Source organism: Kitasatospora papulosa (assembly GCF_000717245.1).
Classification (GTDB): domain Bacteria; phylum Actinomycetota; class Actinomycetes; order Streptomycetales; family Streptomycetaceae; genus Streptomyces; species Streptomyces papulosus.
In genome coordinates this window covers 687,065-742,381 of record NZ_JNYQ01000001.1, presented here as the reverse complement: position 1 = coordinate 742,381, position 55,317 = coordinate 687,065, and the positions used below count along the sequence as shown (strand labels likewise).

The following is a 55,317-nucleotide window of genomic DNA, read 5'->3' as shown; positions in this document are numbered from 1 at the left end:
CCGCCCCGAGTCGTCCCCGGTGTCCCCGTCGTCCCTTGCCTCGGGCTCCGGCCTCCCGCCCGCGCCGCTGTCGGTGCCGCGGCGCGCATCCGGAAGTGCCTGGAGCCTGCGCGGCCCCGCCAGGACGTACGTCAGCCCGAAGCCGGCCGCCACGACGGCGCCGCCGCCGACCGCGTCCAGCACCCAGTGGTTGCCCGTGGCGACGATGGCGGAGACCGTGAACAACGGGTGCAGCAGCCCCAGGACCTTCATCCAGAGCTTCGGCGCGAGCAGCAGGATCACCAGACCGCACCACAGCGACCAGCCGAAGTGCAGGGACGGCATCGCCGCGTACTGGTTGGTCACCGCGGTCAGCGCCCCGAAGTCGGGGCTGTCGAGGTCCTGCACGCCGTGCACCGTGTCGATGAAGCCGAGGCCGGGCATGAGCCGTGGGGGTGCCAGCGGGTAGAGCCAGAAGCCGAGGAGGGCGAGGACCGTGGCGAAACCGATGGTGGTGCGGGCCCAGCGGTAGTCGGAGGGTCTGCGCACGTACAGCACGCCGAGGATCGCGAGCGGCACGATGAAGTGGAACGTCGAGTAGTAGTAGTCGAAGAAGTCGCGCAGCCAGGGGATGCCGACGACGGTGTGGTTCGCCCAGTGCTCGATGTCGATGTGCAGCCACTGCTCGGCGGAGTGGATCTGCCGGCCGTGCTCCTCGGCGGCGGAACGCCCGGCGGTCGCCGCCAGCCGGACCTTCGCGTAGGCGGAGTAGACGACCCGGATGAGCAGGAGTTCCAGCAGCAGGTTGGGGCGGCTGAGCACCCGGCGCCACAGGGGCACCAGCGGCACCCACGCGAATCGCGCCGGCACGGGCTTCGCGTAGTCCGTGGGGACCGGCTGCCGCCAGTGGGGCGAGGTGCGGGACAGGAAGGGCACCGCGCAGGCCGCGGCGAGCGCGGCGACGAGCAGCACGTTGTCGCGCACCGGGAGGACCACGCCGACGTTCGGCAGGAGCATCTTCCCCGGCAGGGTGAGTACGAGCACCACGACCGCCGGCCAGACCAGCCGGTCCGAGGCCCGGGTGCCGACGCGGCCGACGACGGCGAGCAGCACCCAGAGCAGTTGGTGCTGCCAGGCGGTGGGCGACACGGCGACGGCGACGCAGCCCGTGACCGCGACGGCCAGGAGCAGCTGCCCGTCCCGGGCGTAGCGGGCCGCGCGGCGCAGTCCGAGGACGACGACGACGGCGGCGAGGACCAGGAACAGGGCGATCTCCAGCGGCCCCTGGAGCCCGAAGCGCAGCAACGCGCCGTGCAGGGACTGGTTGGCCAGGCTGTCCGGCCGTTCGCCGAGTCCGGCACCCGCGAGGTGGTGCACCCAGTACGCCCACGAGTCACGCGGCATCATCGCCCAGGCCAGCGCCGTGCAGACGACGAACGTGACACCGCCGCCCACGGCCGCCCGGCGTCTTCCGGTGAGCCAGAACAGGGCGGCGAACAGCAGGACTGCGGGCTGGAGGGCGGCTGCGACACCGGTCAGCACACCGGGAAGACGCTCACCGCGTACCGCGAAACAGGCGAGCAGCACCAGCAGGACGGGCAGGATGCTGGTCTGGCCCAGGTGCAGCGTGTTGCGGACGGGCAGCGACACCATCAGCAGGGTGATCGCGACGGGCGCCGCGAGGAACGCGGTGCGCCTGCTCACGGGTGCGGGCAGGGCGCGCACGGCGACGAAGCCGAGCAGCACGACGAGCAGCAGGGAGCCGAAGGTCCAGACGACGCCGAGGGCCTGTTCGGCCGAGACCGTCAGCGGCTTCAGCACCAGTCCGGCGAACGGTGTGCCGGTGAAGCGGCCCGGGTCGTAGAGCGACCCCGCGATGTGCAGGACCCCGGTCGCCCCGGTCCAGGTCTCCAGGTCGGTGAGGCGTTCGCCGGGCGGGCGGCGCAGCACCACCGCCACCTGCCGTACCGCCAGGACCCCCACGAGCAGCCAGAGGACGGCCCTGACCACCGCGGCCCTCGCTCCGGGATCCCCCGCCGCGTCCCCCCGCACACTGCGCTCCACATCTGTCACGCTGCGCCGACCCTCCCGTTTCCGTGCACTGTCCCCTCGGCCCGGGTTTGTGCGGATGAAGCCTCGCATTGCCCGATGAGATAGACACAACCAACCCTGTCTTCGCCTGACTGTCACCATCGATTTACCGAAACAATGCCCGGATACCGTCGGGCGGCCCGCCGGGGGCCTGCCGACGCACCGCCACCGTTCCGCCCGGGTCAGCCCTCCCGGTCCTCGAAGAGGGGGGCGTCCGCCTGCCATCCCGCGAAGAGGGGGACGTCCGAGGAACCGTCCAGGACCACGACGCCGAAGGGCCGGTCGAAGGCGATGTGCCGCACCACCCGGGGCGGTACGGCAAGGCCCCGCATCGCCACGACCGTGACCGCCGCGGCCTCCACACCCTTCTCGGCGATCTTCACGACCGCTCCCTGGACCACCTCGGAGATGTGGAGAGGACAGGGCGACAGGCCGGAGAAGTCGGCTGCGACGGCGTCGGTCGCGAGCCGCACGCCCAGTGCGGGCAGCTGGTCCGTGACGGGAATCCTTGTCCGCAGGGTGAACCGGGGCAACGCGACGGTCACCACGTCGGTCTTTCCCCGGGTGCGCGACCCGGCGGCGGCCCACGCCCTCGGCAGTACCTCGGCCGCCCCTTCGCCCGGCTCACCGAGGACGAACCTGACCCGCGCCGGTGCGGCACCGTCCGGCTCGGCCCGGCAGCGCAGTTCGACGACGTACCCGCCCGGCACCGTCCACACGTCGGCGAGCGGGACCGACGTGTGCATCGTCGCCACCGGACTGCTCGTGCCGGCCGCGTCGGTGAAGTCCGCGTCGCGGGTGCGGCCCCTGTCGAAGGGCTTCTCCCAGAGCGCCTCGAGCGCGAGCACGTTGACCAGGACGAGCGCCATGCCGCCGTCGATGTCCAGCGGCAGCTTCTCGATCAGGCCGCCGGTCCGCTCGCGGACCCACGCGTCGGCCTCCACGGCGTCCACGGGACCGAAGGCGACGTCGGGCAGCGACCGTTCGTAGTCCGGGTGGACCGGCGCGCCGTTCCACACCCGGGTCGCCGCCCGCAGTGCCGCGGTGCGCGTCCAGTCCCTGGCCGCCTCCGTCACCACGGCCGCGGCTTCCTGCCCGGCCACCCCGAGCAGTGCGCGCAGCTCCGCGGCCGTCGCGCCTCGGGCGCCCGCGGCGACGGCCGTGAGGGCCAGCCACAGTCCGGCGGGCGAGCACACGAAGCTGCCGCCGGGCTGCGTGAGCTCCCGTGTCCACTGCTCCCCGAGCCGCTGGACCGCTGCCTCCGGGCCGGTTTCCCGCTCCATCGTTTCCTCCTGCACGTAAAGGGTTCGTACCCCCGCACCGTCCCGGACAGAATGGACCGATGACGTGGACCGTGACCTCCGAACACTTCGGCAGCCCCGAGGCGACCGTGCTGCGGCGCGACTACTACGACGAGGTGGCGAGCCGGTACTGGGGCCGCCCGGCGACCACGGCGGAGATCGACGACGGGCTGCGGGACGACGGGGTCGAGCGGCTCGCACCACCCACCGGGGAGTTCCTGGTGGGGCGGTACGAAGGCGAGCCGGCGAGCTGCGCGGGCCTGCGGCTGGTCGACGCGGTGACGGCGGAGCTGACCCGGGTGTTCGTCCGGCCCGCCTTCCGCTCGACGGGCGGTGGCGGCCTGCTGCTCGCGGGCATCGAGAGCGCGGCACGGGCCTACGGGGTGAGGTCGATCCGGCTGGACACCCGCGACGACCTGGTCGAGGCGCGCGGACTGTACGCGAAGCACGGGTACCGGGAGGTCCCGGCGTTCAACCAGGGGCCGTACGCGGAGCACTGGCTGGCGAAGGAGCTCTGAACCGCCGTACGGCCGGCGGGTCAGCCGACCGAGTGGTCGCGGCGGGGTTCGGGCATGTGAGGCCGCTCCCTGCTCGACCCGCTCACCTCGGCCGACAGCTCCGTCACGAGGCGGACCAGGTCGGTGGGCCGGTCCGGACCCCACCAGTCGCCCAGCAGCTCGGCCAGTGAGTCCTCCCGGGCCCGGGACAGCCTGACCACGGCCTCGGCTCCTCGTTCGGTGAGCACCAGTTGCATGCCCTCGCGCCGGGCGTAGCCGAGTCCTTCGATCTGGCGGGCGGCGGAGGTGATGACCCTGAGGGGCACGGGGGCGACCTCGGCGAGCCTGCCGGGTTCGACGGTGCCGTGCCGTTTGATGCGCAGCAGCAGCCAGCTGGAGGCGGGCTGGAGGTCGTACCCGGCCCTCTCGGTGATCTTCTCGTAGATCTCCCGGCGTCCCTCGCGGGTGGCGAGCACCGACAGGGCGCGGGCGCACTCGTCGTACGAGGAGCGCTGGACCGGGTTGGGGGCCAGCGTCTCGCTGGAGTCGGGCGCCGTCACCGATCCGCGCAGGGGTTCCTCCTTGAGGAACCAGGCGAGGGCGAACGCGACGAGGACGACGGGTGCCGCGTAGAGGAAGACGTCGGTGATCGAGGTCGAGTAGGCGCTGAGCACCGAGGGCCGCAGGTCCGCGGGGAGCCGGCCGATGGCGCGGGGGTCGGCGGCCAGCGCCCCGGCGTCCACGCCGGAGGGGAGCGGGCGGCCGCTGAGCGCGTCCTCGAGTTTGCCGGTCAGCCGGTTGGTGAAGACGGTGCCGAAGACGGCCACGCCGAACGAGGCTCCGATGGACCGGAAGAAGGTCGCCCCGGAGGTGGCGACGCCGAGGTCCTCGTAGCCGACGGAGTTCTGCACGATCAGCACGAGCACCTGCATCACCAGACCGAGTCCGGCGCCGAAGACGAAGAAGCAGAGGCTCATCGTCCAGGTGGAGCTGGTTTCGGAGAGGGTGTGGAGCAGCAGCAGACCGATGGTGGTGAGGGCCGTGCCGGCGATCGGGAAGACCTTCCAGCGGCCGGTCCGGCTCACGATCTGGCCGGAGCCGGTCGAGGTGAGCAGCAGCCCGAGGACCATCGGCAGCATGTGTACGCCGGACAGGGTCGGGCTGATGCCGTGCACGACCTGGAGGAAGGTCGGCAGATAGGTCATGGCGCCGAACATGGCGAAGCCGATGACGAAGCTGATGACGGCGACGAGGCTGAAGGTCCGTCGGTGGAAGAGCCTCAGCGGCAGCACCGGTTCGGCCGCACGCCGCTCGGCCGCGACGAACGCCACGAGCAGCACCACGGCGAGGACCGCGAGGGCGATGATCTGCACGGAACCCCAGGCCCAGGTGGTGCCGCCGAGCGACGCGACGAGGACCAGGCAGGTGGCGACGGAGGCGATGAGGAAGGTGCCCAGGTAGTCGATGCGGTGCTTGGTGCGGCGGACCGGGATGTGCAGGGCCGTCGCGATGACGAGCAGCGCGACGACACCGATGGGGAGGTTGATGTAGAAGACCCAGCGCCAGCTGAGGTGCTCGGTGAAGAAGCCGCCGAGGAGCGGCCCCAGCACGCTGGTCATGCCGAAGACGGCACCGAAGAGGCCCTGGTACTTGCCTCGTTCGCGCGGGGTGACGATGTCGCCGACGATCGCCATCGACAGCACCATCAGACCGCCGCCGCCGAGGCCCTGGAGAGCGCGGAAGCCGATCAGCTGCGGCATGTTCTGGGCCATGCCGCAGAGCGCGGAACCGACGAGGAAGATGACGATGGCCGTCTGGAAGAGCTTCTTGCGCCCGTACTGGTCGCCGAGCTTGCCCCACAGCGGGGTGGCCGCGGTCGCGGCCAGCAGGTAGGCGGTCACCACCCACGAGAGATGGTCCAGGCCGCCCAGTTCGCTGACGATCGTGGGCAGGGCGGTGGACACGATGGTCTGGTCGAGTGCGGCGAGCAGCATGCCGAGGAGCAGTGCGCCGATGGAGACCAGGATGTTCCGCCGGGACCGCCCGCCACCTGCCGCAAGAGGTGGCGGGCTCAGCTGCTGGGCCATGAGCATCTCCTCGGGTCCGCTTGCCCCCCATCCTTGCCGCTCTGTGTCGTTATGGCCTGCCGAGCGGCGCTACGCGCGTTGGGGTTCCCCGCGGCGGCCTGCATAATCGCAGGCAGTTCAAAGGGGAGGGGAACCCACGATGACCGGACATATATGCCCGGAGTGCGGTGGCGAGCGGAGCGCGAGACCCGGGGCGGGGTGTGCCTGCGGAGCCGGTCCGGACACGCGGCCCGGACGGGAGGCCCGTTCGGCGGAGATGGCGGCGGCCGAGGATTTCGACCCGCTGCGGATCCGGCCGTACGTGACGCTGCACAGCGAGGACGCCCAAGACCACGGAGCTCCCGACGCGGCTACGACGATGCCGCTGTTCCTGGACGGTGCGCCGGGCCGGGAGCCGGGCGCACACGGGTCGGCGCCGGGTGCCCGGCCGGGCGCCACCGCGGCGGACGAGAACCGCCGCCGGAGCGCCGCGGCCTATGCGGGTGGCGGGCCCGATCCCGTGCAGCCGCGGCGGCGGAGGCCGTTCGTGGTGGTCGCCGCGGGGGCGGCGGTGGCCGCGGTGGTGGGTACGGCGGCTTTCGCGGGCGGCCTGTTCGACGACCGGGACGAACGCGAGGCCGCACTGCCCGAGGCCACGACGAGCGTGCCGGACATGGGCGAGGAGCCCGCCGCGTCCGTGTCGGAGTCCCCTTCGGCCTCCGCCTCCCCCACACCGTCGCGGTCTGCTTCCGCTTCGGCGTCGGCGTCGGCATCACCTTCGGAGTCACCCTCCCCGTCGCAGAGCGCGTCGGCGTCGCCGTCGGCCTCGGCTCCGCGTTCACCGTCGCCTTCCGCCGCCGCGACGAAGGACCCCGGCACGGCACCGGTGGCGCCTCCCGCCGAGGAGGTGTCCGGGGCGACGCTGCGACGGGGCGACAGCGGCGCGGAGGTGGCGGAGCTCCAGCGCCGGCTGCAGGAGATCTGGGTGTACCGGGGTCCCGACAACGGCGACTACTCGGCACAGGTGGAGCAGGCCGTCGCCGAGTACCAGCGGTGGGTGTCGGTCCGGAACGACCCGCCGGGCGTCTACGGGCCGGAGACCCGCAGCGCCCTGGAGTCGCAGACGAGCGGCCGGGGACACCGGCCCTGAGGACGCCTCCGCGTCGCTCCTCCTCGTCCGCCGAGGGCGCCGGTCCGTCACCCCGCCCCGGCACCGGGACCGACAGAGGCATCGGCGCCGGATTGGCGTTTCGGCGACGGTTTTTGTATCGTGGTGGAACAAAGTAGCCTCCGCTCGTTCTCCCTGACCGGCGGGCGGGGCTACTTGTTTTTTCTTCACCGCAGCTACGAGCTGTCCCCACGCGCTCTGTAGCACGCCCATGCCGGCCACCGTCCTCGAAGCCCGCGCCCTCCTGCTGGACATGGACGGCACCCTCGTCAATTCCGACGCGGTGGTGGAACGCTGCTGGCGCCGCTGGGCGACCGCGCAGGGGCTCGACCCCGTGGCCGCCCTCGAGGTGGTCCACGGCCGTCAGGGTTACGCCACGATGGCCGCCCTGCTGCCGGACCGCCCGATGGAGCAGAACTACGCGGAGAACCGGATCATGCTCGCCGAGGAGACCGCGGACACGGAAGGCGTCGTACCCGTCGGCGGGGCCCCCGCCTTCATGGCCTCCATCGCGGCTCTCCCCCACGCCCTCGTGACCTCGGCCGACGAGGCGCTCGCACAGGCGCGGATGACGGCGGCGGCCCTGCCGATGCCGGAGACCCGCGTCACCGCCGAGATGGTGGGCGCCAGCAAGCCGGACCCGGAGGGCTTCCTCAAGGGCGCGGCCGAACTCGGCTTCGACCCGGCGGACTGCATCGTGTTCGAGGACTCCGAGGCGGGCATCGCGGCGGGCCGGGCGGCCGGCATGCGCGTCGTGGGCGTCGGCCCGCGCGCCGCCGCGCTCGCGCCCGACGTCCATGTCGAGGACCTGACACAGCTCCGGGTGGAAGCGTGCGCGGACGGTTCGATTCGCCTGCTCGTCGACGCCGCGTGAGACACGCCTCTCTTCACCCGTGAGACGCGTCCCTTCTCCCGTATGAGACGCGTCCCCCCTTCCCGCGTGACGGGCCCGGCCACCCCGCAGCGGCGAGTGGGCGGCCCCGCCTCAGCTCCGGCGCAGCAGTCCCCGCGCGACGAGTTCCAGCACGAGTGCGACCGCCACGACCTGCACCGCCATCAGTGCCACCAGGACGAACAGCTGGACGGCGCCCGCCTCCACGGGTGAGGCGCCGCCCAGCAGCATGCCCACGAACGCCCCCGGCAGCGTGACGAGCCCCACGGTCCGGGTCTGGTCCAGCCCCGGCAGCAGCGCGTCCGCCGCCGCGGGGCGGGCGATCTCCAGCCGGGCGTCCCGGTCGAGCAGCCCGAGCGCCATCCCGGCTTCCACCTCCCCCCACCGCGTCCCGAGCTCGTCCAGCGCGCGCCGCCCGCCGAGGACGGTCGCGGTGAGGGCGCCCCCGATGAGGATTCCCGTGACCGGGATCAGCGTGATACCGCGCAGCGGGAGCAGTCCGGTGAGCAGCAGCGCCACGACGACGGGCACGACGCCCGCACCGATCGGGAGCGCCGCCCACCACCAGGTGCGGTTGGGGGTGACCCGCCGTCCCGCGGTACGCACCGCGACCGCGAACATCATCGCCAGGAAGCCCAGCAGGGGCCCCAGGGAGTGCACCACCCAGCCGATGAGCAGGGAGACGGCCGCCAGTTGGACCGCCGCCCGGAGCCCGGCGACGACGATCTCCCGGGACCGGCCCAGCGAGGCCCACGCGGCGACGGCCGCGGTGCACACCAGGAGGACGGCGAGCACGAGACCGAGCGTGGGAGTGACGGGAAACAGCACCGGGCCACCCTAGGGCCGCCCTTGATGCACCTGGAACGCGTCCCGGAACGGCCCATTCGTCAACCCCGTTCCTCGAACACCTTTCGGACGGGACGTCAGACCGACCGTCCAAACCCTTGATGTGACGTGCGCATGTCGTCACTCTGTTACCTGGCGACCACCCCACCGAAACCCGGCGCCGCCACGATGGCCTGGCTCCGCAGGTCGCCCGCGCAACAGCCCCCCACGTCAAGGGAGTTCACATGTCAGGTATCTACGCGCGTCGCATAGCCGTCGTCGCCGCCTCCGCCGCGCTCGCCGCCACGACCGGGCTCCTCACGGCTCCGACCGCCCAGGCCGCGATGCCCACCCCGGTCAGCGCATCGACCGCCCGTACGTATCTGGGGCAGCTCACCGTCTCCACCGAGGGCTCCTCGTCCGGCTACAGCCGTGACAAGTTCCCCCACTGGATCACCCAGTCGGGAGCCTGCAACACCCGCGAGGTGGTGCTGAAGCGTGACGGCACCGGCGTCGTGCAGGACTCCTCCTGCGCCGCGACCAGCGGCAGCTGGTACTCCGAGTACGACGGAGCCACCTGGACCGCCGCGTCCGACCTGGACATCGACCACATGGTCCCGCTCGCCGAGGCCTGGCGCTCCGGGGCCAGCGGCTGGACGACCGCCCAGCGGCAGTCCTTCGCCAACGACCTGACCCGCCCTCAGCTCATCGCGGTCACCGACAACGTCAACCAGTCCAAGAGCGACCAGGACCCGGGCGAGTGGCTCCCCTCGCGCACCGCCTACCGCTGCACCTACGCCCGCGCCTGGGTGCACGTGAAGCACTACTACGGCCTCAGTGTCGACTCCACCGAGAAGAGCGCCCTCCAGTCGGTCCTGAACGGCTGCTGACACCCTCCCGCCACGCCGGAACCACCCGCCCTCCTCCGTCGTTCCGTACCCTACGGAGCCATCGGTCACGGCGACGCGAGGAGGGCACACATGGCCGGGCTACGCCTGGGACCACTGCTGAGGTACGTCGACTGGGAGTCCGGCTCCCGGGCGACGGTCTGGGTGGAGTCGACCAGGCCCTGCACGGCGGAGGTCCGCTGCGCGGACGGGGCGGCGGGCTCCGCGCCCACGTTCGCCGTCCAGGGCCATCACTACGCCCTGGTGGTGGTGGAAGGGCTGACGCCCGGCTCCACCACGCCCTACGAGGTGCTGCTCGACGGCCGGCAGGTGTGGCCGCCCGAGGACTCCCACTTCCCGCCGAGCACCATCACCACCCCCGCGCTCCCCCAGCCCGACGAGGAGAGTCCGGTCCGGGTCGCGTTCGGCTCCTGCCGGTGGGCCGCGCCGCCCGCCCACGGCCACGACGCCATCGGCCCGGACGCGCTCGACACCCTGGCCGTCCGCCTCGCCGCCGACCCCGAGGCGGTCCGCCCGGACGTCCTGCTGCTCCTCGGTGACCAGGTGTACGCGGACGAGACCTCGCCCGCCACACAGCGACGGCTCGCGGCCCGCCGCGACCTGGACGAGGCCCCCGGCGCCGAGGTCGCGGACTTCGAGGAGTACACCCATCTGTACGACGAGTCCTGGCGCGACCCGGACGTGCGATGGCTGCTCTCCACGGTCCCCAGCTGCATGATCTTCGACGACCACGACGTCATCGACGACTGGAACACCAGCGAGGCCTGGGTCCGGGACATGCGGCGCACTCCCTGGTGGCACGAGCGGATCGTCAGCGGGCTGATGTCGTACTGGGTCTACCAGCACCTCGGCAACCTCTCCCCCGAGGCCCTGGAGGCCGACCCGGTCTACGCCGCCGTGCGCGCCGCTCCCGACGGCACCGAGACCCTGCGCGCCCATGCCGCGGCGGTCGACGCCGAGCCGGCCCGGACCCGCTGGAGCTACCGGCGTGTTTTCGGCCGAGTACGACTGCTGATGGTCGACACCCGGGCGGCCCGGACCCTCGAGGAACAGCGGCGGGCGATGCTGCGCGACGAGGAGGCCGCGTGGCTGCGCTCCGAGGTGCTCGACGACCCCGGCGCGTACGACCACCTCCTGATCGGCACCTCGCTCCCGTGGCTGCTGCCACCCCTCGTCCACGATGCGGAGACCTGGAACGCGGCCCTGTGCCGCGGTGCCCGCGGCGAACGCTGGGCGCGCCGCGGGGAGAAGGTGCGCCGGGCCGGTGACCTGGAGCATTGGGCCGCGTTCCCGGAGTCCTTCGACCAGTTGTCGGAGCTGCTGCGGGAGGCGGGACGCGCCTCCGGCGCCCCCGCGACGATTTGCGTGCTCTCGGGCGATGTGCACCACGCCTACATCACCGAACCCCAGTGGTCCGACTCCACCCCGGACGGCACTCCCGCCGCGCACGTCCTGCAACTGACCTGCTCTCCCGTCCACAACTCCGTCCCCGCCTACATACGCGCCGGGTTCCGCTTCGGCTGGAGCGGCGCGGGCCGGTGGCTCGGCCGTGCGCTGGCGCTCCACGGACGGACGGGCCGCCCTCCGATGCGCTGGCGCAAGACGGGCGGACCGTGGTTCGGCAATCAGCTGATGACACTCACCCTGCATGGCCGGAAGGCTGCGCTGACATTGGTTCAGGCCAGAGCGAGGTCCACGGGGGCCCAGTTGGAGACCGTGATGGAGCGCTCACTGACATCGAACGAATGACCGACTTTCAGCCAGCCTCATAATGTTGAACTTGCAAGTAATAATGAGGTCTCCCTAACCTGATGGGCCCCGATCGGTTCACGTCCCCAGACCGAAGGAGCCCCACCCCCCATGTCCATACGCCTGAACCGGGCCCAGCCCTACGCCCTCGGCCTCTTCCGTATCGTCATCGGCTTCCTCTTCGCCTGCCACGGTGCCGCTTCGCTCTTCGGAGTCCTGGGCGGCGCCATGGGCGGCGGCACCGTCCCCGCCGGCACCTGGCCGGGCTGGTACGCCGCTGTCATCCAGCTCGTCGGCGGCACCCTGGTCGCACTCGGCCTCGGCACCCGTATCGCCGCCCTCGTCTGCTCGGGCTCCATGGCCTACGCGTACTTCAAGGTCCACCAGCCCGAGTCGCTGTTCCCCCTGCAGAACGGCGGCGAGGCGTCGGCGGTCTTCTGCTGGGCCTTCCTGCTGCTCGTCTTCACCGGCTCCGGCGCCCTCGGCCTGGACCGGCTGTTCTCCTCCCGCGACAGCTCCGGGCACGCGGGTGAACCCGCCCGCGAGAAGGCCCGGGCCGTCTCGGTCTGACGCACGCTCCCCGCACTCCGGCCCCCCTTCCCTACAAGGGGGGCCGGAGTCGCGTTCCCCGGGGGTCCGGTGCCGCGCGTGACCTGCGCGACATCGGACGCGCGCCCGGCGAATACCAGGTGAACCCGGTGAACAGCAGGCGTACGCTGTACAGCTGGCCCTGCCGCTCCTGCCGCTCCCCTGCGACGTCGCGGCGTTGACACGGAACACGGGAACCGGGAACGGGGAGTAGAAAGTGCTCGAGAGTGTGGGTGCGCTGACCGGCAGCCCATGGATCTACGCGGTGGTCGCCCTCTCGGTGGTCCTGGACGTCTTCCTTCCCGTACTCCCCAGCGGTGTTCTGGTGATCACCGCTGCCACCGCGGCCGCCGCGAGCACCTCCACCACGGTCACCGCCGCGGCCGGGGAAGCCACCCGGCACGTGCCCTCGCTCGTGATCCTCACCCTCTGCGCGGCCACGGCGTCCGTGCTCGGCGACCTGGTCGCCTACCGCCTCGCCTGGCGCGGCGGCGACCGCCTCGACCGGGCCATCGCCCGCTCCCGCCGTCTGACCTCCGCGCAGGAGCGCCTCGGCGCGGCGCTGAGCCGCGGCGGAGGGGCGCTCGTCGTCATAGCCCGTTTCGCCCCGGCCGGCCGGTCCGTCGTCTCGCTGGGGGCGGGCGCCGCCCACCGCAAGGTGAAGGAGTTCCTGCCCTGGTCGGCCGTCGCCGGCGTGGCCTGGGCCGTCTACAGCGTGGGCCTCGGCTACTTCGGCGGCCAGTGGCTGGGCGCGGGGTGGCTGGGCACGGCGGTCTCGGTGCTCGCCCTGTTCCTGGCGGGCTCGCTCGCGGCGGTCGTCGTCCGCCGCCCCGCCCGGCCGTCCGCGGTTGCGGCTGCGGTCGCCGGAGCCCCGGCCGGCACCTGACGGCCCGCACGGCAGCTCAGGCCCGGGCGGCCGCGCCCCGTATCTCCAGGCCGTCCAGCAGCCGCTGGGTCGCGTCGGCGATCTCGGCGACGGCCCGGTCGAAGACCTCCTGGTTGTGCGCGGCGGGCGCACGGAAGCCCGACACCTTGCGGACGTACTGCAGGGCGGCTGCTCTCATCTCCTCCTCGGTGGCCTCTTCGGGGATGGCTGGCGGACGAAGCGTCTTGATGCTGCGGCACATGCCTCCAGTGTGCGACGCGACACTGACAACCGGCCTCCGGACCTACGCTCCCGCCCGGCCCCCGAGCGGCCCGACCGGCGGGATGACGTAGCTCCCGTCGAGAATCGCCCGGTCGGGCAGGTGGAGCCGCATCAACGCGCGGAAGCGGCCGGGCGGCACGGGCAGCCAGTTGGCGGCCGCGGCCGGGTCAGCGGGGCGCTCAGCCGCGAGGTGCAGCGTCAGCGAGCCGTCGGCACCGTGGACGAGTCCGGGCGTCCGGTCCCCGATCGCGTACCGTTCCTCGGCGTTCGCGACCAGGTGGCCTCCCGGGCTGTCGTACACGGTCAGCGACCAGAACGCCCGCACCGGTGGCGGCGGGGAGAGGCGCAGGACGTAGGGGTGGAGGCCGTCGAGCGGGTGGCCGCGGGAGTCGCACGCCGTGTGCGCGTACACCGCCTCGTACCCGTGGGGCAGCCGGCGCCCCTGCCGCGCGGCCACCGCTCTGACCAGGTAGGAGGCCTCACGGTCGGCGATCGTCCATTCCGGTCCCCGGAGCGTGCCGACGCCGAAGTGGTCCAGGTTGTAGTCGCGCAGGTGCGGAACCGTCCGCCAGGCGCCCGGTGGCCCGCCGGGCGCGGCCCCCGCACGCCGGGCGGCCTCCTCCACCCGCAGGCGGCCCAGGGCCAGCCCTCGCCCCAGGGCGCGTACGAGTCCGGGCCCGGCCGACACGTACGGCGAGATCCCCTCCTCCAGGAGCCCCAGGGGCTGGAAGCGGTCCTGGTACGCGCGATCCGCCGAGGCGGGCGGGAAGTCGGCCATCCACACCCGGAGCTCCTCGAAGAACCGCAGTTCCCCCGGTACCCCCGGCTCGGTCGCCGGGAGACCCGTCCGGTGGGCGCGGTCGCCCAGATGCGTGAGCGTGAGCTCCTGCTGGAGCGCCCTGACGCGCGGCAGATCCTCCGGTCCGTCGCAGGCGAGGCGGCCCACGACGGAGACGACGGAGGTGGGCGCGTCGATCACCCCCGACAGCCCGTCGGGGACCGTACCGGCCCAGCCCGGCGGCACGACCAGCCAGTCCCCCTCGCCCGTACCGGTGGCCCGGGGGCCGAGGTAGGCGAACGCGTTGCCCCACGCGTCCACGAACTGGAGGACGTAGTACGCACCGCCGGTGTCCGGGACGTGCAGCCTGACCGGGCCTCCGGAGAGGTCGAGCTGGGCGAGCGCGTCGACGAGGTCGGCCGGGGCGTACGGGACGTGGGTACCGGGCGTGGCCGGCCCGTCCGCGTGGGCGAAGTCGTTGAAGGGAGCCGGCGCGAGCATCCCGCTGCCCTCGTGGAGACACGCCTGGACGGCCGACAGCTGGCGGACGAGCGGGGATCCGTAGACGTACGCGTCGGCGGCCAGCGCGGTGACCGCGTCCGGCTCCAGGCCTCCTCGCCCCGGGCTCATGTCAGACGGCCCGAGGTCCGGGTGCGGGCAGTGACCGGGCCATGGGACTCCTCCACTCGGCGGACGGTGGTGCACGGCGGCGGGCAGGTCCGACCCTGCGGGACGGCCTCACCGGCAACGACCCGGGCGCGCCCGTTCGGGTGACGGCAGCACCACGCCGCCGCGCGGGGCTCATCCCCAGGTTTCGAGGTCTCCGCCCCGCCACTCGATCAGTTCCGGCTGGTCCAGATCGATCTCCTCGGCCCCCTCCGCCAGCCCGGCCCGCCGCAGATACGAGGCGACGTCCCCACGGCCGTGCGCCAGCCCCACGATCTGCCCGCGCACGGTCACCCGCCGCCCACCGGTCGGCGTGGGCGGATACACGATCACAGGCGGGTGTCCGGACATGCCTCCACGGTCCCCCGTGGCCCCCGGGCCCGCAATTTCGGCGGCGGTGGAAGGCGGCCGTGGCGCGCTCGTTGACGCACGGGAGGGCGGGCTGGGCGGACAGGCCACCGCGCGCGCGAACAGCTGGCTAGGGTCCTCCCCATGAGCGCAGCCATAGCCGCCATGGTCACCGCAGTCGTCGGAGTGCTCGGCACACTCTTCGCGCCGCTGGTCGCCAGCTGGGTGACGAAACGCCAACGCGACGCCGAGGGCCTGGTCGAGGAGCGGCGGCGGCTCCTGGAGGAGCGGCGCACCGCCTACACCTCGATGAACCGGGCGACCAGCCACTTCCACACCCTCCTCAAGGACGCCCTGCACCGTACGCGGGACGGGGTCCTCACCGACGAGGACCGGGAGCGGCTGGAGGAAGGGCGCCGCGACTACCGTGCCCGGTACGCCGAGGCCCAGATGATCGTCCCGGAGGCCGTCCTCGACTCGTCCCGCGAGGTCAACGTGGTCCTCGCGGGGGTGGACGCCGCCCTCAAGCGCGTCGACCGGGGTGTGCCCCGCGACGGGGAGACGGCCGTGCGGCTGCTGCTGGACCTCAAGGCGGCGGATCCGAAGCTCACGGCCATGCACCGTCTGATGCGGCAGGATCTCGGCGTGTCCGGCTGAGGCGTTGCCGCGTCACGGCGGGGCTTCCGACGGGGAGGCGGCGCTACCGGCGGGCACCGGGGTCGTGGTAGGTCTCTGCGGGAACGTCGGCCGAGTGACGGGCGACGCGGGGCGGAGGAACGGTGGGCATGGGCGGCCGCGGGGTGCTGGGAGTCGTGGCGACGGCGACCGACGGGGTGGAGACGCTGCGCACCGGGCTGGTCGGACCGGCTCTCGCGCTGGGCTGGCAGGTGGCCGTGACCCTGACACCGACCGCAGGCCGATGGCTGAGGGCGAACGGTGAACTGGACCTGCTGGAGACGCTGACCGGCCTCCCGGTACGCGACTCGCCCCGCCTGCCGGCCGAACCCCGCCCGCACCCGGTCGCCGACTGCTACGTCGTCGCTCCGGCGAGCGCGAACTACGTCGCCAAGCTGGCGACGGGGATCGCCGACAACCAGGCGCTGACGCAGGTGGGCGAGGCCCTGGGGACGATCGGCGTCCCGGTGGTGGTGTTCCCCCGGATCAACGCGGCCCACGCACGGCACCCGGCATGGGAGGGTCACCTCGGGACACTGCGCGGGGCGGGCGTGGATCTGGTGTACGGGCCTGACGTATGGCCCCTGTACGAGCCACGTCGGGGCCCGGCGGTCCGGGAGCTCCCGTGGGCGGCGATCCTGGACCGCGTGGCCGTCCTCGCACAGGGGAACGGGGCTTTCCCGGAGGGCCCGGCGTAAGCGGACCGACAGAGGGGTGGGGCATCGATGGCAGGCCGGGTCACAGCGGTGAGCAGCAACGCGGCGTACTCGTTCAGCAAGCCGAATCGCGCGCACGTGACGTTGCTGGCCGGGCTCGGGGTCGAGGGGGACGTCCATGCCGGCGAGACGATCCGCCATCAGTTCCGCACGACCTACGAACCGGACCTGCCCAATCTGCGCCAGGTGCACCTGATGCACGAGGAACTCTTCGACGAACTCGCCCTCAAGGGCCACGCCGTCGCAGCGGGACAGCTCGGCGAGAACATCACCACCCGTGGTGTCGACCTGCTCGGCCTTCCCACCGGCACCCTGCTGCACCTCGGTGAGCAGGCGGTGATCGAGGTGACGGGGCTGCGCAACCCGTGCGCGAAGATCAACGACTTCCGGCCGGGCCTCCTCGGAGAGGTCTTCGCCCTCGACCCGGTCTCCGGGGACTTCACCTTCAAAATCGGGGATCATGGCCGTGGTCCGCCGGGGCGGCCGGGTGCGCCCGGACGACGCCGTCGAGGCCGAACTGCCACCGGGGCCGCACCGCCCGCTGGAGCGCGTCTGAGGGGCGACGCCCCACGGACGGCGCTCCAGCGGGCGTGCTCCACGGGGGTACTCGCTACCGGCAGGCTCGGCCAGGGGCGGGCTGGCTAGCGCGTGGAGCCCGCTCGCCGCTCGTGACGTGCGCGGGCGAGGCGATGGGCCTCGCGGAGCAGCAGGCGGACTGCCGCATCGGTCCGGGGGCCCGGGTTCACCACCGCGAGCCAGCCGGCGGAACCGTAGACGGGGTGGGCGATCACTGCGTCGGTGGCACCGGGCACGACGTCGGCCGTCGGCTCACCCGGCGCGTGGCCGGTCCACTCACGGAAGAGGTCCTTCCCTGCGGCGACGCTGACGCGAAAGGTGTCCGGGCGGCCGAGGAGCGAACTCTCGTCGCCCGGGTAGTCCTTCGTCACGATGGTCGCGAACGGCTGCGCCGTCACCGGCGCCGCCCCGGCGGGAGAGTAGGAGAAGAAGGTGTCCCCCCAGCTGATCTCCGGTGAGCCGTCGCCCGGTACCGGGGTGACGGTCCGGACTCCGTCGAAGCCCTGCATGAAACCGATGATCTCGTCGATGGTCATGTGCTCAAGCGTTTCATTGAGGTGCTTGTGGAGACTTCGAACCGGAAAGCTCAGGAGCAGCAGGTGACAACCCTCAACTCGCCGTTCTGGCGCACCATCGACGTCGCGCGCCGTGCCGGGTACTCCGTCCAGCAGGTCCGCAACCTGGAACGCGACGGTGTTCTGCCCCCGGCGGCCCGTACCACCGCCGGCTACCGGGTCTACGGCGAGAGGCATCTCTGGTCCGCGCTGGCCTACCGCGCGCTCGCGACCGCCACGGGTCCCGTCGAGGCCAAGCGGATCGTCCGCGCCGTGCACGAACGCCCGGCCGGCGAGGCGCTCGCCCTGCTCGACGCGGCGCACGCCCGGCTCGACCGGGAACGTACGGACCTGGCGCTCGCGGAGGAGGCCGCCCTCGCGATCTCGAAGGACCCCGTCGAGGACGTGAGGCCGTCGGACTCGATGAGCGTCTCCGAACTCGCGACCGCACTCGGGGTGCGCCCCTCGACACGCCGAAGGGCTGGCGGTACCCGACCGGGTCCCTCCGCGAGGGGTGAGACGGTACGCGCCGGCCCAGGTCAGGGACGCCCGGATCGTGCACCAACTACGCGGGGCCGGCTACCGGATCGCCCCGCTCCGCGCGCTGATGCCGGGTCTGCGGAGCGGACGCGGCCGGGAGGACGTCGCTGCGGCGCTCGCGGTCCGGGGCACGGGCATCGCCGTACGCTCCCGTGCCCTGCTGGACGCCTCCGTGCCGCTCAGCCGGGTCCTCGCCCCGAGCGTGGATGATCACTCCTCCGCCGGTTGGCCACCGGCGTAGGCTCCGCGTGTTCGCACGCGCGGAATGCGCGGCATGCGTGGCCGAGGGGGCGTTCATGAGTGGTTCCGGGACGGACGAGGCGCGGACCGGGGACGGTGCGCCTGCCGGCGGACCGCGACGGCGACGCGTACTCCCAGGTCTGGGAATCGCCCTTCTGATCCTGGCGGTTCCCGTGGGAGGGACGGTCTGGCTGTTCCAGGACGAACTGTTCCACCCGTTCGGCGACTCCCGGGCCTGCGAGGGCAGCGAGGTGCCGCTGTCGGACGTGGTCGGCGCGGCGGACGCGGCGATACCCGAGGACGCCACGGACATCCACCACGTCACCCGGAACGGCAGCGCGCAGGTCACCTTCGTGAGCCGCCGGATGCCGGACTTCCTCCACCGGACGGGCCTGGTCCCCTACGGCACGTCGGTGTTCGCCTCCCGTTACCGCAGCAAGTACGCCCTCGTCGACGGTGAGACCGAGCTCCCTGCAGGCCTGTGCGGCTCCGGCGTCCGGGGGCCCGTCATGACGTACGGCGGCTCCTCGGTCAGCGTCATGGTGGAACGTTCCCCCTTCAACGAGGAGTCCTTCCGGAGACCCGCCCGCGCCCTGGTCACGTACCGCACGCCCTGACGCGTCGCGGGCGGCGGCAGCGTCAGCCGGTGCCCGCCTCAGGGGCGAACGGGCCTTCCAGGGCGGCCCATTGCAGGAGCATGACGGTCTTGCCGTCGACGATGCGTCCGTCGCGGACCATGGTCAGGGCGTCGGCGAAGGGCACGTCGAGCACTTCGATGTCCTCGCCCTCCTCCTCCAGCCCGCCGCCGCTTCCGGTGCGGTGGGCCGAGGTGTAGGGGGCCGCGTAGAAGTGAAGGCGCTCGGTGACCGAGCCCGGGCTCATGTAGGCGTCGAAGACATGGGTGAGAACGCCGAGTGTCACTCCGAGTTCCTCCGCGGCCTCCCGGCGGACGGCGGCGACCGGGTCGTCGCCGTCGAGCAGCCCGGCCGCGGCCTCGACGAGCATGCCGTCGGGGTGTTCGTTGACGTAGGCCGGGTAGCGGAACTGTCGGGTGAGGAGCACACACCCGCGCTCGGTGTCGTACGGCAGGACCACCGCGCCGTTGCCGCGGTCGTACGTCTCACGCTGCTGGGTGACCCGACGCCCGTCGCGGCGCCGGTAGTCGAAGGTGGTGCGGCGCAGGACGTGCCAGCCCCGAGAGGTCAGCTCGACGTCGCGGACGACGACGTCGGGGTTGCGGTCGAGGTCCCGCCCGGCACGGTCGAGGCCGGTGCGGCCCCGGTGGTCGGGGACGTCGATGCCGGGGCGGGCGCTCACAGGGCCTCCTGCGGAGCGAGTCGCGGAATCTCGCTCACGTCGTGGTACACCGGCAGGCCGCGGAGCCGGGCGGTGGCGACGTCCTGGTCGGCTCCGGCGGAGTCCCCGGGGAGCCGGAGCACGGCGTCGCAGTGGGCGAGGAGACGGTCGGCGGTCGGGTAGAGGACCTGTTCGGCGAGCGGGTCCGTGGGGCCGGCGCCTGCCGAACTGAGGACGGGGAGGGCTATCCACTCCCCGATCACGGGGAGATGGCCGGCGGCGAAGACCGGCCACGCCGCCGTTTCGAGACGGGCGAGGTTCGCGGCCATGGCCTGCGGGTCGCCGTCGGTGCCGGAGCGGTAGGGCCCTGCGATGAGGATGAGCATCGGCTTGTCGGTCATGGGCGTTACGATACACGCAGAAACGTGCAAGAACAGGAGAGACTACGGATGCTGGCTGCTGAACGACGCGACCACCTGCTGGGCCTTCTCGCCCGCGAGGGCAAGGTCGTGGCCAAGAACGTCGCCGCGGATCTGGGCATCTCGGAGGACAGCGTGCGGCGCGACCTGCGCGATCTGGCCGCCGAGGGACTCTGCCACCGGGTCTACGGCGGCGCGCTGCCGGTCTCCCCGGCCGTGGCTGACTACGCCACCCGCACGTCCGTCACCCCGGACGGCAAGCGGAAGGTCGCCACGAGGGCGGCGGCCCTGGTACGGCCGGGCAGCGCCCTGATCCTGGACGGCGGCACCACCGCCCTCGCCGTCGCCCGCACACTCCCGCCGGAACTGGCGTGCACGGTGATCACCCACAGCCCGACGATCGCGGCCGCGATGATCGAACACCCGCTGGCCGATGTCTTCCTGCTCGGCGGACGCATCTTCAAGCACTCGGCGGTGGCCTGCGGCGCGGCAGCGGTGGAAGCCGCCCAGAACGTCTCGGCCGACATCTGCCTGCTCGGCGTCACAGGCGTCCACCCGGAGGCGGGCCTGACCACCGGCGACGCCGAGGAAGCCGCGATGAAGCGAGCCCTGGCGGCCCGGGCGGCGGACACGTACATCCTCGCGTCGTCCGAGAAGATCGGCACGGCCTCACGCTTCCGCGTCCTGCCCTGGGAGGACATCAGCGGACTGATCACCGACGCCGACCCCGGCCACCCGGTCGCCGAGCAACTCATGGCACGGGGGGTGGAGATCCTGGCTGCGGACTGATCGACGCCGGCACCGGGAGGGGCCGGGGCTCCCGCGGCCGCACTGATCGTCAGGCTCCGAGCTCGGCAATCACTGATCGGTTGAGAGCGACAGAGACACTGATCCAGGGAAACGACCCCATCCAGAGTGAGCTGATGAGGGTCTGGGAGGGGGCGGGTCGTGGACGTCGTGTAACTGATGGAGTGGTTGGCCGAGCGGGGATGCTCAGTGGTCTTCAAGGCTGACGGCGAGCGCGCACAGGGGCGCCGTTGGATGGTGATCGTCACCGGTGGCGCCCTGGGGGCGGAAGGGTTTTTCAGGGCTGACCTGTCGTCCGCCGAGGCGTGCGTCGAGGCCGCCCTTGAGCACTTGGCGAAGCAGCAGATTTCACCCTTCACGTGAGCTCGGGAGGAAGCTGCGGCGCTCTGAGGTGACTCGCCGGCGCGCTGGGCGGGGCAGAACTCGGGCGAGGAAGGCTCCCGTGTCGCTAATGTGCGGCGATGATGAATGAGGGGGCACGCCTTGGCGCGGAGGCAGCGCGTCGCCTGGCACAGACAGACCTCTTTGAGTTCGAGCCGGGGCTGACCGACGCCGAGTTCGCGCGGATCGAGCGGGAGTACGGGTTCCAGTTCGCGGACGATCACCGCGCATTCCTCGCGGCCGGCCTTCCGGTCAACGTTGCTCCCGAGGACGGGCAGACCTGGTCCAAGCCTTGGCCCGAGTGGCGCAGTGGCGATCCGGACAGCTTGCGTAATCAGTTGGGCTGGCCCGTCGAGGGCGTACTCCTCAGCATCGAGCACAACCGCTTCTGGTACCAGGCATGGGGCGAGCGTCCAGCCGATGATGCAGCCGCCCTGGCCACAGCGCGGTACTGCCTCGAGAAAGTGCCGGTGCTGGTGCCCGTGTACGCCCACCGGTACGTCCCGGCCGGCCAGGGAAGCTTCGGGCACCCCGTGCTCTCGATATGGCAGACGGACATCATTTACTACGGGGAGGACTTGGTCGACTACATGCACCGGGAGTTCGACGAGACACGGGGCGACGTCGACGAGAGTTGGAACCCGAGAGCGGCGACTGCCACATTCTGGCGGGACCTTCTCTGACGTATCTGGCACGTGACTGGCACGACGCCTCTCCCCCACCCCACGGCTGAGGAACGAACTAGGCCCAGGCTCCCGGTTCTGTACCGGTGACCTGGGCCTTCGTCGTGCTTCCTGCTGGTGGGCGCGGACGGTTTCGAACCGCCGACATCTGCTTTGTAAGAGCAGCGCTCTACCCCTGAGCTACGCACCCGTGGATGAGCCAACAGGTTACATGGCCCACGGCCCCCATCGGCAATCCGGTTCCGCCCGGGTCGGGCGCCTGCACGCCTCGCCGCCCCACGGCCCCGCCCGCAGTCGCGCTCCCCCGAGGGCAGAACGGCCCCCCGAGGCCGGTACGGGGGATATCCCCACCCCCGAGACGGTAGCCGTCCGGATCGTGCCGGGGGTGGGCCCGTACATACGGTGGTGCCACACCGGTAGGGCTCTCAGGGGGACTTCAGATCATGACCGTTCGCACACGCCGCACCGACACGCTCGTCGCCGCTGCCGGGACCGTGCTTCTCGTCGCCGCGCTCAGCGGCTGTGGCAGCACCGATGCGGAGGACGCCCCCAGTGAGCACAAGTCGTTCGCCTTCGGAGGGAAGGCGCTCACCATCGACGCCGAGAACTCGAGCCTGGACCTCGTGTCCGCCGATGTGAAGGAGATCGAGGTGACCCGCCGGGTCGACGGCTGGGTCGTGCTGGGCAGTGGGCCGGACCCCGTGTGGAAGCTGGAGGGTGACGAGCTGAAGCTCGAGGTGAAGTGCCGGGCCGTGATCAGCAACTGTGAGGCGTACCACGAGGTCAAGGTGCCCCGCGGTCTTGCCGTGACCGTGCAGGGGGACAACGGGCGGGTCGGTGCCGTCGGCTTCGCCGAGCCCCTGAAGATCTCCGCCGACAACGGAGGGGTGACCGTGCGTGACGCCTCCGGGCCGCTCGAGCTGCACGCCGACAACGGCTCGATCGAGGCGGAGCGGATCTCGGGGCGTTCCGTGATCGCCCGGTCGGACAACGGGACGGTCGAACTCGGTTTCGCCGAGGTCCCGGACCTGGTGGACACCGTGAGTGACAACGGGAGCATCTCCGTGACCCTGCCGGGCGGGAAGGAGACGTACGCGGTGTCCGCCGAGGCCGACAACGGTGACGTCTCCGTGGACGTCCCGCGCAGCGAGAGCAGTGAGCACGTGGTGAAGGCGCGCAGCGACAACGGTGAAGTCACCGTCCGAAGTGCGAACTAACCGGCCCGTGCGTTCGTCCTCACTGGTGGGAGAATGAACCGGGCAGGGCGGATCGGCACGGGAGAGGGATGTGACGGCGACACACACGCGGCCGGAGGCGAAAGCGAGTGTTGGTTCCGCCGTCAGGGACGTCCTGGTGCTGATGCTCCTGCCGGTCCCCCTGGTCGCAGCAGCATTGCCGGCCGCCTTCGCGGGCGGGGGTACGCGCCGCTGGTTCGGCGGGCGTGGGGAGAACCAGCGGGCCGACGCGCAGGCGGCGAAGGACGCCGCGGCCGCCGCCTTCTACGAGCTGGACACCGCTCAGCGCGATCTTCAGATCTCGATCGAGACGATCACCGCGGTCGACAGTTCGCCGCGCGCCCGCAAGGCCGTGGAGGACTTCGCGGCGCTCGGTCGGCGGATCGACGACGTCAGCCACGTCTACATCACCGCGGTCGACGCCCACGACCTCGACCGGGACGATCTGGAGCCCTCGGCGGCGGCCGGTGCGCGCACCCAGCTGACCAGGGCCAAGGACGAGCTCGTGCGGGTCAAGGGCGAGCTGGACCGTTACGCCCAGGGGCTCGGGACGCTGCTCAGCAGCGCGGAGACGCAGCTGGCGCGGCTCGCCCCCGCTGTGGAGCGGGCCCGGCAGGCGTTGCTCGCCGCGAGCAACGCCCTGGACGCCGTACGTGCCTCGGGGCTGCGGGCCGACGATCTCGCGGCCCGGCTCGCGGCGCTCGCCCCGGAGCTGACCAAGCTCAACGAGGGTGCGGGGCGTCACGGCGTGGCCGAGACACTGCAGCGCGCGGACCAGGTGCTGCGCGACGCCGAGGCGGTGCGGGCGGAGGCGGACCGGCTTCCCGAGCGGGCTGCCGAGATCGACCGGAGGCTGGTGTCGCTGCGCACCCGGGCGCAGGCGCTGACGACGCGCGCCGGGCAGGTCGAGCCGGTGCTGAGTGAGCTCAGGCGGCGTTTCTCGGCCGCCTGCTGGCAGGATCTCCAGCCCGTTCCCGAGCAGGCCGCGGTGAATGTCCGGCAGGCCGAGGAGAAGCTGGCGGAGGCCGCCACGGCACGGTCCGAGCAGCGCTGGGCCGATGCGACGTCCCGTCTGAGCACGGTCCGTGCGCTGCTCAACGCGACCGACGAGGCGGTGTCCGCCGCCGGGGACCGGCTGCGGCGGCTCGACGCGGTCGCCAAGAATCCGCAGGCGGAGATCGATCGCACCCGGTTCGCGATCCGGGACGCGCAGCGGCTCGCCATGGCCGGCCGCAACACCCCGGATCCGCGCCATGCCCGCCCGCTCGACGACGCCGTGGCACGGCTGGAGCGGGCGGTCACCGGGCTCGACGGGCGGCATCCGGACTACTGGCACTTCCTCACCGAGACCGAAGCCGTGCGGCAGACGGCGACCCGGGTCGTCTCCGCGATTCGCGAGGATCTGGGCGGCGGGGCGTGAACCTCGCGTCGGACCACCACCGGGGTCACCGAACGGCCTGATTTGTCCCATGCGGCAGGTAGGCCGATCCTGGAAGTACTCAGCGGCTTTCGCCGAGGCGTCCCTGGCCGCACGCGGCCGAAGGAGGCCGTCATGGCCACACACGTCCTGCGTCCCACGCGCCGTCGCGGCGTATCTTCCCGCCGCAAGGCCACCCGCCTCGACGAGCACCTGCCCGTCGACCACCGCCTCAGCCAGGTGTACCGGGTCGGGGCGGGTCTGATGGGCCTGGTCCTCGTCGCGTTCGGCATCCTCGGGCTCATCGACCGCATCGGCATCTTCGACACCGGCGGCGACACGGTGGCCGGCCTGAACACCAACGGCGCGCTCAGCATCCTGTCCATCTGCGTCGGGCTGCTGCTCTTCGTCGGCATGGTCGTCGGCGGCAACTTCGCCTCGACCCTCAACATGGTCCTGGGTATCGCGTTCATCATCAGCGGGTTCGTGAATCTGGCCCTGCTCGATACCGGCCTGAACTTCCTGGCCTTCCAGATGCAGAACGTGCTGTTCAGCTTCATCGTCGGTCTTCTGCTGATGATGTTCGGGATGTACGGAAGGGTCAGCGGCGGGCTTCCTCACGACAATCCGTACTGGCGGGCCCGCCACCCCGAACAGTTCGCGACGGAGGAGCGCCGCCGCCGCGCTCTCGCCCCGATGCCCGGCGTCGAGAAGGGGAAGAGGCTCTAATCTGGGGCCATGCCCCGTTACGAGTACCGCTGCCGCCCCTGTGGCGAGACGTTCGAGCTCAGCCGTCCGATGGCCGAGTCCTCCGCTCCCGCCTCGTGCCCGGCAGGGCATGAGGACACCGTGAAGCTGCTCTCCACCGTGGCGGTGGGCGGTTCGGCCTCCTCCGCGGCTCCCGCCCCCTCGTCGGGCGGCGGCGGAGGCGGTGGCTGCTGCGGGGGCGGCTGCTGCGGCTGAACCCGAAAGCGCTGGCCCGCCCCGTCGCCCACCGCCGACCGCCCGGAAAGAAAGGCCCGCCCCGTCGCCCACGGCGGAGCACCACGGAAACGGAAGGACAGGCCCGAGCGGCTCACCTGCGGCGGGAGAGCGTCAGTCCGTCCGCGACGGTCAGCAGCACGCTCTCCATCCGGGCGTCGGCGGCCACATGGTCGTTGAAGCCCCTGATGGCAGCAGTGGCCCCGGTGGCCAGCGGGTCGGTCACGCCTCCGTGGAACAGGACGTTGTCGGTGACGACGAGCCCGCCGGGGCGCATGCGCGGGACCAGTTCCTCCCAGTACGCGATGTAGTTGCCCTTGTCCGCGTCGAGGTAGGCCATGTCGATGTGCGGTTCGGCCGGCATCGCGCGCAGGGTGTCCAGCGCGGGCGCGATCCGCAGGTCGATCCGGTCGGCGACGCCTGCCTTCTCCCATGCGTCCCGGCCGTAGGCCGTCCACTCCTCGGAGATGTCGCAGGCGATCAGCACCCCGTCCGCGGGCAGTGCCTGGGCCATCGACAGCGCCGAGAAGCCGGTGAAGGTGCCGACCTCCACGACGTGGCGGGCGCCCGTCAGCCGGACGAGGAAGGCGAGCAGCGGCCCCTGTTCCTGCGCCGACTGCATGCCCGCCTGGTCGGGCAGCTCGGCGTAGGTGGTCTCCACCAGTTCGCGCTGCACCGCGTCCAGCGGAGGGTTGTGGGCCAGCGTGTACGCGTACAGCTCATCGGTGATCTTGGTGCTGTTGCCCTTGGTCATGCGGGTCTCCTCGGTTCACGGCGGCCCGCCCAGCTTGCCGAAGATCACCCGCGGGTGCTCAGCGACCCGCCCCCTGCGTGTCGGCGGCCCGCAGGAAGCGGCGCAGTATCTCCTCGCCCGCGGCGACACCCCGCTCCCTGAGCACCTCGGTGTTCGGCGCGCCCCAGCCGCAGTCGGCGAGCTCTCCGTGGCCCGGGCGCCAGGCCCGGTCGGCGGCGAGCAGCAGGTCGGCGTCCAGGAGTGAGTCGCCGGCGGCGAGCGTGCGCGTGGCGCCGGTGCGGCGGGCCACCTCGTGCATGGCGGCGCTCTTGGTGAGCGGCTTGGGTACGACGTAGATCTTGCGGCCCTGGAGGGACACGCTCCAGCCCTTGGGGTCGGCCCAGGCCGTGAGTTCCTTGACCCAGCCCTCGGGGAGGGCGGCGCGGTCGACGACGAGGTAGGCGAAGAGGTCCTCGGCGACCCGTTCCTTGAGCAGCCAGGAGGGGTCGGACGCCGCCTGGAGGTGGGCGCGGACCTCGGCGAGCGAGGCGCACTCGCCGGAGATACGGCCGGTCACGTGCTGCTGCCAGTCCGGGTCGGACACGCCGTCGACCAGGATGTGGCCGCCGTTGGCGCAGATCGCGTACCGGGGTGCCGGGCCGGGGAGGTGGATGCGGCCGTACTGTTCCCGGGTCCGGGTGGTGGTCGGTACGAACACCGTGGTGCGGGCCAGTTCGCCGAGGAGCGCGGCGGCCGTCTCCGTCATGTAGCAGAGGGGCGCCCTGTCGTAGACCTCCACGCAGAGCAGACGCGGGGCGCGGTCGTCCGGCATGGTCAGCTGGAGGGCCGCCGCGGAGTAGATGAGGGTGCGGTCGAGGTCGCTGGCCACCAGGGTCACGGGAGCCTCCGGGGAACCGCCCTCGGGGGTGGTCATGGTCGCGCTCACTTGGCCGTCACCGCCGTGCCGTCCGCACCGGTGGCGCCCCTGGTGTACTTGGGGTGGATCAACCCCAGACAGGTGTAAGGGAGTTCGTCGACCTCCTCGACCGGGACGCCGCGCTGCCCGGCGAGCAGTCGTACGTGGTCGAGGTCGGCGCCCGCTCCCCGCTTGGCCAGGATCTTCCACGGCACGCGGCGCAGCAGCACCCGCGTCGTCTCGCCGACGCCGGGCTTGACGAGGTTCACGTCGTGGATCCCGTACTCCTCGCTGATGCGTTCCACCGCCGCCCAGCCCTCCCAGGTGGGGGCCCGGTCCGCGGTCAGGAGTTCCTTGGCCTCGGCGCCCACGGCGTCGGCGACCTCGTCGAACCGGGCGGCGACGGTGTCGAGGAACAGGCCGGAGACGTCGGACCCGGCGAGTTCGCGGTAGAACTTCGCGCCGTGGAAGTCGTGCGGGCCGACCAGGTCGGAGCGCAGGACCGTGCGGGAGACGAGCCCGGACACCGTGGAGTTGAGGCAGGCGGACGGGATGAGGAAGTCCTCGCGCGTCCCGTACGTCCGTACGCAGCCGCCCGGGTCGGCCAGTACGGCGATCTCCGGGTTGAAGCCCTCGAACTCCTCCAGGGCCGCGGCGAGTTCGCGCGTGATGGCGCCCTTGCCGGTCCAGCCGTCGACGAAGACGACGTCCGCGGGGTCGTGGTGCGCGGCCAGCCAGCGCAGGGCGTTGGCGTCGATGCCACGGCCCCGGACGATGGAGACGGCGTAGTGCGGCAGGTCCAGACCGTGCCGGTGCAGGGCCCATCGGCGCATGAGCACCCCGACGGGGGTGCCGGCCCGGGCGAGGGAGACCAGGACGGGGGTCCCGCCCGAGCGGCCCCCGGAGCGGGAGCGTTCGGCGAGGACGGTCTCGGTGACGGTGCCGACGGCGCGGGCGATACGGGCCGCCGAGGTGTCCAGGGCGGCCTTGAACAGCTCCTGGTACTGCGGGCTGGGCTGGTATTCGACGGGCAGCGATTCGGCGTAGTGGGCGCCGCCGCTCTGGATCGCCTCCTCCCGCTCCTCGGTGGGGGCCTCCAACTGCGTGTCGGACAGGTCCTGGAGCAGCCAGCCGACCTCGTCCGCCGCGTAGGAGGAGAAGGCGGGGCCCCGGAGGGGTTCGGGCAGCATGGCGGTTTCCTGCCTGTGGGGGGCCGGGGACGTGTCCGGGGCCGGCGAAAGGATCCTGCGCGGCGTCGGCGGGAGGGCCGGGTCCGAGACCTGGGACGACGCGGGGGACGAGGCGGACGACGATGTGGACGCCGAGCCGGACGACGGGGCCGGTGGCGGGTCCTGCGGCAGGGCGGAGGACGGGACGTACGAGGGGACGACCGCGAGCAGGACCCGGTCGGTGTGTCCGGCGAGCCGGGCGAGCAGTCCGTCGGGGGCGTGCAGGGCCGGGGTGTCCGCGGCGGAGTCGACGACGGCGACGACGGCGTCGAAGCCACCGCCCGCGACGTTGTAGGCGTACCGGTCGCCGGGCCCGTCGGCCGGGTCGTCGTGGGCGGGGAAGACGAGGCGGCTGCGTATCGCGTAGCCGGGGTCGTCGACGGCGAGCACGGGTGAGCGGGTGGTGGTGGAGTAGCGCACCTCGGCCGTGGTGGCGCCCTCCAGCGCGGTGCCGAGCCGCAGGGGCGCGTACATCAGCTCCTCGAAGCCGAGGACGAGCACCCGGCGGGCGTCACCCAGGGCGTCGGCGACACGGGCGGCCATGCCGGGGAGAGCGGCTTCCAGAGCCGCGCGGTGCGCGGGGGTGAAGCCGTGCCGGCCACCGTCGGGAACACCGGCCGGCCAGTCGAGGGTGACGCGTGCGGGGACGGACCGGGGCGCGGGGGGCGCGGTCGCCGCGTGGTCCGCGTCCTGTGCGGACACCAGGGCCCGGCCCTTCTCCAGGACGCCCTCGGGCAGGCGCACGGTGCCGCGGGCCCGGGCGACCAGGTCGACGCGGGCACCGATCTCCTCGGCGAACTCGGCGAGCCGCCCCTGGTCGGCCTCGGACCGCATGTCCACCAGCGCGACGATGACGTACCGGTCCCGGGGATAGCGGGCGTGGAGGGCGCGGATGGTGTTGAGGACGGTGTTGCCGGTGGAGAACTCGTCGTCGACCAGGACCAGCGGAGAGCCGTCCGAGGAGGCCTTCAGCAGGTCCGGGTCCTCGGGCAGCAGCAGATGGGAGGTGGCGTGGGAGTGCGCCTCCTCGAAACCGCCCGCCTGTGCGACACCGGGGACGGGGCGCCGGGTCGAGTGCAGGTAGGGAGCCACCCCGAGCCCGTCCGCGACGGCGTGGCCGAGGCCGGTCGCCGTCTCCGCGTAGCCGAGGACGACCGCGCGGCCCGCCTCGGCCTCGCCCAGCAGGTCCCGCACCCGTTCGCCGAGCTCGAAGCCGACACCGTGGACCACGGACGGCCGCTGCGGCACGTGCTTGCCCAGGACGTTCGACACGAGCAGATGGGCCCGCTTCGGGTTGCGGCGCAGGGCGAGGCCCAGCAGCTCCCGGAGCTCCCCGTCACCGACGAGCTCGACGCCGAGCCGCTCCGCGACCCAGTTCCCCGACCACTCCACGTCCACTGCCTCTTCTTCCGGTATGTGCTCGGATTCTTCCGCCGCCCACGCGCCCGTGCCCACGCTCAGTCCGTCAGGCCGGCGGCGAGGAGCTCCACGAATCCGACGTCCTCGCGTGCCACGCCGAAGACCTCGGCCCGCTGCAGGGTGCGCTCGGCCCAGGCGCGATGCGGCTTCACTTCGTTCATCTTGTTCGTGTAGGCGGAACGCAGTACGCCGCCGCCGCCCCGCTCGGGCCTCAGGATGTCCTGCGCGTCGCTGTACTCCTCATGGCTGACGACCGACAGCGCGTGCACGGGCAGGACGTGGGACGGGTGGATGCAGGTCTTGCCCATCAGCCCGTTGGCGCGGTCGAGCTCGATCTCGCGCAGCAGCCCGTCGAGGTCGTGCTCGATGAGCGTGGTGCGCAGTTCCTCGGCCCTGCCCATGAAGGGGCTGCGGCGCAGCTGGGGCTTGAACATCCGCTCCTGGAGGCGGAAGTACTCCCACACCGGCCCGGTGATGGTGAACCCCGTGCCGTCGGCCCGGCCCAGCACGTTGACGACGTCGCCGATGACGGCACCGACGATCTGGACGTCGTACGCGGTCATGTCGGGGGCCCGGCGCAGGCCGTAGGCGGAGCAGAAGTCGGTGACCCCGAGCCGCAGCGCCAGGATCCGCTCACGGTACTTGTCGACCGTGCGCGCGACACCCCGGAGGGTCTCGCCCCTGGTCTCCAGGTGCAGCAGCTCCGGTGATTCGAGGACGGGCATCGCGAACAGCCGGTGACCGCTTTCCGCTTCGGCCGCGGTGAGGGCCTCCAGGAAGAGCTCGCCACGCTCCTCGGTGAATTTCGGAAGTACGAATCCGGACAACAATCGGACGGAGGTTCCGAGCCGCCGTACGAGGTCGGAGATCTGCTCCGGTTCGCGGACCCGGATGAAGAGGAGCGGCGCCTCGGCATCGCGCGCGTCAAGATCGGCGAACTGCCGGACCAGGTTGGCCTCGGCACCGACGACCTCGGCGTCGTCGATGGAATCCTCCAGGCAGAGCACCATGGACACCACGCCGCGACCGGTCTGCTTGATCACGTCGTCGGCCAGTCTGGGCCGGGTGGCGGGGCTGTAGAGCGTGGCCCCCAGGGCCGCGCTGAGCATGCGGGAGGAGGAGCCCGCGTCGAACGCGCACGGCTCCCTGAAGAACAGGCTCTCCCGGACAGCGGGCGAGATGTGCCCGAAATGACGCATGTGATTCCCCCGTACTGCCATAGAGACCGGACAAACGTATGGCCGGTAATAGTACGTTCGGGCAGGTGTCGTCGGTTCCCCGGCCGTATGAACTTCGGGTGTCCCCGGTGTATCTCACATTCCGCACGGCGCGCCTGTGCGACCCCGGTGACCGGTGCCTGGCCTACTGGTTCGCACCCCCACGTTGTCCGCGCGCCCCACCAGCAGGCAGGATGACCGCCATGACGCACGCGATGCTGAAGGGTTCGAACGTCCCTCTCGACGCCACGGCCGTACGGGCCGTGGTGAGCTGGACCCCGGGTGCCGGTGTGCCGGACGTGGACGCCTCGGCCCTGCTGATCGGCCCCTCCGGACAGGTGCGTTCCGACGAGGACTTCGTCTTCTACAACCAGCCGCGGCACCCGTCCGGCCTCGTACGGCGCCTGCCCAAGCGCAGCTCGCCCGACGGGCTCACGGACACGATCGAGGCGGACCTGTCCTCGCTCGACCCCTCCGTGGAGCAGGTGGTCATCGCGGCGTCCTGCGACGAGGCGGCGTTCGAGCGGGTGACGGACCTGCGGATATCGCTGTACGACGCGGCGTCCGCCGACGGCGATCCGCTCGCCGTGTTCGACGTGCGCGCGGAGACCGGCGAGGAGACCGCGGTCATCTGCGGCGAGCTGTACCGGCGCGGCGACGGCTGGAAGTTCCGGGCCGTGGGGCAGGGATATCCCACGGGCCTCGTCGGGCTGGCCAACGCTTTCGGGATCTCGGTGGACGAGGCCGAGGCGGAGTCCGGACCCGGCTCCTCCGAGACCGCCCCGTCCGTGCCGGAGGTCTCCGAGCCGTCGCCGGACTCCCAGGCCACCGTCCAGCACCAGCAGCCCGCGTACGGCTACCCAGGGCCCGCCGTGGCGCCCCAGCCGGCCTACGGCTACCCGCAGCAGCCCACGACTGCTCCCGAGCCCGCCTACGGCTATCCGCAGCCCGCCGCGCGGCCGGCGTACGGCTATCCGCAGCCCGCCGCGGCGGCGGCCCACGCTCCCGACCCGAACTTCGCGCTGCCCCCGCAGGGCCCCCAGTTCCTCCGGAGCTGAGCCGGGGGCGCGGCGGCCCTCCACCGCGCCCACTCAGGCCCGCGTCTTGTAGCCGCGTCCCCACTGCATACCGAAGCCGTACATGCGGTCGAGCTCCGACTGGAAGCCGTAGACGAACTTCACCTCGCGGCGCACCACGAGTTCGCCCTTGGTGTTGTCCACGGTGAACACGGCGCAGGAGCGGGCCTGCGGGGCCCTCTCGTCCAGCTCGATCTCGATGCGCGGACCGTTGCCCGGGTAGAGGGTGACCTTGGCGTGCGTACGGTCGAAGGCGGGCGTCTGGTCGTAGATGTACACGAAGAACAGCAGGCGCTTGATCTCGTCGCGCTTGTCGAGGTTCACGTAGACGGTCTCGCCCGAGGGCGCCCCGAAGCGGTCGTCGCCGCTGAGCCTGATGTAGGGGGCCGCGTTCAGGTCGCCTATGAGGTTGCCCAGGGGCTGCACCACCCCCCTCGTCCCGTCGGCCAGTTCGTACATGCAGCCGAGGTCGAGGTCGACGTTGACCATGCCCTGGGTGTGCGCCTGCACCACCTCGGGCTTGAAGAGTTTCAGCGGCCGCAGCAGCCGGCCGCTCTGCCGCGACCTCCCGCCGATGTCCGACGTACGCATCCGCCACGACAGGTTGACGCGCAGATTGCCCGACAGCGCGCCCTGCTTGTTCAGCGAGACCGTGGCATTGCGCTTGGAGAGCACGATCGAGTTCGTCGCGGAGTTACCCGACTCGAACTGCGCCGCCCGGCGCGGAAAAAGGCCGTCCCAGAAGGCCATCCCAACCCCCATACCTATCCGTAGTAACGCCCGACCCCGCCCACACGCCCCGCACGCCACTGCGGGGCGGCCACCGGGTCGGGTCCGGGTGTTCCCGGAGAACCGCCGCCGTGGGCCGCCCCGCAGAGAGAGCGTTCCTCGTTCCCTACCGGGTCACACCCCGGAGGTGACTTCCGCCTTGGAATCGGAGCCGCCGCCGCCTTCGCCGCCGGCCGCCTCGATCGCCTTGTTGCGCCGCACCGAGGACCAGAAGGACCAGCCGATCAGGATGACCCCGACGGAGCCGGTGATGAGCTCGTTGATCTCGTACTGGATGGTGACGAGCAGGATGACCGACAGGGCGCCGATCGCGTAGTGCGCGCCGTGCTCCAGGTAGACGTAGTCGTCCAGCGTGCCCTGGCGGACCAGGTACACGGTGAGCGAACGGACGTACATGGCGCCGATACCGAGACCGAGGGCCATCAGGACGATCTCGTTGGTGATGGCGAAGGCGCCGATGACACCGTCGAACGAGAAGGACGCGTCGAGGACCTCGAGGTAGAGGAACATGAAGAACGCGGCCTTGCCCGCGAGGAGCACCCCGGAGACCGGCTTGCCGGCCTTCTTGGCCTCTTCCTCGGCCTCCTGCTCGCGCTCCTCCTCCTCTTCGAGCTTGTTCTCGAAGAATCCGGAGAGGCCGCCGACCACGAGGTAGGTGATCAGACCGGCGATGCCCGAGAGCATGACGGTCGACGCCTTGTCGGCGTGACCCCCGCCGTGCTGGTGCGCGTGGGTCGCGAACGTCATGGCCGAGACCAGCAGGACGATCAGCGCGACGCAGACCGACAGCATGTCGACCTTGCCGAGCTTCGCGAGCGGGCGCTCGATCCAGCGCAGCCACTGGATGTCACGGTCCTCGAAGATGAAGTCGAGGAAGATCATGAGCAGGAACATGCCACCGAACGCGGCGATCGACGGATGGGCGTCCGTCACCAGTTCCTTGTACCGGTCAGGGTCGTTGAAGGAGAGGTCGATGGCCTCGATCGGCCCCAGCTGAGCGCTGATGGCCACGATCACCACGGGGAAGACCAGCCGCATACCGAAGACCGCGATGAGCACACCGACGGTGAGGAAGATCTTCTGCCAGAAGGCATTCATCTTCTTCAGGATTCCGGCGTTGATCACCGCGTTGTCGAAGGACAGCGAGATCTCGAGGACCGACAGGATCGCGACGATGCCGAATGCCTGCCACCCCCCGTAGAACACCGCTGCGACCAGGCCGAGCGCGGTCACCGCGAACGACCAGCCGAAGGTTTTCAGAAGCACTGGCTACCCCATCATGTGTGTAACGGGTCTCCCCCGGTTGAGTACGGGGCTCCCCCGCGCCGTGCGCGGCTTTACGAAACGTTGACCCCGAAGTCTAGAGCGATGCCGCGGAGCCCGGACGCGTACCCCTGTCCGACTGCACGGAATTTCCACTCCCCGCCATATCGGTAGAGCTCGCCGAAGATCATCGCCGTCTCCGTCGACGCGTCCTCGGTGAGGTCGTACCGTGCCAGTTCCTGCCCGTCCGCCTGGTTGACCACGCGGATGAAGGCATTGCTGACCTGACCGAATGTCTGCCCACGATTGTCGGCTTCATGGATGGAGACCGGGAAAAGGATCTTGTCGCAGTGCGCCGGCACCTGCGTGAGGTTCACGATGACGGACTCGTCGTCGCCGTCGCCCTCCCCCGTGAGGTTGTCACCGGTGTGCTCGACGGAGCCGTCGGGGCTGGTGAGGTTGTTGTAGAACACGAACCACTCGTCGCCGAGGACCCGGCCCGACTGGCACAGCAGTGCGCTGGCGTCCAGGTCGAAGTCGGCTCCCGTCGTGGATCGTGCGTCCCAGCCGAGCCCGACCAGCACCTGCGTGAGATTGGGTGCGGCCTTGGAGAGGGAGACATTGCCTCCCTTGGCGAGCGTGACGCCCATGGTGTGTCCTCCCCGAGTCGATGACGGTCCTGCCTGCCCGGCACGGGCGCCTGACGGACGCGGGGCGCTCGGCCGAGCGCGTCCGGCGCCGCACATGGTGCGGCGCCGGACGGGATGGAGCTGAAGGGTCCGGAGCTTCCTCCGGACCAGGTCAGACGTTGACGCCGAAGTCCTGCGCGATGCCGCGCAGACCCGAGGCGTACCCCTGGCCGATGGCGCGGAACTTCCACTCCGCGCCGTTGCGGTAGAGCTCGCCGAAGACCATGGCGGTCTCCGTCGAGGCGTCCTCGCTCAGGTCGTAGCGGGCGAGCTCGCTGTTGTCCGCCTGGTTCACCACGCGGATGTACGCGTTGCGGACCTGGCCGAAGCTCTGCTGACGGCTCTCGGCCTCGTAGATCGAGACCGGGAAGACGATCTTGTCGACGTCGGCGGGGACGCCCGAGAGGTTGACCTTGATGACCTCGTCGTCGCCCTCGCCCTCACCGGTGAGGTTGTCACCGGTGTGCTCGACGGAGCCGTCGGGGCTCTTGAGGTTGTTGAAGAAGACGAAATTCCCGTCGCTGCCGACCTTGCCCTCGGCGTTCGTCAGCAGAGCGCTGGCGTCGAGGTCGAAGTCACCGCCGGTGGTCGTCCGGGCATCCCAGCCCAGACCGACGATGACCGCGGTCAGGTTCGGCGCGGCCTTGGTCAGCGAGACGTTGCCGCCCTTGCTGAGGCTGACTCCCACGAGTCCTCCAAAAGTTTAGAGAGGGCCGGCAGACACCAGCGCCCCCGTCGTGCGTTGGCATCGGATCAACGATTGGATCCTAGTGACCGGTTCCCGGCCAAAACAGGCTTTTGGCCGGTCGCCGCCAGGAGATCCCCGGATCCGGGCGGTCGCAAACCCCGGATCCGGCACATCACGGACCCCCGGTCACGGGCCGAGCGGGGGGCCGGGTCCTCCGGGGAGAACCGGAGGCGTCCGGTCCCCCGTCCACCACGGATCAGATCGAGTCGAGTGCCTTGATGTAGTCGTTCAGGTCACGCGCGTCCGGCAGGCCGTTGACCACGGTCCAGCGGACGACGCCCTCCTTGTCGATGATGAACGTGCCGCGCACCGCGCAGCCCTTGTCCTCGTCGAAGACGCCGTACGCCCGCGAGGTCTCCCCGTGCGGCCAGAAGTCCGACAGCAGCGGGTACTCGAGCCCTTCCTGCTCGGCGAAGACGCGCAGGGTGTGGATCGAGTCGTTGGAGACCGCGAGGAGCTGGGTGTCGTCGTTCTCGAACGTCGGCAGCTCGTCACGGAGCGCGCACAGCTCCCCCGTGCAGACGCCGGTGAAGGCGAAGGGGTAGAAGAGCAGCACCACGTTCTTCTCGCCCCGGAAGTCCGAGAGCTTCACGGTCCGCCCGTGGTTGTCCTTCAGCTCGAAATCCGGAGCCTTCGTGCCGGCCTCGATCGCCATGTACAAGCATCCCTTCGGTGACGTCACACTTCCCGGCTCTGAGCCGTCCGGGTGAAACCCACCCTACGCAGCGTCCCCCGCGGAACCCGGGCAGAACCGCGGCGGCGCGTACGAAGGCCCCCTTCGGCGTGGTGCCGTCGGGGGCCTCCGGTCGTGATGGAAGAGCTCAGCGCTTGGCCTTGGCCCCCTTGGGGGTGACCAGACGGCTGCCCGTCCAGTCCTTGCCCGCGTTGATGCTCTTGGTCTGGGCAAGACCAGCTGTCTGGGCAGCCTCGTTGATGTCGCTCGGCTCGACGTATCCGTCTCGGCCGGTCTTGGGCGTCAGCAGCCAGACCGTGCCACCGTCCTCGATCAGACCAATGGCATCCACCAGCGCGTCCGTAAGGTCGCCGTCCTCGTCGCGGAACCAGAGCAGGACGACGTCAGCGACGTCGTCGTAGTCCTCGTCGACGAGTTCCTGGCCGATTGTGGCCTCAATGCCCTCACGGAGCTCCTGCTCGACGTCGTCGTCGTAGCCGATCTCCTGGACCACCTGTCCGGGTTCGAACCCAAGCCTGACGGCCGTGTTGGTCCGTTCCTCCGCGTGGTCCGCGGTCGCGCTCACGGGTTGCCTCCTGATCATGTTTCGGAAAATGCTTCAGCCACGCGCGTGCGCGGGGCATTGGCCGTAGTCCACACGGGCTCGGCGAATCGCGCAAGTACCCGGCGTCCGAGACCGCCTAAACGGTGACGTTCCCTGCCACGTCACCGCAACGTCCGGCATGTCTCCTGCGGGGCCGGAAATGCTGTCCGGACCCTTTACGTCCTTCCTCAGCTTATGCCGTTTCGCTCCGCCATTCGGATTCGAACGGGCTTTGGGAACGCTTGGCCGGGTCGGGCGTATGGTTGCGGTTTGGGCAGGGTCGCCCTCGCGCTGCTGGTACTGGTGCCCGGACACGGTGTCCGGGAACCTTGTGTTACCCCACAGTAGAGGTGACGTTTAGGTCCTCGCGGTACACGATGGAGACGGCTTACGCCTCCGACGCGGGGGTACGTTCCCCGCGACCAGGCCCCGAAGAGCATCACCGAGCAGCGAAGGAACAGCGTGGCTTCCGCATCCGATCGCAACCCGATCATCATTGGCGGCCTTCCCAGCCAGGTCCCGGACTTCGATCCTGAAGAGACCCAGGAGTGGCTGGACTCCCTCGACGCCGCCGTCGACGAGCGCGGCCGGGAGCGGGCCCGCTACCTGATGCTCCGGCTCATCGAGCGGGCGCGCGAGAAGCGCGTGGCCGTGCCCGAGATGCGCAGCACCGACTACGTCAACACGATCGCCACGAAGGACGAGCCGTTCTTCCCCGGCGACGAGGACATCGAGCGCAAGGTCCTCAACGCGACCCGCTGGAATGCCGCGGTGATGGTCTCCCGCGCCCAGCGGCCCGGGATCGGTGTCGGGGGTCACATCGCCACCTTCGCCTCCTCCGCCTCGCTGTACGACGTGGGCTTCAACCACTTCTTCCGCGGCAAGGACGACGGCCGCGGCGGAGACCAGATCTTCTTCCAGGGACACGCGTCCCCGGGCATCTACGCCCGCGCCTTCCTCCTCGACCGGCTGAGCGAGGCGCAGCTGGACGGGTTCCGCCAGGAGAAGTCCAAGGCCGGGCACGCGCTGTCCAGCTACCCGCACCCGCGGTCGATGCCGGACTTCTGGGAGTTCCCGACGGTCTCGATGGGCCTCGGCCCGCTCGGCGCGATCTACCAGGCGCGGATGAACCGCTACATGGAGGCGCGCGGCATCGCCGACACCTCCGACTCGCACGTCTGGGCCTATCTCGGCGACGGCGAGATGGACGAGCCGGAGTCGCTCGGCCAGCTGTCGATCGCCGCCCGTGAGGGCCTGGACAACCTCACGTTCGTGGTGAACTGCAACCTGCAGCGCCTCGACGGCCCGGTGCGCGGCAACGGCAAGATCATCCAGGAGCTGGAGTCGCAGTTCCGCGGCGCCGGCTGGAACGTCATCAAGCTGGTCTGGGACCGCAGCTGGGACCCGCTGCTCGCGCAGGACCGCACGGGCATCCTGGTCAACAAGCTGAACACCACCCCGGACGGCCAGTTCCAGACGTACGCCACCGAGACCGGGGCGTACATCCGCGAGCACTTCTTCGGTGACGACCCGCGGCTGCGGGACATGGTCAAGGACATGTCCGACCACCAGATCCTGCACCTGGGGCGCGGCGGCCACGACCACCGGAAGGTCTACGCGGCGTACGCGGCGGCCAAGGCCCACAAGGGCCAGCCGACCGTGATCCTCGCGCAGACGGTCAAGGGCTGGACGCTCGGGCCGAACTTCGAGGGCCGCAACGCGACCCACCAGATGAAGAAGCTCACGGCGGACGACCTCAAGCGCTTCCGGGACCGTCTGCACATCCCGATCGCGGACAAGCAGCTGGAGGACGGCAACCCGCCGTACTACCACCCGGGGCGCGACTCGGAGGAGATCCAGTACATGCACGACCGCCGCCAGGGTCTGGGCGGTTACGTCCCGACGCGTGTGGTGCGGTCGAAGCCGCTGCCCCTTCCCGACGAGAAGGTGTACGCGACCGCGAAGAAGGGTTCGGGTCAGCAGTCGATCGCCACCACCATGGCGTTCGTCCGCGTCCTGAAGGAGCTCATGCGGGACAAGGAGATCGGCAAGCGCTTCGTGCTGATCGCACCCGACGAGTACCGCACCTTCGGCATGGACGCGTTCTTCCCGAGCGCGAAGATCTACAACCCGCTGGGTCAGCAGTACGAGTCGGTGGACCGTGAGCTCCTCCTCGCGTACAAGGAGTCGCCGACCGGGCAGATGCTGCACGACGGGATCTCGGAGGCCGGCTGCACGGCCTCGCTGATCGCCGCGGGTTCGGCGTACGCCACGCACGGCGAGCCGCTGATCCCGGTGTACGTCTTCTACTCGATGTTCGGTTTCCAGCGCACCGGTGACCAGTTCTGGCAGATGGCCGACCAGCTCTCGCGCGGTTTCGTGCTGGGCGCGACCGCCGGCCGCACGACGCTGACCGGTGAGGGTCTTCAGCACGCGGACGGCCATTCGCAGCTGCTCGCCTCGACGAACCCCGCCTGCGTCTCCTACGACCCGGCGTTCGGGTACGAGATCGCGCACATCGTCCAGGACGGTCTGCGCAGGATGTACGGCGGGACCCCCGAGGAGAACGAGGACGTCTTCTACTACCTCACCGTCTACAACGAGCCGATCCAGCACCCGGCGGAGCCCGCCGACGTGGACGTCGAGGGCATCCTCAAGGGCGTGCACCGCTACCGCGCCGGGGAGAAGGGCCAGATCCCGGCCCAGATCCTGGCGTCCGGCGTGGCGGTCCCGTGGGCGGTCGAGGCCCAGCGGATCCTCGCCGACGAGTGGAACGTGAAGGCGGACGTCTGGTCGGCGACCTCCTGGAACGAGCTGCGCCGTGAGGCGGTCGAGGTGGAGCGTCACAACCTGCTCCACCCGGAGGAGGAGCAGCGCGTCCCGTACGTGACGGAGAAGCTGTCCGGTTCCGAGGGCCCGTTCGTGGCGGTCTCGGACTGGATGCGTTCCGTGCCCGACCAGATCGCCCGCTGGATTCCCGGCACGTACCAGTCGCTGGGTGCGGACGGCTTCGGCTTCGCCGACACCCGGGGTGCGGCCCGCCGCTACTTCCACATCGACGCGCAGTCGATCGTGCTGGCGGTGCTCACGGAGCTGGCGAAGGAAGGCAAGATCGACCGTTCGGCGCTGAAGACGGCGCTGGACCGTTACGAGCTGCTGGACGTGGCCGCGGCGGGCCCCGGCCCGGCCGGTGGCGACGCGTAGCGCTCCTGGCGGAACCGGAGGGCGGCGGGGTCCGAGGACCCCGCCGCCCTCCGGCGTGTCCGGGCCCGGGTCCGCTCAGCTCTCCCAGATCTTGAAGGCCCTCACCGTGTACGGGGACCGGGGCACCCAGGTGCCGCCGCCCGGGTAGGTCTCGAACTCGCCCGTCTCGGCGCACTCGGCCGACTGGTAGGTGGTGACGGGCCGCCCGGTCCGGTTCACCAGTGCCTGCGCGGAGGAGCCGACCGGCAGGGGTACGCAGCTCTCGATGTCGACGGTGGAGAGTTCGTGGGCCTGGACGGCCCCCTTGAAGTCGGGCTTCGCCCAGAGGCAGAGCTGGCCCGAGCCGCACGGCGCGAGCCCTGCCGGTGCGGCCTGCGGGGCGCTGCGGGCGTGCTGCTGCCCGGTGGCCCCGTGGTGGCCGGCCGGTGCGGCGCCCGAGGACGGAGCGGTGGCCGGGACGAGTGCGGTGGCCGCCAGGGCGGCGGCGAGGAACGTGGTGCGCATGGTGGATCAACCCCCGTGGTCGAGCGGGCCGGGTGGCTCGCGTGTCCGCACTCTGACCTGCGGAGGCAAGGGCCGGGAAGGGCGCCGTCGGCGGACCATCCTGATAGGCGACAGCCCCGCCGGAACCGTCCGGCGGGGCTGTCGGATGCGCTGTGTTGACGCGTGGGGCCGAGGGGCTGCCCGGGGCCGTCCAGGTGTCGCAGGGTGATCAGATGTGGCCTGCGCCCATCCCCGCCTCGGCGTTCGCGCCGCGCTTGGTGAGCGTGGCGACCAGGGCGGCGACCACGGCGACGATGCCCGCGACCATGAAGGCGGAGCTCATGCCCGACACGAACGTGTCATGGGCGACGTCCGCGATCTTCACCGAGATCTCCGGCGGGGTGCCGGGGGCGATCGGCGGCATCCCGACCTTGATGGCGGCCGACGCCTGGTCCAGCTGCGCCGGATCGACCGGCGGGAGCTCCGCGGCCTTCCAGTTGTCCTCGAGCTCCGCGTCGACCTGAGCGGCCATGACGGCGCCCAGGACGGCGGTGCCGAGGCTGCCGCCGACCTGCATCGCGGCCTGCTGGAGACCGCCGGCGACTCCGGAGAGCTCCATCGGGGCGTTGCCCACGATGACCTCGGTGGCACCGACCATGACCGGCGCGAGGCCGAATCCGAGGAGGGCGAACCAGAGCGACATCGTCAGCGTGCCGGTGCCGATGGTCAGCTGGGACATGCCGAACATGGCGATCGCGACGGACACCATGCCGCCGACCAGCGGCACGCGCGGGCCGAACCGGGTGATGGCGACGCCGGCGAGCGGCGAACCGACGATCATCATGCCGGTCAGCGGCAGCAGGTGCAGTCCGCTGTCGACCGGGCTCATGCCGTGGACGTTCTGCAGGTAGAACGTGACGAAGAACAGGCCGCCCATGAAGGCGAACGCCATCAGCACCATCAGGACCACACCGGCCGAGAGCGGCACGGAGCGGAACATGGCCAGGGGGATCAGCGGCTCGCGGACGTTCTTCTGGGAGAGCGCGAACACGACGAACAGGACGACGGCCGCGCCGAGGAAGCCGATCGTCCGCCAGTCGCCCCAGCCCCACTCCGAGCCCTTGATCAGGGCCCAGATCAAGCAGAACATCGCCTGCGACAACAGGACGATGCCGCCGATGTCGAAGGACTTCGGCGCGTTCTCGGCACGGTGGTCCCGGAGGATCACGAGGCCGAAGAGGAGCGCGAGCACACCGACGGGCACGTTGATGAAGAAGACGGACTGCCAGCTGACGTGCTCGACGAGTACGCCACCGAGGATGGGGCCGCCCGCGGTCGACGCGCCGATCACCATGCCCCAGATGCCGATGGCCATGTTCAGCTTCTCGGCGGGGAAGGTGGCGCGCAGCAGACCGAGTGCCGCGGGCATCAGCAGGGCGCCGAAGAGGCCCTGGAGCACCCGGAAGACGATCACCAGGGTCACGCTGCCGGACAGGCCGATGGCCGCCGAGGAGGCGGCGAACCCCGCGATGCCTATCAGGAAGGTCTGGCGGTGGCCGAAGCGGTCACCGAGCTTGCCCGCGGTGATCAGGGAGACCGCGAGGGCGAGCATGTAGCCGTTGGTGATCCACTGGACGTCGGCGAGCGAGGCTCCGAGGTCCTTCTGGATCGCCGGGTTGGCGATGGCGACGATCGTGCCGTCGAGCGCCACCATCATCACGCCGATGGCGACGGCGAAGAGGGTCAGCCAGGGGTGGCCGCGCAGGCCCTTCGCGGGTGCGGGAGCAAGGGTGTCTTCGGGCTCCCGCGGCGCCTTCTCGACAATGGTCCGACTAGTCATGCGCAGGACGTTATGGCAGCCACTGACAGTTGACAAACCAATTCACGAGACAGTAACTGTCACGTAGCTCACAGGTACCCTGAGCAGGTGGAAGCGGTGAAATGAGGTCCGGTACGTGACACGCGGGCAGACATCCGGAGCTCCCCGGCCGGGGGGTCCGTGCGGGTTGCGCGAGCGCAAGAAGCGGCGCACCCGGGAGGCCCTGCTGCACACCGCCCTCCGACTCTTCCTCACGCAGGGGTACGACCGGACCACGGTGGACGAGATCGTGGACGCCGTCGACGTCTCCCAGCGCACCTTCTTCCGCTACTTCACCAACAAGGAGGCCGTCGCCTTCGCGGTCCAGGAGGCGGTGGACGCCCGCTTCCTCGCGGAACTGCGCCAACGCCCGGCTTCGGAGCCTCCTTTCGAGGCGATGCGGCGGGCCGCCCTGAACGCCTGGAGCACACGCGGGGAATCCGGCGGATCGGACATCACGGTCGAACTCCAGGTACGGGCCTACCGGATGATCGAATCGACTCCGGCACTGCACGCCGCCCACACGCGGCGCAACGTCGGCCTGGAGCGGCAGACCGCCGCGCTGATCGCGGAGCGTGAGGGGATCGACCCGGAGACGGATCCCCGCGCACGGGTGGCCGTGGCCGCGTTCTCCGGGGTGATGCGGATGACCGGGCAGCTGTGGGGCGGCCGGCAGGACGCGGGGGTGGACGCGCTCCGGGAGTTGACGGAACTCCATCTGGACCAGCTCGGGCCCGCGCTCTCCGGGAGCTGGCGCGCCGCGTAGGCACGTCCTTACGGGAACCGCACAGGTGTGCCGCACCCCTCATCCGTTCGACATGGCCGACATCACAACACCGGGGCCCACGAGGCCGTTTCGGGCGAACGGCGGGCCTCTGACGTGCCGGTACGTGGATCCGGCGCACACGGAGCGTAGGAGACGGGCGGCCAATTCCCCGCGGTCGAGTGATCCGCGTCACCCCTGTCACGACGGGAAGTGAGCGTCTCCTAGGGTGGGGCTCAGTGACTTCCTTCGATTCCTCTCCCACGCTCACCGCATGGCGCGCTCTGCTCGCCATCGCGGTCGTGTTCGTGATGCTGGCGACCACCGGGTGGACCGCCGTGCGCCATCAGCACTCCGCCGAACCGCGCGAGATCGCGCTCGCTTCCTGGGCGAAGGACCGGATAGCCGGTCAGTCACTCCCGGACGTGGGCGCTCCTGCGTACCGGCTGGCCCACTTCTTCGCGGCGCTCACGGCGGGCCAGCAGGTCGCCCTCACCGACAAGTACCCGCTGGTGGTGGGGAACATGAACGGAGCACCGGTGACCCTGCGCTACCGGGCGAACCGGCACGCCCTGGAGCAGGCGGAATCGGCCGAGGAGCAGCGGACGCAGGACGTGCGGCTCTCGCCGGACGGGCACCGTCAGGCCGTGCGTCGGCTGGACCGCTTCCGTTCGCTGCTCGCGGGTGACCGGCAGATCCTCACGTTCGACCCGTCGGGGCGCGGGCGGGCCGCCGAGGTCTTCGGCGACCTCGACCGGGCCGAGCGGATCTCGGTCGTCGTGCCCGGGGTGGACACCAATCTGCTGACGCTGGAGCGGACCGGTGTGAAGGAGAACGCGGCGCCCGTCGGCATGGCCCGGTCGCTGTACGACGCCGAGCGGTCGGCGCGCCCGGCCTCCCGTACGGCGGTCATCGCGTGGGCCGACTACACGGCACCCGCGGGGATCGGCATGGACGCCGCGCTGGGCGGACTCGCCGCGGAGGGCGCGTTGCGGCTGAACGCCCTGGTGAAGGCGCTGCCCGGCACGTCGGACGTCTCGCTGTTCTGCCACAGCTACGGCTCGGTGCTGTGCGGTGTCGCCGCGCGCGGGCTGCCCTCCCGGGTGTCCGACATCGCGGTCGCGGGCAGTCCGGGGATGCGGGCGGACAACGCCGGCGCCCTGCACACCCGGGCCAGGGTGTGGGCCATGCGGGACGGTGACGACTGGATCGAGGACGTCCCGAACCTGGCGGTCGGCGGTCTCGGGCACGGTGCCGACCCGGTCGACCCGGCCTTCGGCGCGCGGATCGTGTCGGCGAGCGGCGCGGTCGGGCACAGCGGTTATTTCGAGCCGGGTACGGAGAGTCTGAGCAATTTCGCCGCGATCGGCGTGGGCGCCTATGACGCGGTCAGCTGTGCGCGTTCCGATGCCGCGTGCCACCGGCAGATTTCCGGCGGGCCCGGGGCCTGACGCGCGTAGAGACGCGACCGACGCGCGTAGAGAACGGCGAACGGCCTGCCCGCTCGGTCGTGACTCCACCTGTACCGAAGGGGGACGTGCGGGCCTGTGCCACATACGATGAGGCACATGGGTGATGTGCTGGCCGGAATTCAAGCCACCTGGGAGTTCGACACCGACTCCGTGCTCATCCGCTTCGAACGGGGTATTCGCACGCCGAGGCTGTTCCAGAGCCTGCGTGAGCGCCGCGTTCCGTACGCGGCGCTGTCGTCGGTGACGCTGACTCCCGGCAAGCGGGGCACGGTGGTGCTGCGTGCGGTGCCGAGACCCGGTGCCGATCCACTGCTGGAGGCCGCGGCCGGGCAGCTCAAGGAGAGCAACGACCCCTACCGGCTGGTGCTGCCCGGCGACAGCGAGACGCTCGCGGAGTACTACGCCGACGAACTGCGCGCCGTACTGGGCTCCGAGGCCTCGCTTCCCGCCGAACGCTTCCTGGTCACGGCCCCCGAGGCGCCGATGCAGTTCAAGGCGTACGACGGCCGGGCCGGCTTCGACGGAACCCTGGTCTCCTTCCGGTGGTTCTGGACGGGGGCGTCCAGCGCCAAGTGGAAGGCGGGCGACCAGTCGTTCCCCGTGGCGGACCTGGGCGGGGTCGAGTGGCGTTCGCCCGAGGGCCTGGAGGGGTGTCTCCGGCTGGTGCCGCGTGGCGCGGCGGCCGGTCCGGAGGCGGACGGCCCGGGATGCGACCCGGTGCCCGGTGCCGGGCAGCCGTCCGTGACGCGGGCCCAGCCCGACCAGGATCCCGCCTCGGTCGTGTTCGGCCTCGGGTACGGACCGGTGCACGAGTCGTTGCCGTTCGCCGCGGCGGTCCTGGAGTCGGTGCGCCGGACGCAGTCCGTGCCCGTCGCCACCGCTCCCGTCCCGGTGGGCGGTGCACGGCGCGACCCCGCGGACATCGCCGAGCGGATACGCCACCTCGGGGATCTGCACCAGGCGGGTCTGGTCACGGACGCGGAGTACAGCGCGAAGAAGGCGGAGCTGCTCGCCGAGCTGTAGGCCGCGCCGGTGGGCCGGCCGCGGGGCCCGGTCCCGCGGCGTGGTCGCCCCCTACTCCGGTAGGGGACCGGACGTCCGGGGTCCGGCCTCCGGTATGACGCCGCCCGGCGCACTCCGCGCCTACCCTGACCCGATCATGTCCCCTTCTCCCGCCGGGCCCCCGCCCGCCGACGGTCTGCTGAGCGCCGCCCGACGCAATCTGCGCGAGCTCGCCCACGGGCTGTCCCACGCGTCCCACCCACCGACCCCGCTGCTCGCCGGGTCCCCCAGGCGGTGGCTGCGGCTGCTTCCGTACGCGGTCGTGGTCGCCCTCGCGGCGGTCTTCATCCCCGTCACGATCCAGGTCCTGGCCGCCGACTACGGCGTGCCCGGCGGGCTGGCCGGGGCTCTGGGCGTCGCACAGGCCGCACCCCTGCTGATGCTGGCGCACCGCCCGCTCCAGGCCTGGTGGATCGTCCTCACCGCCGATGTCCTGGGCGCCCTGGTGCTGCTGGGGCAGGAGCCGGAGCCCGGCACCATCTGGCCGTGGACACCTCCGGCCGTGGTGGGCTACCTCTTCGTCCTGCTCGCCCTCGGGCTGCGGGAGAGCCGGCGGACCGTGATCGGCGTCTGGCTGACGACGGGGGTGGCCGGGCTCCTGCTGTATGCGCTCGCGTCCGCGCGCAGCGGCGGCAACGGCGTGCTGCTGTTCGTCCTGGGCGGGCTGGTGCTGGTGATCGGGGCGGCCGTACGGGAGCGGAGCGAGGCCCAGCGGCGGCTCGTCGAGCAGGAGACGATCAGCGAGGCCGAACGGGCCCAGCGGACCCTCCTGGAGGAGCGCACCCGTATCGCGCGTGAGCTGCACGACGTGGTCGCGCACCACATGTCGGTGATCACGGTGCAGGCCGACTCGGCGCCGTACCGGATCGGCGGGCTCTCCGAGGAGGCGCGGGCGGAGTTCGCGTCGATCGCGGCCGGTGCCCGGGAGTCGCTGACCGAGATGAGGCGGCTGCTGTCGGTGCTCCGCAGTGACGGCACCCGGGGCGAACTGGCCCCGCAGCCCGGCCTCGACCGGGTCCAGCAGCTGGTGGAGGCGACGGTGCGGGCGGGGCTTCCGGCCGAGCTGTCGCTGGCGGCGGACGTGGCCGAGGCGGTGGAGCGGGGCGGGGTGCCGCAGGCCGTGGACCTGACGGCGTACCGCATCGTGCAGGAGGCGCTGGCCAACGTGGTCCGGCACGCCCCTGGTGCGCGGACGCGGGTGTCGGTGACGGCGCGCGACGGCCATCTGACGGTGCTGGTCGTCAACGACAGCCCGGAGATTCCCGGTTCGGCGCTGGAGACGTCGGGGACGGGACACGGGCTGGTCGGCATGCGGGAACGCGTACGGTTGACCGGCGGCACGCTCGACACCGGCCCCCTGCCCGACGGGGGCTTCCGGGTCGCCGCGCGGCTGCCGCTGCCGCCGCCCCAGCCGCCCTCGGCATCCGTGACTCCGGAGGAACCGTGACCATCCGCGTGATCATCGTCGACGACCAGGCCATGGTGCGGGCCGGGTTCGCGGCGCTGCTGTCGGCGCAGAGCGACATCGACGTGGTGGGCGAGGCCCCGGACGGGCGCAAGGGGGTCGAGGTCAGCCGGTCGGTGCATCCGGACGTCGTGCTGATGGACGTCCGGATGCCGGAGATGGACGGACTGGCCGCCGCCCGGGAGCTGTTGACACCGCCGAAGGGGGCGGTCCACCGGCCGAAGGTCCTGATGCTCACGACGTTCGACGTCGACGACTACGTCTACGAGGCACTGCGCGCGGGAGCGTCCGGGTTCCTGCTGAAGGACGCCCCGCCGGCGGACCTGATCTCGGCCGTACGGGTCGTGGCGGCGGGGGACGCGCTGCTCGCGCCGTCCGTGACCCGGCGTCTCATCGCGGACTTCGCCCGCCGGAAGCCGGCGGCACCGTCCGGTGGGCCGGCGCTGCGGCTGAACGGTCTGACACCGCGCGAGAGGGAGGTCCTGGAACTGATCGCCCGGGGCCTGTCGAACCAGGAGATCGCGGCGCGGCTGGTGCTGGCCGAGCAGACGGTGAAGACCCACATCGGCCGGGTGCTGGCCAAGCTCGGGCTCCGGGACCGGGCGCAGGCGGTGATCTTCGCGTACGAGTCGGGGCTGGTGACCCCGGGAGAGGCGTAGCCCGGAACCTCCCACGACCACGGGGGAGCCTCCCACGGCCACGGAATGGGGGCCTCCCCCGGCCGGGCGGTGGGGTCCTCCCCCCGTACGCCCCCTACCCCGGTATCACCGCACGGTTGGCTCCCCGGGGTGACGCCCTGTCACCCCGCGTCCTCCTACCTTCCTCTCCGGCACGCCGACCGGTGTGCCCACACCGGACGGGGAGGGCACGATGCGACGGTTCGCGAGGACGCTGGCCGCGGTCGCACTGGCGACCACAGTGGTGGCGGGGACGGCGGGCTGGGCGTCCGGGAACACCCAGCAGGCGGTGACGGGGCCGCCGCCCGGCAGCGCCTCGTGGCGTGCGGACGGGGTGCTCGGGCGTGAGCTGCCCGATCCGGGCAGCGCCACACCGGAACAAGTGAGGCTGTTCTTCGCAGGGTTGGGCGAACGGGAACGTCAGGTGCTGCTGGAGCGGCACCCGTCGGTGGTCGGCAATCTGGACGGGGCGCCGCTGGAGCTCCGCTACCGCGCCAACGCCCGGGTCCTGAGGGCCTCCCACGACTCCCGGCTCACCCGCCTCGCCGCGCCCGGCCGGCAGATCCTCGCGTTCGACCCACGGGGGCGGGGCCAGGTCGCCGAGGTGTTCGGCGACCTGCGCTCCGCGCGGCACGTGTCCGTCGTGGTCCCCGGGTCGGACATCGACGCGGGGACCTTCGACCGGAAGAACGACGTGTACGGCACCCCGGCGGGCATGGCGCAGTCGCTGTACGCCGAGACGGGCCCGGGCAGCGCGGTGATCGCCTGGGCCGGTTACACCACGCCGGTCGGGCTCGGCGTGGACGCGGCGACCGGCGGCCTGGCCGAGGCCGGAGCCGGCCGGCTGACCCGGTTCACCGAGGGGCTGGCGTCCGACGGTGTCCCCTCGCCGGTCGTGTTCTGCCACAGCTACGGCTCGGTGGTGTGCGGGCTGGCGGCGTCGGACCTCGGCGCCACGGACCTGGTGGTGCTCGGCTCCCCCGGGATGCGCGCCGACGACGTGGCCGGTCTGCACACCGGGGCGCGTGTCTGGGCCGCCAAGGACGACACCGACTGGATCGACGACGTGCCGCACGTCCGGGTGGCGGGTCTCGGGCACGGCGCCGACCCCACGGACGAGGCGTTCGGGGCCCGCCGGGTGCCCGCCCGGGACGCGAAGGGCCACACCGGCTACTTCGCTCCCGGCACGGACTCGCTCCGGGCCTTCGCGGCCATCGCCGAGGGGGATGTCCGTTGAGCGTGCGGCAGTTGGTCTACCGGATCGACGCGTCCACCCCGGCCCACCGCGACCGTGCGGTCGACGGGCTGCGCGCCCTCGCGCTGATGGCAGTGCCCGCCGGTCACTGGCTCCTCGGCGGGTTCACCCGGGACGGCGACGGCGCCCTGCACAACGCCAGCCCGCTGTCGGAGTTCGCGGAGTTCGCCCCGGTGAGCTGGGTGCTCCAGATGCTGGGCGTCTTCTTCCTCGTCGGCGGTTACGCCTCCGTCCTGTCCTATCACCGCAGGCCGTCCACCGGCGGGGCGTGGCTGCGGGGCCGGCTGGTCCGGCTGGGCAGACCGGTGCTCGGGGTGACCGCGGTCTGGGCACTGATGATCCCGGTGCTGTACGCCGCCGGTGTGCCGGAGGACACCTTGCGCACGGGCGCGAAGCTGGTGATCCAGCCGCTCTGGTTCGTCGGGGTGTACGCCGTGGTCACGGCGCTCACGCCGTGCTGCGTGCGGCTGGCCCGGAGGTTCGGCGGCTGGGCGGCGGCCCCGCTGATCGGTTCGGTCGCCCTGGTCGACTTCCTGCGCTACGGGCCGTACGCCGACGCGGTGCCGTCCTGGGTCGGGGTGCTGAACATCCTGCCCGGCTGGCTCTTCGCGTATCAGCTCGGCGTCTGCTGGGGGCAGGGCCGGCTCTCCCGGCGGGGCGCCGGGCTCCTGCTCGTCGGTGGCACGGCCCTCTTCGCCGTGCTGCTGCTCGTCTTCCTCTACCCGGCGTCGATGGTCGGCGTACCGGGCGAGGCGCGGACCAACTCGCATCCGCCGTCGCTGCTGGTCCTCGCTCTGGCCTCGGCGCAGAGCGGCGCGGCGGTCCTGATGCACGGCCGGATCGGCAGGACGCTGAGCCGCCCCGCGCTGTGGGCTCCCGTGGTGGTGATCAACCTGTCGGCGATGACGATCCTGTGCTGGCACCAGACGGCGATGCTGGCCGCAGCCGTCCCGGCGTCCTTCGCCGGCGTGGTGCCGGGGCTGACGACGAGCCCGGACTCGGCGGGCTGGATCGTGGCCCGGCTGGCGTGGATGCCGTTGTTCGCCGCTCTGCTCGTGCTGATCTCCCGGTACGCCCGCCGGTTCGAGGAGCCCTGGGAGACGGGCGACCGGGCGGGTCACGTCCGCCGGGCCGCGGCCGGGCTGCTCGCGGCGGGCTTCGCGGTCTTCGCCCTGCGACTGGCGTGAGCGCCTCTCCGCCCGCCCCGGGCAGCCCGGTCCGGCTACTCGCGCGCGGCGGACGTGCTGCTCATGTCCGGGTAGCGGTCGCCCGCCACCTGGCCCGCGATGGGCTCCAGCGACCGGAGTTCCTGCTCGGTCAGGGTCAGCCGGGTCGCCCCGGTGTTCTCCAGCAGCCGGCTGCGCTTGCGCGTGCCCGGGATCGGCACCACGGTCAGACCGTGTACCTGGGCCCGCTGCTGCACCCAGGCGAGGGCGATCTGCGCGGCCGTCGCGCCGTGAGCGGCCGCGATCGTGTGGACCGGCTCCAGCAGGGCCGCGTTGGTCTTCGCGTTCTCACCGGTGAAACGGGGCTGGTGCTTACGGAAGTCGCCCTCGCTCAGTTCCTTGCCCGCGTCCGCGAACGCCCCGGTCAGGAACCCCCGGCCGAGCGGCGAGTACGGGACGAGCGTCACCCCGAGCTCGACGGCGGCCGGGACGGCACTGATCTCGACGTCGCGGCTGAAGAGGGACCACTCGGACTGGAGGGCCGCGATCGGGTGCACGGCGTGCGCCTCGCGGAGTTCGGCCCCGGTCACCTCGCTCAGCCCGAGCTGCTTGACCTTGCCCTCCTTCACCAGCTCGGCCATCGCCCCCACCGAGTCGGCGAACGGCACGAGGGGATCGCGGCGGTGCATGTAGTAGAGGTCGATCACGTCGGTGCCCAGGCGGCGCAGGCTGGCCTCGACGGCCTGGCGGATGTACGCCGGATCGTTGCGCACCCCGCGGAAGTTCGGGTCGGTGTCGCTCCGCTCGATGGCGAACTTCGTCGCCAGCGTGATCTCGTCGCGGTGCGCCCCCACGAACGGCGCGAGGAACGTCTCGTTGGCCCCGCTCCCGTAGATGTCGGCGGTGTCGAAGAGGGTGACGCCCACTTCCAGCGCGGCTTCCAGGGTGTCCCGGGCGGCCGCCTCGTCGGTGTCCCCGTAGAACTCGCTGATCCCCATGCAGCCGAGTCCCTGCACACCGACCTGCGGGCCTCCGGTACCGAGCTCCGCTGTCGCGATCTTTCCGGTGTCGCTCATGTCGTCAGACCCTTTCCGGCGCCGTGCGGGCGCCGCCATAAAAGTCGATCTTGAAGTCGAGTACGGCGAGGGTTCCCTGGAGTTCCGCGATGCGCGCCTGTACGTCGCGCCGGGTCGCCTCCAGCAGCTCCTGCCGCTCCGTGAAGGTGTGGTCGCCCTCGCGGACCATTTCCGCGTACCGGACCATGTCGGCGACCGGCATGCCGGTCAGCCTCAGCTTGCCGACGAAGGCGAGCCAGTCGAGGTCGCGGTTGCTGAACCGCCGCTGTCCGGTGTGGGAGCGGTCGACGTGCGGCATCAGCCCGATCCGCTCGTACCAGCGCAACGTGTGGGCGGTGAGCCCGCTGAAGGCCACGACCTCGCTGATGGTGTAGCGGTCCTGGCCCTCGGGACGCGGATGCGCCTTCGGGGCCGAGGCGCAGGTGTCGGTCCGTGCGGAAGTGCTCTCCATCACCGTCATGCCTCCACGCTAGAACCTTGGAGTGCACTCCAAGCAAGCGATACGGGGTGGCCGACCCGGATTCGGGCTCCCGTTAGGCTCGTACGCATGCAGAGCCTGGCGATGATCGAGAACTGGCCCGTCCCCACCGCGGCAGCCGCCGTCGTCACCTCGGACGGCACGCTCCTGGGTACCCATGGTCCCACCGCGCACCGCTTCCCGCTGGCTTCGGTGACCAAGCCGCTCGCCGCCTACGCGGCGCTGGTGGCCTACGAGGAGGGCGCCGTCGAGCTGGACGAACCGGCCGGCCCGGAGGGCTCGACCGTCCGCCACCTCCTCGCGCACACCAGTGGTCTCGCCTTCGACGAGCACCGGGTCACGGCGCCTCCCGGCACCCGCAGGCTCTACTCCAACGCGGGCTTCGAGGTGCTCGGCGACCACATCGCGAAGGCCACCGAGATTCCGTTCCCCGAGTACGTGCGCCAGGCCGTCCTCGACCCCCTGGGCATGACCTCGACGACGCTGGCGGGCTCACCCGCCAAGGACGGCGTCTCGACGGTGGACGACCTGGTGCGGTTCGCCGCCGAGGTGCAGGCCCCGCGACTCCTCGACCCGCGCACGGTCCTGGAGGCCCAGACCGTCGTCCACCCCGGCCTCAAGGGTGTGCTCCCCGGCTACGGTCATCAGAACCCCAACGACTGGGGTCTCGGCTTCGAGATCCGCGACTCCAAGTCGCCGCACTGGACGGGGCTCTCGTCCTCCCCCGCCACCTTCGGCCACTTCGGCCAGTCCGGCACGTTCCTGTGGATCGACCCGGCGGCGGGCGCGGCCTGCGTCGCGTTGACGGACCGGGCCTTCGGACCGTGGGCGGCCGAGGTCTGGACGCCGTTCACCGACGCGGTACTGGCGGAGCTCGGCGCCTCCCGCTGACCGCACTCGAACCAGACCGTCTTCCCCCGGCCGTCACCGCGCGCCTCGACACCCCAGCCGTCGGTGACGGCCTCCACCAGCAGCAGTCCCCGCCCGCCCTCGTCGAGCGCGTCCCCCGCGACCGCACGGGGCAGGCGGGGCGACGCATCGGAGACCTCGACCCGCACACCCCGGCCCGGGAGCAGGATGATCAGCGTCTGGCAGCGGCGGCCGGGCACATGCCGTACGACGTTGGCGACGAGCTCGGTGAGGGCCAGCTCCGCCGCGTCGGCCACATCGAGCAGGCCCCAGCCGGTGAGGTAGAGCCGCAGGATGCGCCGCAGATGGCGGGCGGAGTGCTCCCCCAGCGCGAACTCGGCACGGTAGGCCGCACCCTCGGCGTCACCGGTCCGGGTATCGGATACGTGATTCATGTCACCAGAGTGCAGTGCGCTGATTACTCTCGGCTACGACCTGAAACGAACGCCGCCAGGCGTTGAAGCGAGAGGCACCCCCGCCGTGGCCAACGTGCAGTCACTCGACCCCAGCGCCTCCCCACTGGACTACTACGGCTGGGAACTGCGCCGCCAGCGGGAGGCCCACGGCCTGCGGCAGGGCCAGCTCGGCGAGATCATCTTCTGCACGGGCTCACTGATCGGCCAGATCGAGACGACGAAGAAGGTGCCGACCCGCGACTTCTCGGAACGCCTGGACGCGGCACTGGGCACGGACGGGGTCTTCTCCCGCCTGGTCGGCCTGGTCCTGCGAAGCCAACTGCCGACCTGGTTCCAGCAGTACGCGGACATGGAGGCGAAGGCGACGTACATCTCCACCTACCAGGCGCAACTGGTGTACGGGCTGCTGCAGACGGAGGAGTACGCGCGGGCCCTGCTCGCCGTCGACCATCCGAACAAGGTCGATGAGATGGCCGCAGCCCGTCTGGAACGCCAGCAGATCCTGAAGGGCAAGAACCCTCCCGCCCTCTGGATCGTCCTGAGCGAAACCGCCCTGCTCCAGGAGGTCGGCGGGCGACACGTCATGCGCGGCCAACTGGCGCGGTTGTTGGATTTCCGCGACAGCCCGTGGGTGCAGATCCAGGTACTCCCGTTCTCAGTCGGCCAACACACGGGCATGATGGGCTCGTTCACTTTGCTCAGGTTCGAGGACGATCCCGATCTGTTCTACGTGGAGAGCTACGACCAGGGCCATATGACCGCCGATCCCCAGGTGATCAAGGAACGTTCGGTCGGCTACGCTCGATTGCAAGCTGCGGCTCTCTCCCCCGAGGACTCGGCGACACTGATCGCTCGCGTGATGGAGGAACGGTATGGAAACACGCCATGACCTGGACCGCGCCCAGTGGCGGAAGTCGTCGTACAGCGGGACCAACGGCGGCGAATGCGTCGAGTGCACCGTCACCGGCAGCGCGACCTGGCGCAAGTCCTCGTACAGCGGAAACACCGGCGGCGACTGTGTCGAGGTGGCCGACGGCTGTGCCGCCTCCGTGCCCGTCCGGGACAGCAAGGACCCGGCCGGCCCCGTTCTCGTCATGAGCGCGGGCGCCTGGCAGGCCTTCGTGGACGGGCTCCGCTGACCACCAGGCCCCACTAGGACAGAAACAGACCTGCATGCGGGGCACTCTCCTCCCGACGACACCGATCGACGAAGGAGCACCCGTGCTGCGAGGTCTCACCACCGTCAGGTTCCACGCCTCGGACCTGTCGGCCGCCAAGCGGTGGTACACCGAACTGCTGGGCGTGGAGCCCTACTTCGAGCGCCCTGGTTACGTGGAGTTCCGCATCGGGGACTACCGGCACGAACTGGGCCTGGTCGACAGCGCCTTCGTCCAGAACCTGGGGAAGCACGGCGGGGCCGGCGCCGGTCCGTCCGGTGCCGTCGTGTACTGGCATGTCGATGACGTCCACGCGGCGGTGGAGCGGGCTTCGGGCCTCGGGGCCGAGATCAACGAAACGGTAAGGGAGTTCGGCGAGGGTTTCGTCGGCGCCTCGGTCCTGGATCCCTTCGGGAACGTCCTCGGGCTCATGCAGAACCAGCACTACCTGGAGGTCCTCGCCACGCGGACGACCGCCCGCTCTGGCACTCGCGCGATGGGCCGTCGAGCACAACGGCGAGATCCAGGCCAGCAGGGACGCGTACGACGCCCGGAGCAAGTGACGGGGCGGGGGCGGGGTGTGGCGAGGGTGAAGAGGTGGTGCCGCCGGTGATCTTCAAGGGGCGGCGGGTCTCGGATGTGTCATAGCCGTCGCAGCGCCTCGGGACCCGCCGGAGGGACCGCGCGAAACGGTGGCCCGGCGGGCGGCGACGCGCGCGTACGTCAGCGCCGTCGAGGTCACCCCGCCCGGCGAGACCCACTCCAGGCGCTGCCGGTCTCGCTCCGCCTCCAGATCTCCGACGGCGCCGACCGGAAGGTCGTGGTGGACCCGGTCGGCACCGAAAAGCAGTGACGTGCGCGGACGACTGCCCGGCCCTCACATGGAGGCGAGCTCCCAGAGCAGCACCTCGGCCGGTTCCAGGGCCTCCAGCTCCAGCCCCTCCGCCTCCGTGATCCGGGCGGCGTCGCCCTGGTCCAGTTCCTCGCCCGCGAGCCG

56 protein-coding genes, 1 tRNA gene and 3 pseudogenes (2 of these 60 only partly in view) are annotated in these 55,317 nt (G+C 71.4%); 33 read left to right on the top strand and 27 right to left on the bottom strand.

What is annotated here, in order from left to right; translation table 11 throughout:
* A protein-coding gene (locus IA22_RS0103225) for a bifunctional glycosyltransferase 87/phosphatase PAP2 family protein (protein WP_038271661.1) crosses the window boundary here: on the bottom strand, window positions 1-2,052 show its 5' portion. It extends 39 nt beyond the left edge of the window; 2,052 of the gene's 2,091 nt are visible here — the first part of the coding sequence; it begins with the start codon at window positions 2,050-2,052; its stop codon lies off the left edge, out of view.
* A gap of 200 nt (window positions 2,053-2,252) precedes the next feature.
* The gene (locus IA22_RS0103220; protein ID WP_030122677.1) at window positions 2,253-3,353 is read right to left on the bottom strand and encodes a serpin family protein; all 1,101 of its coding nucleotides are present in this window, start codon (window positions 3,351-3,353) and stop codon (window positions 2,253-2,255) included.
* Window positions 3,354-3,412: 59 nt separating this feature from the next.
* On the opposite strand from IA22_RS0103220, the gene IA22_RS0103215 reads away from it, so the two are divergent.
* Window positions 3,413-3,889: a GNAT family N-acetyltransferase gene (locus IA22_RS0103215; RefSeq protein WP_030122676.1), complete on the top strand. Its 477-nt coding sequence runs from the start codon at window positions 3,413-3,415 to the stop codon at window positions 3,887-3,889.
* A 20-nt stretch (window positions 3,890-3,909) separates the two neighbouring features.
* Here IA22_RS0103215 and IA22_RS0103210 read toward each other — a convergent pair whose 3' ends face one another.
* The gene (locus IA22_RS0103210; RefSeq protein ID WP_030122675.1) at window positions 3,910-5,955 is read right to left on the bottom strand and encodes an MDR family MFS transporter; all 2,046 of its coding nucleotides are present in this window, start codon (window positions 5,953-5,955) and stop codon (window positions 3,910-3,912) included.
* A gap of 139 nt (window positions 5,956-6,094) precedes the next feature.
* Between IA22_RS0103210 and IA22_RS0103205 the strand changes: the two genes are divergently transcribed.
* Together IA22_RS0103205 and IA22_RS0103200 are read left to right on the top strand one after the other, a co-directional pair.
* Complete coding sequence (locus IA22_RS0103205; protein WP_030122674.1) at window positions 6,095-7,084, top strand: peptidoglycan-binding domain-containing protein; 990 nt, start codon at window positions 6,095-6,097, stop codon at window positions 7,082-7,084.
* A gap of 229 nt (window positions 7,085-7,313) precedes the next feature.
* A complete protein-coding gene (locus IA22_RS0103200; protein ID WP_030122673.1) occupies window positions 7,314-7,976 on the top strand; it encodes an HAD-IA family hydrolase in 663 nt (220 codons plus the stop codon).
* Between the two features lie 111 nt (window positions 7,977-8,087).
* Here the strand turns inward: IA22_RS0103200 and IA22_RS0103195 are convergent, their stop codons facing one another.
* On the bottom strand, window positions 8,088-8,822 hold the full coding sequence (locus tag IA22_RS0103195) for an ABC transporter permease (protein WP_030122672.1): 735 nt from the start codon (window positions 8,820-8,822) through the stop codon (window positions 8,088-8,090).
* Between the two features lie 242 nt (window positions 8,823-9,064).
* Between IA22_RS0103195 and IA22_RS0103190 the strand changes: the two genes are divergently transcribed.
* The 4 genes from IA22_RS0103190 (at window position 9,065) to IA22_RS0103175 (ending at window position 12,950) form a co-directional block, all read left to right on the top strand.
* Window positions 9,065-9,709 (top strand): HNH endonuclease family protein, encoded by a 645-nt coding sequence (locus IA22_RS0103190; RefSeq protein WP_014156502.1) that lies wholly within the window; start codon window positions 9,065-9,067, stop codon window positions 9,707-9,709.
* A 90-nt stretch (window positions 9,710-9,799) separates the two neighbouring features.
* Window positions 9,800-11,476 (top strand): alkaline phosphatase D family protein, encoded by a 1,677-nt coding sequence (locus IA22_RS0103185; RefSeq protein WP_015577002.1) that lies wholly within the window; start codon window positions 9,800-9,802, stop codon window positions 11,474-11,476.
* A gap of 111 nt (window positions 11,477-11,587) precedes the next feature.
* Complete coding sequence (locus IA22_RS0103180) at window positions 11,588-12,046, top strand: DoxX family protein (protein ID WP_014156500.1); 459 nt, start codon at window positions 11,588-11,590, stop codon at window positions 12,044-12,046.
* Between the two features lie 235 nt (window positions 12,047-12,281).
* A complete protein-coding gene (locus IA22_RS0103175; RefSeq protein WP_030122671.1) occupies window positions 12,282-12,950 on the top strand; it encodes a DedA family protein in 669 nt (222 codons plus the stop codon).
* 16 nt (window positions 12,951-12,966) lie between these two features.
* Here IA22_RS0103175 and IA22_RS0103170 read toward each other — a convergent pair whose 3' ends face one another.
* From IA22_RS0103170 to IA22_RS0103160, 3 genes are all read right to left on the bottom strand, one after another.
* Window positions 12,967-13,191 carry a DUF2277 domain-containing protein gene (locus tag IA22_RS0103170; protein WP_015577004.1) on the bottom strand — a complete coding sequence of 75 codons (225 nt, stop codon included), beginning with the start codon at window positions 13,189-13,191 and terminating at the stop codon, window positions 12,967-12,969.
* Window positions 13,192-13,233: 42 nt separating this feature from the next.
* Entirely contained in the window at window positions 13,234-14,619 is a 1,386-nt protein-coding gene (locus tag IA22_RS0103165; protein ID WP_015577005.1) for a DUF1254 domain-containing protein, read from the bottom strand.
* A gap of 171 nt (window positions 14,620-14,790) precedes the next feature.
* A complete protein-coding gene (locus IA22_RS0103160) occupies window positions 14,791-15,006 on the bottom strand; it encodes a hypothetical protein (RefSeq protein ID WP_014156497.1) in 216 nt (71 codons plus the stop codon).
* A 141-nt stretch (window positions 15,007-15,147) separates the two neighbouring features.
* On the opposite strand from IA22_RS0103160, the gene IA22_RS0103155 reads away from it, so the two are divergent.
* From IA22_RS0103155 to IA22_RS33930, 3 genes and pseudogenes are all read left to right on the top strand, one after another.
* On the top strand, window positions 15,148-15,660 hold the full coding sequence (locus IA22_RS0103155; protein ID WP_015577008.1) for a hypothetical protein: 513 nt from the start codon (window positions 15,148-15,150) through the stop codon (window positions 15,658-15,660).
* A 128-nt stretch (window positions 15,661-15,788) separates the two neighbouring features.
* The gene (locus IA22_RS0103150; protein WP_030122670.1) at window positions 15,789-16,376 is read left to right on the top strand and encodes a flavoprotein; all 588 of its coding nucleotides are present in this window, start codon (window positions 15,789-15,791) and stop codon (window positions 16,374-16,376) included.
* 27 nt (window positions 16,377-16,403) lie between these two features.
* Window positions 16,404-16,950: pseudogene (locus tag IA22_RS33930) on the top strand (MOSC domain-containing protein).
* A gap of 85 nt (window positions 16,951-17,035) precedes the next feature.
* Here the strand turns inward: IA22_RS33930 and IA22_RS0103135 are convergent.
* On the bottom strand, window positions 17,036-17,506 hold the full coding sequence (locus IA22_RS0103135) for a DUF6194 family protein (RefSeq protein ID WP_030122669.1): 471 nt from the start codon (window positions 17,504-17,506) through the stop codon (window positions 17,036-17,038).
* Between IA22_RS0103135 and IA22_RS38105 the strand changes: the two are divergent.
* The 3 genes and pseudogenes from IA22_RS38105 to IA22_RS0103125 form a co-directional block, all read left to right on the top strand.
* Window positions 17,507-17,671, top strand: a pseudogene (locus tag IA22_RS38105) (hypothetical protein); the annotation flags it as partial.
* Window positions 17,672-18,080: 409 nt separating this feature from the next.
* Window positions 18,081-18,305 carry a MerR family transcriptional regulator gene (locus IA22_RS37460; RefSeq protein ID WP_245229536.1) on the top strand — a complete coding sequence of 75 codons (225 nt, stop codon included), beginning with the start codon at window positions 18,081-18,083 and terminating at the stop codon, window positions 18,303-18,305.
* Window positions 18,306-18,360: 55 nt separating this feature from the next.
* Window positions 18,361-18,921, top strand: coding sequence for a hypothetical protein (locus IA22_RS0103125; RefSeq protein ID WP_030122668.1), 561 nt, complete (start codon window positions 18,361-18,363; stop codon window positions 18,919-18,921).
* 22 nt (window positions 18,922-18,943) lie between these two features.
* Here IA22_RS0103125 and IA22_RS0103120 read toward each other — a convergent pair whose 3' ends face one another.
* The gene (locus IA22_RS0103120) at window positions 18,944-19,621 is read right to left on the bottom strand and encodes an NUDIX domain-containing protein (RefSeq protein ID WP_030122667.1); all 678 of its coding nucleotides are present in this window, start codon (window positions 19,619-19,621) and stop codon (window positions 18,944-18,946) included.
* A complete protein-coding gene (locus IA22_RS0103115; RefSeq protein ID WP_015577015.1) occupies window positions 19,618-20,001 on the bottom strand; it encodes a hypothetical protein in 384 nt (127 codons plus the stop codon). The genes IA22_RS0103120 and IA22_RS0103115 overlap by 4 nt, the downstream gene beginning before the upstream one ends.
* 48 nt (window positions 20,002-20,049) lie before the next feature.
* On the opposite strand from IA22_RS0103115, the gene IA22_RS0103110 reads away from it, so the two are divergent.
* From IA22_RS0103110 to IA22_RS0103100, 3 genes are all read left to right on the top strand, one after another.
* Window positions 20,050-20,808, top strand: a complete 759-nt coding sequence (locus IA22_RS0103110) for a DeoR/GlpR family DNA-binding transcription regulator (protein ID WP_015577016.1) — start codon at window positions 20,050-20,052, stop codon at window positions 20,806-20,808.
* Window positions 20,809-21,015: 207 nt separating this feature from the next.
* Window positions 21,016-21,189, top strand: a complete 174-nt coding sequence (locus IA22_RS33920; RefSeq protein WP_245229535.1) for a hypothetical protein — start codon at window positions 21,016-21,018, stop codon at window positions 21,187-21,189.
* A 98-nt stretch (window positions 21,190-21,287) separates the two neighbouring features.
* Window positions 21,288-21,890 carry a hypothetical protein gene (locus IA22_RS0103100; protein WP_030122666.1) on the top strand — a complete coding sequence of 201 codons (603 nt, stop codon included), beginning with the start codon at window positions 21,288-21,290 and terminating at the stop codon, window positions 21,888-21,890.
* Between the two features lie 115 nt (window positions 21,891-22,005).
* Here IA22_RS0103100 and IA22_RS0103095 read toward each other — a convergent pair.
* Window positions 22,006-22,080 (bottom strand) — tRNA-Val (locus IA22_RS0103095).
* 253 nt (window positions 22,081-22,333) lie between these two features.
* On the opposite strand from IA22_RS0103095, the gene IA22_RS0103090 reads away from it, so the two are divergent.
* From IA22_RS0103090 to IA22_RS0103075, 4 genes are all read left to right on the top strand, one after another.
* Window positions 22,334-23,107 carry a DUF4097 family beta strand repeat-containing protein gene (locus IA22_RS0103090; protein WP_030122665.1) on the top strand — a complete coding sequence of 258 codons (774 nt, stop codon included), beginning with the start codon at window positions 22,334-22,336 and terminating at the stop codon, window positions 23,105-23,107.
* 70 nt (window positions 23,108-23,177) lie between these two features.
* Window positions 23,178-24,545: a hypothetical protein gene (locus IA22_RS0103085; protein ID WP_033248658.1), complete on the top strand. Its 1,368-nt coding sequence runs from the start codon at window positions 23,178-23,180 to the stop codon at window positions 24,543-24,545.
* Between the two features lie 132 nt (window positions 24,546-24,677).
* Window positions 24,678-25,271, top strand: coding sequence for a DUF4383 domain-containing protein (locus IA22_RS0103080; protein WP_014156483.1), 594 nt, complete (start codon window positions 24,678-24,680; stop codon window positions 25,269-25,271).
* A 9-nt stretch (window positions 25,272-25,280) separates the two neighbouring features.
* The gene (locus IA22_RS0103075) at window positions 25,281-25,505 is read left to right on the top strand and encodes an FmdB family zinc ribbon protein (protein ID WP_030122663.1); all 225 of its coding nucleotides are present in this window, start codon (window positions 25,281-25,283) and stop codon (window positions 25,503-25,505) included.
* 112 nt (window positions 25,506-25,617) lie between these two features.
* On the opposite strand, the gene IA22_RS0103070 is transcribed toward IA22_RS0103075, so the two are convergent.
* The 4 genes from IA22_RS0103070 to IA22_RS0103055 are packed head-to-tail and all read right to left on the bottom strand — an operon-like array spanning window position 25,618 to window position 31,019.
* Window positions 25,618-26,277 (bottom strand): O-methyltransferase, encoded by a 660-nt coding sequence (locus IA22_RS0103070; RefSeq protein ID WP_014156481.1) that lies wholly within the window; start codon window positions 26,275-26,277, stop codon window positions 25,618-25,620.
* Between the two features lie 58 nt (window positions 26,278-26,335).
* Window positions 26,336-27,190, bottom strand: coding sequence for an HAD family hydrolase (locus IA22_RS0103065; protein ID WP_030122662.1), 855 nt, complete (start codon window positions 27,188-27,190; stop codon window positions 26,336-26,338).
* Between the two features lie 8 nt (window positions 27,191-27,198).
* Window positions 27,199-29,799, bottom strand: a complete 2,601-nt coding sequence (locus tag IA22_RS0103060; RefSeq protein ID WP_038271654.1) for a phosphoribosyltransferase — start codon at window positions 29,797-29,799, stop codon at window positions 27,199-27,201.
* A gap of 59 nt (window positions 29,800-29,858) precedes the next feature.
* Window positions 29,859-31,019: an HpcH/HpaI aldolase/citrate lyase family protein gene (locus IA22_RS0103055; RefSeq protein ID WP_015577023.1), complete on the bottom strand. Its 1,161-nt coding sequence runs from the start codon at window positions 31,017-31,019 to the stop codon at window positions 29,859-29,861.
* Window positions 31,020-31,231: 212 nt separating this feature from the next.
* Here IA22_RS0103055 and IA22_RS0103050 point away from each other — a divergent pair, with 212 nt between their 5' ends.
* The gene (locus IA22_RS0103050) at window positions 31,232-32,095 is read left to right on the top strand and encodes a TerD family protein (protein WP_030122660.1); all 864 of its coding nucleotides are present in this window, start codon (window positions 31,232-31,234) and stop codon (window positions 32,093-32,095) included.
* 33 nt (window positions 32,096-32,128) lie between these two features.
* Here the strand turns inward: IA22_RS0103050 and IA22_RS0103045 are convergent, their stop codons facing one another.
* The 6 genes from IA22_RS0103045 to IA22_RS0103020 form a co-directional block, all read right to left on the bottom strand.
* On the bottom strand, window positions 32,129-32,863 hold the full coding sequence (locus tag IA22_RS0103045) for a TerD family protein (protein WP_015577025.1): 735 nt from the start codon (window positions 32,861-32,863) through the stop codon (window positions 32,129-32,131).
* Window positions 32,864-33,016: 153 nt separating this feature from the next.
* Window positions 33,017-34,168, bottom strand: coding sequence for a DUF475 domain-containing protein (locus tag IA22_RS0103040; protein WP_030122659.1), 1,152 nt, complete (start codon window positions 34,166-34,168; stop codon window positions 33,017-33,019).
* Window positions 34,169-34,239: 71 nt separating this feature from the next.
* Entirely contained in the window at window positions 34,240-34,815 is a 576-nt protein-coding gene (locus IA22_RS0103035; protein ID WP_014156474.1) for a TerD family protein, read from the bottom strand.
* 151 nt (window positions 34,816-34,966) lie between these two features.
* Window positions 34,967-35,542 carry a TerD family protein gene (locus tag IA22_RS0103030; protein WP_014156473.1) on the bottom strand — a complete coding sequence of 192 codons (576 nt, stop codon included), beginning with the start codon at window positions 35,540-35,542 and terminating at the stop codon, window positions 34,967-34,969.
* A 256-nt stretch (window positions 35,543-35,798) separates the two neighbouring features.
* The gene (locus IA22_RS0103025; protein WP_014156472.1) at window positions 35,799-36,257 is read right to left on the bottom strand and encodes a peroxiredoxin; all 459 of its coding nucleotides are present in this window, start codon (window positions 36,255-36,257) and stop codon (window positions 35,799-35,801) included.
* Window positions 36,258-36,423: 166 nt separating this feature from the next.
* A complete protein-coding gene (locus IA22_RS0103020; protein ID WP_014156471.1) occupies window positions 36,424-36,861 on the bottom strand; it encodes a DUF3052 domain-containing protein in 438 nt (145 codons plus the stop codon).
* Between the two features lie 480 nt (window positions 36,862-37,341).
* Between IA22_RS0103020 and aceE the strand changes: the two genes are divergently transcribed.
* Window positions 37,342-40,083: a pyruvate dehydrogenase (acetyl-transferring), homodimeric type gene (gene aceE, locus IA22_RS0103015; RefSeq protein WP_014156470.1), complete on the top strand. Its 2,742-nt coding sequence runs from the start codon at window positions 37,342-37,344 to the stop codon at window positions 40,081-40,083.
* A gap of 75 nt (window positions 40,084-40,158) precedes the next feature.
* Here aceE and IA22_RS0103010 read toward each other — a convergent pair whose 3' ends face one another.
* Both IA22_RS0103010 and IA22_RS0103005 read right to left on the bottom strand, forming a co-directional pair.
* On the bottom strand, window positions 40,159-40,587 hold the full coding sequence (locus IA22_RS0103010; RefSeq protein ID WP_030122658.1) for a peptidase inhibitor family I36 protein: 429 nt from the start codon (window positions 40,585-40,587) through the stop codon (window positions 40,159-40,161).
* Window positions 40,588-40,795: 208 nt separating this feature from the next.
* On the bottom strand, window positions 40,796-42,406 hold the full coding sequence (locus tag IA22_RS0103005) for an MFS transporter (RefSeq protein WP_014156468.1): 1,611 nt from the start codon (window positions 42,404-42,406) through the stop codon (window positions 40,796-40,798).
* Window positions 42,407-42,521: 115 nt separating this feature from the next.
* Between IA22_RS0103005 and IA22_RS0103000 the strand changes: the two genes are divergently transcribed.
* The 7 genes from IA22_RS0103000 to IA22_RS0102970 all read left to right on the top strand — a co-directional run bounded on the left by IA22_RS0103000 (window position 42,522) and on the right by IA22_RS0102970 (window position 50,305).
* The gene (locus tag IA22_RS0103000) at window positions 42,522-43,190 is read left to right on the top strand and encodes a TetR/AcrR family transcriptional regulator (RefSeq protein WP_030122657.1); all 669 of its coding nucleotides are present in this window, start codon (window positions 42,522-42,524) and stop codon (window positions 43,188-43,190) included.
* 236 nt (window positions 43,191-43,426) lie between these two features.
* Entirely contained in the window at window positions 43,427-44,638 is a 1,212-nt protein-coding gene (locus IA22_RS0102995; RefSeq protein ID WP_030122656.1) for an alpha/beta hydrolase, read from the top strand.
* A gap of 117 nt (window positions 44,639-44,755) precedes the next feature.
* Window positions 44,756-45,682, top strand: coding sequence for a DUF4429 domain-containing protein (locus IA22_RS0102990; RefSeq protein WP_030122655.1), 927 nt, complete (start codon window positions 44,756-44,758; stop codon window positions 45,680-45,682).
* Between the two features lie 136 nt (window positions 45,683-45,818).
* A complete protein-coding gene (locus IA22_RS0102985; RefSeq protein WP_030122654.1) occupies window positions 45,819-47,168 on the top strand; it encodes a sensor histidine kinase in 1,350 nt (449 codons plus the stop codon).
* Entirely contained in the window at window positions 47,165-47,845 is a 681-nt protein-coding gene (locus tag IA22_RS0102980; RefSeq protein WP_014156463.1) for a response regulator, read from the top strand. Before IA22_RS0102985 ends, IA22_RS0102980 begins: the two co-directional genes overlap by 4 nt.
* Before the next feature lie 211 nt (window positions 47,846-48,056).
* Complete coding sequence (locus IA22_RS0102975; RefSeq protein ID WP_014156462.1) at window positions 48,057-49,100, top strand: alpha/beta hydrolase; 1,044 nt, start codon at window positions 48,057-48,059, stop codon at window positions 49,098-49,100.
* On the top strand, window positions 49,097-50,305 hold the full coding sequence (locus IA22_RS0102970) for an acyltransferase family protein (RefSeq protein WP_030122653.1): 1,209 nt from the start codon (window positions 49,097-49,099) through the stop codon (window positions 50,303-50,305). The genes IA22_RS0102975 and IA22_RS0102970 overlap by 4 nt, the downstream gene beginning before the upstream one ends.
* A 35-nt stretch (window positions 50,306-50,340) precedes the next feature.
* Here IA22_RS0102970 and IA22_RS0102965 read toward each other — a convergent pair whose 3' ends face one another.
* Together IA22_RS0102965 and IA22_RS0102960 are read right to left on the bottom strand one after the other, a co-directional pair.
* Window positions 50,341-51,360 (bottom strand): aldo/keto reductase, encoded by a 1,020-nt coding sequence (locus IA22_RS0102965; RefSeq protein WP_014156460.1) that lies wholly within the window; start codon window positions 51,358-51,360, stop codon window positions 50,341-50,343.
* A gap of 4 nt (window positions 51,361-51,364) precedes the next feature.
* Entirely contained in the window at window positions 51,365-51,820 is a 456-nt protein-coding gene (locus IA22_RS0102960; protein ID WP_030122652.1) for a MerR family transcriptional regulator, read from the bottom strand.
* Window positions 51,821-51,907: 87 nt separating this feature from the next.
* Here IA22_RS0102960 and IA22_RS0102955 point away from each other — a divergent pair, with 87 nt between their 5' ends.
* Window positions 51,908-52,729 carry a serine hydrolase domain-containing protein gene (locus tag IA22_RS0102955; RefSeq protein WP_015577032.1) on the top strand — a complete coding sequence of 274 codons (822 nt, stop codon included), beginning with the start codon at window positions 51,908-51,910 and terminating at the stop codon, window positions 52,727-52,729.
* Between the two features lie 2 nt (window positions 52,730-52,731).
* Here the strand turns inward: IA22_RS0102955 and IA22_RS35015 are convergent.
* Window positions 52,732-53,142, bottom strand: a pseudogene (locus tag IA22_RS35015) (ATP-binding protein); the annotation flags it as partial.
* An 85-nt stretch (window positions 53,143-53,227) separates the two neighbouring features.
* On the opposite strand from IA22_RS35015, the gene IA22_RS0102945 reads away from it, so the two are divergent.
* From IA22_RS0102945 to IA22_RS0102935, 3 genes are all read left to right on the top strand, one after another.
* Window positions 53,228-54,052 carry a helix-turn-helix domain-containing protein gene (locus IA22_RS0102945; protein ID WP_030122650.1) on the top strand — a complete coding sequence of 275 codons (825 nt, stop codon included), beginning with the start codon at window positions 53,228-53,230 and terminating at the stop codon, window positions 54,050-54,052.
* On the top strand, window positions 54,036-54,302 hold the full coding sequence (locus tag IA22_RS0102940; RefSeq protein ID WP_030122649.1) for a DUF397 domain-containing protein: 267 nt from the start codon (window positions 54,036-54,038) through the stop codon (window positions 54,300-54,302). The genes IA22_RS0102945 and IA22_RS0102940 overlap by 17 nt, the downstream gene beginning before the upstream one ends.
* Window positions 54,303-54,384: 82 nt before the next feature.
* Window positions 54,385-54,933, top strand: coding sequence for a VOC family protein (locus tag IA22_RS0102935; protein WP_234435330.1), 549 nt, complete (start codon window positions 54,385-54,387; stop codon window positions 54,931-54,933).
* A gap of 264 nt (window positions 54,934-55,197) precedes the next feature.
* Here IA22_RS0102935 and IA22_RS0102930 read toward each other — a convergent pair whose 3' ends face one another.
* On the bottom strand, window positions 55,198-55,317 hold the final stretch of the coding sequence (locus tag IA22_RS0102930) for a pirin family protein (protein ID WP_030122647.1). 552 nt of this gene lie beyond the right edge of the window; the window shows 120 of its 672 coding nt (coding positions 553-672); its start codon lies off the right edge, out of view; its stop codon occupies window positions 55,198-55,200.

Coding starts and splice junctions, on each gene's coding strand:
- IA22_RS0103220 (WP_030122677.1), bottom strand. CDS start 3,353: ATGGAGCGGGAAACCGGCCCGGAGGCAGCGGTCCAGCGGCTCGGGGAG.
- IA22_RS0103215 (WP_030122676.1), top strand. CDS start 3,413: ATGACGTGGACCGTGACCTCCGAACACTTCGGCAGCCCCGAGGCGACC.
- IA22_RS0103210 (WP_030122675.1), bottom strand. CDS start 5,955: ATGGCCCAGCAGCTGAGCCCGCCACCTCTTGCGGCAGGTGGCGGGCGG.
- IA22_RS0103205 (WP_030122674.1), top strand. CDS start 6,095: ATGACCGGACATATATGCCCGGAGTGCGGTGGCGAGCGGAGCGCGAGA.
- IA22_RS0103200 (WP_030122673.1), top strand. CDS start 7,314: ATGCCGGCCACCGTCCTCGAAGCCCGCGCCCTCCTGCTGGACATGGAC.
- IA22_RS0103190 (WP_014156502.1), top strand. CDS start 9,065: ATGTCAGGTATCTACGCGCGTCGCATAGCCGTCGTCGCCGCCTCCGCC.
- IA22_RS0103185 (WP_015577002.1), top strand. CDS start 9,800: ATGGCCGGGCTACGCCTGGGACCACTGCTGAGGTACGTCGACTGGGAG.
- IA22_RS0103180 (WP_014156500.1), top strand. CDS start 11,588: ATGTCCATACGCCTGAACCGGGCCCAGCCCTACGCCCTCGGCCTCTTC.
- IA22_RS0103170 (WP_015577004.1), bottom strand. CDS start 13,191: ATGTGCCGCAGCATCAAGACGCTTCGTCCGCCAGCCATCCCCGAAGAG.
- IA22_RS0103165 (WP_015577005.1), bottom strand. CDS start 14,619: ATGAGCCCGGGGCGAGGAGGCCTGGAGCCGGACGCGGTCACCGCGCTG.
- IA22_RS0103160 (WP_014156497.1), bottom strand. CDS start 15,006: ATGTCCGGACACCCGCCTGTGATCGTGTATCCGCCCACGCCGACCGGT.
- IA22_RS0103155 (WP_015577008.1), top strand. CDS start 15,148: ATGAGCGCAGCCATAGCCGCCATGGTCACCGCAGTCGTCGGAGTGCTC.
- IA22_RS0103150 (WP_030122670.1), top strand. CDS start 15,789: ATGGGCGGCCGCGGGGTGCTGGGAGTCGTGGCGACGGCGACCGACGGG.
- IA22_RS0103135 (WP_030122669.1), bottom strand. CDS start 17,506: ATGACCATCGACGAGATCATCGGTTTCATGCAGGGCTTCGACGGAGTC.
- IA22_RS0103125 (WP_030122668.1), top strand. CDS start 18,361: ATGAGTGGTTCCGGGACGGACGAGGCGCGGACCGGGGACGGTGCGCCT.
- IA22_RS0103115 (WP_015577015.1), bottom strand. CDS start 20,001: ATGACCGACAAGCCGATGCTCATCCTCATCGCAGGGCCCTACCGCTCC.
- IA22_RS0103110 (WP_015577016.1), top strand. CDS start 20,050: ATGCTGGCTGCTGAACGACGCGACCACCTGCTGGGCCTTCTCGCCCGC.
- IA22_RS0103100 (WP_030122666.1), top strand. CDS start 21,288: ATGATGAATGAGGGGGCACGCCTTGGCGCGGAGGCAGCGCGTCGCCTG.
- IA22_RS0103090 (WP_030122665.1), top strand. CDS start 22,334: ATGACCGTTCGCACACGCCGCACCGACACGCTCGTCGCCGCTGCCGGG.
- IA22_RS0103080 (WP_014156483.1), top strand. CDS start 24,678: ATGGCCACACACGTCCTGCGTCCCACGCGCCGTCGCGGCGTATCTTCC.
- IA22_RS0103075 (WP_030122663.1), top strand. CDS start 25,281: ATGCCCCGTTACGAGTACCGCTGCCGCCCCTGTGGCGAGACGTTCGAG.
- IA22_RS0103070 (WP_014156481.1), bottom strand. CDS start 26,277: ATGACCAAGGGCAACAGCACCAAGATCACCGATGAGCTGTACGCGTAC.
- IA22_RS0103065 (WP_030122662.1), bottom strand. CDS start 27,190: ATGACCACCCCCGAGGGCGGTTCCCCGGAGGCTCCCGTGACCCTGGTG.
- IA22_RS0103055 (WP_015577023.1), bottom strand. CDS start 31,019: ATGCGTCATTTCGGGCACATCTCGCCCGCTGTCCGGGAGAGCCTGTTC.
- IA22_RS0103050 (WP_030122660.1), top strand. CDS start 31,232: ATGACCGCCATGACGCACGCGATGCTGAAGGGTTCGAACGTCCCTCTC.
- IA22_RS0103045 (WP_015577025.1), bottom strand. CDS start 32,863: ATGGCCTTCTGGGACGGCCTTTTTCCGCGCCGGGCGGCGCAGTTCGAG.
- IA22_RS0103035 (WP_014156474.1), bottom strand. CDS start 34,815: ATGGGCGTCACGCTCGCCAAGGGAGGCAATGTCTCCCTCTCCAAGGCC.
- IA22_RS0103025 (WP_014156472.1), bottom strand. CDS start 36,257: ATGGCGATCGAGGCCGGCACGAAGGCTCCGGATTTCGAGCTGAAGGAC.
- IA22_RS0103010 (WP_030122658.1), bottom strand. CDS start 40,587: ATGCGCACCACGTTCCTCGCCGCCGCCCTGGCGGCCACCGCACTCGTC.
- IA22_RS0103005 (WP_014156468.1), bottom strand. CDS start 42,406: ATGACTAGTCGGACCATTGTCGAGAAGGCGCCGCGGGAGCCCGAAGAC.
- IA22_RS0102990 (WP_030122655.1), top strand. CDS start 44,756: ATGGGTGATGTGCTGGCCGGAATTCAAGCCACCTGGGAGTTCGACACC.
- IA22_RS0102985 (WP_030122654.1), top strand. CDS start 45,819: ATGTCCCCTTCTCCCGCCGGGCCCCCGCCCGCCGACGGTCTGCTGAGC.
- IA22_RS0102975 (WP_014156462.1), top strand. CDS start 48,057: ATGCGACGGTTCGCGAGGACGCTGGCCGCGGTCGCACTGGCGACCACA.
- IA22_RS0102965 (WP_014156460.1), bottom strand. CDS start 51,360: ATGAGCGACACCGGAAAGATCGCGACAGCGGAGCTCGGTACCGGAGGC.
- IA22_RS0102960 (WP_030122652.1), bottom strand. CDS start 51,820: ATGACGGTGATGGAGAGCACTTCCGCACGGACCGACACCTGCGCCTCG.
- IA22_RS0102955 (WP_015577032.1), top strand. CDS start 51,908: ATGCAGAGCCTGGCGATGATCGAGAACTGGCCCGTCCCCACCGCGGCA.
- IA22_RS0102940 (WP_030122649.1), top strand. CDS start 54,036: ATGGAAACACGCCATGACCTGGACCGCGCCCAGTGGCGGAAGTCGTCG.